The sequence below is a fragment of the Peribacillus sp. YIM B13477 genome (genome assembly GCF_042787955.1).
Lineage (GTDB): Bacteria > Bacillota > Bacilli > Bacillales > DSM-1321 > Peribacillus > Peribacillus frigoritolerans.
Map to the genome: position 1 here is coordinate 1153430 of NZ_JBHZPD010000001.1, position 57671 is coordinate 1211100.

Sequence of the window (57671 nt, forward strand, 5' to 3'; positions counted from 1 at the left end):
CTTGCAGCTGGAAAACATCTACCCTTTATGCCTTTGATATATGATACAGGACCAAACTATATAGTCATGGAATATTTTAATGCCCCGACCTTAAAAGAATATCTGAGAAATTGTACGTATATCCCTGATTCTATAGTAAAGAAACTTCTCTATATATTAAAGGAATTAAAACAAGCAAAGTTCACCATGATAGATGCCCCTCTACGCCATATTTTTGTCGTCGGTAATGAGGAACTTAAGGTGATTGACCATGTGAATTCCTTTAAAAGGATACACCCTGTACCATTAAAATTATTAAGAGATTTGAAAATAATCCTTTTAAAGGACTCGTTCCTAGATCAAGTGAAAAAGCTTGAACCGGACACCTTCAATGAGTGGGAGGGTTATTTCAATCAAAATAGTTTGGACTTTAGAAATATTCCAGTCCACTCAGGAGGTTCAGGTAATGGAGTGAAAGTGGATAGCGCCATAACACAAACTCTCATTGGAAAAGGGCATCAAGGTGCTGTTTATCGAGTGTCTGAAGAGGCATGCGTCAAACTTTACGGAAAAACTGAACATGCAAATCAGGAAAAAATGGTCCTTTTATCAAGTCAAGACTTGCCCTTTATACCGAAAGTCTTTGAAACAGGGCCCAATTATATTTTAATGGAATATCTATTAGGACCGGATTTAAATACGTTTCTTAAAAAACAATCTGTACTTTCTGAGGACATCACAAAACGGTTACTCTATATATTGAAAACAATGGAAAAATCAGGTTTCAAACAAATTGATGCTCCATTACGACATATCATTATAACCAAGAATGGTTTTAAATTGGTCGACCATGTGTACTCTTTTTCACGTGAACAAAAAAGACCTCTCGAGTTATTTAAAGACCTGCGGGAAAGAAATTTTTTAGATGCCTTTTTAGAACAAGTAAAGGCGATAGATCCCGGTACGTATGCTGAATGGACAAAAACACCAATCCCATTAGATGAAAATGAAAATACCCTTGTATAGTCTTAGTTATCTAACCGTAACCGAGCATATAAAAAACCGATGATGTTTCGCATTCACCGGTTTCCAAGATGGTTTTAGCATTAACTCACTTACGTAAGTGCTAATTTACAGCGGGTATAAGAGTGAATAACTCATGAGGCTTAAAGCGAAAATGAAAACATGAATTGGTGGTTTACGGATAAAACGTAAGTCTCTCTCCAATGAGAATTTTGAGTTCATTTCCTCTTTTTATCCGTCATGAATTCTGTACTGTTGGTGTAAAGAATCGAAAGTATCACTGTATAAATAATGTAGTCAGTGTTCCGAAAAGGTGTCAGAATCCTAATGTAATAGAAAGGATTGAAATGAATGCTATGAACATTTTAGTAACAGGGGCAGCAGGATTCATTGGTTTCCATTTAACAAAACGTTTGTTAGCCCTAGATAACAAGGTTATTGGAGTAGACAATATTAATGATTATTATGATGTTATTTTAAAAAACAATCGACTGAAGATATTAGAAGAAAACCCTGATTTTGAATTCCACAAAATCGATTTGTCAAATAAAGAAAAATTAAATCAATTATTCAAAGACAGAACCATTGATATAGTCATTAACTTAGCAGCCCAGGCTGGAGTACGTTATAGCATAGAAAATCCGGATTCTTATGTTAATTCCAACCTTGTTGGGTTTGTCAATATCTTGGAGGTTTGTCGACACAATAACGTAAAGCACTTAATTTATGCATCCTCTAGTTCTGTATATGGAGCGAATACTAATATCCCCTTCTCAACCAAAGACCCAGTGGATCATCCAGTAAGTTTATACGCCGCCACTAAAAAGTCTAATGAATTAATGGCTCATACGTATAGTCATTTATATAATATTCCAACCACAGGACTCCGTTTCTTTACAGTGTATGGCCCATGGGGGAGACCTGATATGGCTTATTATTCTTTTACTAAAAATATTATCGAAGAGAATACAATAAAGGTTTTTAATAATGGAGATATGAGAAGAGACTTCACTTATATTGATGATATTGTTGAAGGAATAGTCCGGTTACTTGATAAACCACCGATTCATACTATTGGATGGGACAGAGCTAACCCTGATTCAAGTTCAAGCTATGCCCCATACAAAATTTATAATATCGGTAACAATAAACCTATAAAATTAATGGATTTCATTAACACATTAGAAAAACTAATTGGCAAAAAGGCAAAAGTAGAATTCTTACCAATGCAACCGGGAGATGTTAAGGAGACATATGCAGATATTGCCGATTTACATGCTGATGTGGGGTTCCATCCTTCAACAACAATAGAAGAAGGTTTAGCTCATTTTGTAAATTGGTACAAAAAGTACAATAAATAAGGAAAAAGAAACAGTGAGTTTTACCAAATAGGATATTAATCGATAAAAAATAAAAGTAGGAATCTCTTTTGAAGTCCAGCCTTGAGGAAATATTACTAGTCATGGTGTATGTGAAAAATAGGTGTTGTCAAACTTCAATGTGCATATTAGGGCAGCACTGATCAATAAATTTAAAGTTTAATATGTAAAAACCCAAAACCCAAGAATGGGTATATGGACGAATAATGCTAGTGAAAAAGATAAATTAAAAAATTTGTAAGTCATTAAAAGGAGAAAGTAATTTGAATCCTGTAAATATGAAAACTCCATTGGAAGTTCTTAATGAGTATAATTTGTCAGATTTTCTCATGACAACCCTTAAACGAAATTCTACAAAAGATCCTCTATTCAAATTAAATCCTCTGTTTGAAAACTACTATAAAGTTTGTTCTGAAGACCTGCCATATAAAGACATTTATAAAGCCGATTCTATTTCCCCTTCTGAATATCACAAGCAAGTGAAACAAATTGCAGAACGGGAAAAGAGAAAATTTCTTATTAAAGGGACTGAGGTGAGATGAGAACCATTGCTTATTTTGTAAGTGAAAACATTAAAACACACCAACGTTTTATATATAATCAAATCGTAAAAATAACTAACTATCGCACAATCGTAATCGGCCCATTCGACAATGCCGACCGTACAGAATTCCCCTTTGAAAACTACTATAATATAAACAAAATTAAAGATCTAAAAAAGTTCTTCGAAGAACAAGATATCATAGCCATTCATGCTCATCACGGCTCACACGGACAAGAGATTTTGCCTGTATGTGAAAAATATAATATTCCTTTGATTGTTAGCATTAGAGGACGAGATGGTTCGGACAGACCGGAAATTTTCGAAAAAAATGCTAAGCGATATTCAGCTTTAAATAAACATGGTGCACACTATTACCCTGTATGCCAATATCTTGCAGAAGGATTAAGAAGGTTAGGAATTCCGGCTAAGAATATGCATGTATTATATGGTGGTATCGAATTAGATCTTTTCCCCTATGCTAACCGCACTCTTCCTACATTAGGCGAAATAAGAGTTCTATCGGTAGGTAGACTTGTAGACAAAAAAGGATTTGTTACTCTTATAAAAGCATTTAAACGCATTTATACACAATATCCAAATGCTAGACTGCATATTATTGGAGCAGGTGAAGATGAGAAAAAAATCAAATCCACCATTGCAGAATATAACCTTAAAGATGTTGTGATTCTTAGAGGAGCTATGGATTCAAAACAGGTTTCGGACGAATTGAAAAAAGCCCATATCTTCTGTCTAGCAAGTCAGACAGCTAAAAATGGTGATATCGAAGGTATTCCTAATGCCCTAAAAGAAGCAATGGCTAGCGGTTTACCTGTCGTTTCCACTCGACACGCAGGAATCCCTGAATTAATTGAACATCAGAGAACAGGATACCTAGCGCCAGAAAAAAATGATATGGAGTTAGCGAAAGGCATACAATTCTTTATAGAAAATCCAGATGTTTGGACCGACTATACGGAACGAGCACGGAAAGTCATTGAAGAAAAATTTGATGTCAATAAACAAATTATTGAGCAACAAAGACTATATTCTCTTGTAAATACAGTGAAAACTGAAAATGCAACGAAAAAGAAAACCAAAGCGGAAACGGAAAAGAAAACGTATACGCAAACGGAAACGGAAAAGAAAAAGAAAACCAAAGCGGAATCGGAAAAGAAAAAGGAAAAGAAAAAGGAAATGAAAAAGAAAACCAAAGCGGAAATGGAAAAGAAAACGAATACGCAAACGGAAACGAAAAAGAAAACCAAAGCGGAAACGGAAACGGAAAAGAAAACGAATACGGAAACGGAAACGAAAACGAATAAGCAAAAGGAAACAAAAAAGAAAACCAAAGCGGAATCGGAAAAGAGTAAAAAGAAAAAAAAAATCAAGTAAGGAAACAGCATTGCGTGAAGGAAAAGAAGAATAAAATGACACTCTTCCAAAGTAATGGTTGGAAAAATGAATAGATCGTAACCAACAACTTTGGAGGGAGTGCATTTGGCGATTCTACAATCTCCGTTACAGGGTGAAGAACGTGAAAAGGGAGCTAATTCTCTAGGATCGATGGTTAGATTGCATATTCAATTGATCGCTTGCAATGTGTACTACGATCAAAAAGAAATGCCAAACAAAGTAAAAACATACAGGCAGGAAGGAGCTGTATTTTCATGGACTGGAAGTCTTTATATACTATTTGGACTAGTTATCCCAATTTAAATAATGAAATGCGTTTAATGCTTGAAGAAATGGAAGATGATGAAATATCACTTGAAGACGCATTTTATAAAAATTTGGAATTCGGGACAGGTGGTATGCGAGGGGAAATGGGGCCAGGTACGAATAGGATGAACATTTATACCGTGCGAAAAGCGACTGTAGGACTTGCTGAATATATTCAATCGTTTGGGAATGAGGCAAAATCCAGAGGAGTTGTAATTGCTTACGATTCAAGACATAAGTCTCCCGAATTTGCATTGGAAGCAGCCAAGACTTTGGCAACAAAGGGAATTAAAGCTTATGTATTTGATGAATTACGGCCTACCCCACAGCTCTCTTTTTCTGTACGTAAGCTGAGTGCATTTGCTGGGATCGTCATTACAGCAAGCCATAATCCGCCTGAATATAATGGGTATAAAGTGTATGGATCAGACGGAGCACAGCTACCTCCTAAAGCGGCGGATCAAGTCATTAATTACGTGAACGCGATTGAAAGTGAGCTTTCCATTGTAGTGGAGGACGAAGAAATCCTAAAGGACAGAGGACTCATTCAAATCATTGGCGAGGAGCTGGATACTGCTTATAATGAGCATTTACTCACTATTCCGGAAGATTCAAAGTTAGCAGATGAAATTGATGTAAAGCTTGTGTTTACACCGCTTCATGGTACAGCCAATAAATCAGTAAAACGCGCTTTGCATGATTTAGGATATCGAAATGTCCATATTGTTAAAGAACAGGAAATGCCTGATGCTAATTTTCCTACTGTTAAAGTGCCTAATCCAGAGGAACATGCTGCGTTTGAATTGGCCATTGCGCTTGGAAACCGTGTTAATGCTGATTTATTGATTGCCACCGATCCGGATGCGGATAGGCTTGGAATTAGCGTGAAGAACAATGCTGGAAATTATGTAGTATTAACAGGCAACCAAACAGGCGCTCTTTTTTTGGATTATCTAATTTCACAAAAACAAAAGAAAGGGACCCTTCCTCAAAATGGAGTCGTATTAAAGACCATCGTGACTTCAGAAATAGGACGGGCGATTTCTGAGCAAAATGGTTTAAAAACCGTAGATGTTTTAACTGGATTTAAATACATTACTGAAAAAATCAATGAATACCACACAAGTGGAGAACATTCTTTCCTGTTTGGCTATGAAGAAAGCTATGGATATCTAATCAAAGATTTTGCACGTGATAAGGATGCCATCCAAGCTACTATTCTGGCGGTGGAAGTCTGTGCCTATTACAAAAAGCAAGGTAAAACGATGTACGAAGGTTTACTGGATGTATTCGATAAATATGGATATTACTTGGAAGATTTACGGTCGTTGACTTTAAAAGGAATTGAAGGTGCGAAGCAAATTCAAGCGATTCTTAATGAATTCCGGGAAAATCCACCAGATCAAATCTCTGGTCATCAAGTAGTGGTTCGAGAGGATTATCTCAGCAGTAAAAAATATATGTTTGGGACAAATAAGGAAGAGGACATCAAGCTCCCGAAGTCGAACGTATTAAAATTCTTTCTTGAAGATGGGACATGGATATGTTTACGACCTTCCGGAACAGAACCTAAAATTAAATTTTATTTCGGTGTTCATGGAAGCTCGATGAAGGAAGCTCAGGGAAAATTATCCACCGTTACGATAGACTTTATGAAAAGTATCAATAAAATGCTTTAAAGAAGTACCCCCATTCAGAGGATTTTCATAAAAACCTAGAGTCAGCATTTAAGAAATGCTGACCTTTTTTTGTCCATTAATGGATAGCACCCATCCTTTCGGTATCATAAAAACCCTTCAAAAAGAATCAAGAATTCCGGCGGGGCGAATTAAGTTTTTGTGGCTGAATAGGGTTTATCCAAACATGTTCAGGGGATCGGGGGCTTATGCGGATATGCATGACTATTCGACACTAATTGGAATATTGAGCATATAATATATACTATACCAATCCACAAAATCCCCCTATGTAGTAGCCTTGCTGATACCGTATGACGTTACGTAGTACAGTTGTACAGGCCCTAGGATGGACCTTATGAAAGGTGCTAAATAGGGAGGTTTTTTTTAGGATCCTCATCGGCACTCATGTTGAGGCCATAAAGTCTTAAAAAGTAGAACAAGTACATTGAAAATCATACATAATCGTACATTCAAACAATAAACTGCCTATATTAACTATGGCATAGTAATGTTATAAAGATATATTTATATAGCCTGGAACCCGAACTGGTTCCCTACGGTGTCTCCATCACTCTCCGGTGGACTTGGCGAAATCATAAAGGAACTGGAATAATCGTCACTCAATCCTTCGAGTTGCCATACGGACAGCAGGTTTTGATATTCATTACTGAACATAAGAAGCAGGGAAAACAACTAAAAGTTGTGATTATATACAGTTGCTGTCATTTTTGAAAACAGGGTATTAAATTTAAAAGTCATGGAATAAAGTATTAGAAGTCAAATGGAGCCTGCTTAGTTATTTTTTCCTATATTCGCTTCATGATCAACTATCTTCCCTTTTATTCTTTAGAAGCAGGGAAAGAAAGTTGCTGTTTTTTTAAAAGAAGTTCATGAGATTGACATTTTCTTTATTTGAAATAAGGTCTATTTCCTCCGAAGGTGAGTGAACATGAAAAATAGAATTAAAACAAAAGTGATAAAAATAATCAGTGGAAACAAGGTAACTGGATTAACTGTTCAAGTTGCAGATACTCAAAGAAAAAGAGAAAAGGGCTTGATGTTTGTCGGGACATTACCCGAAAATGAGGGGATGTTATTTGTGTTTTCAGAAGAAATATATGGTGGATTTTGGATGAAGAACACATTTATCCCTTTATCAATCGCTTTTCTTGATTCATATGGGGTAATTCTAAAAATACTTGATATGGAGCCTTGTTTAGAGGATTATTGCCCTACCTATGATCCAGGAATTTTTTATTATTATGCAATTGAAGTGAATCTTGGATGGTTTGAAAAGAATCAAATCAAAGAAGGGGACTATGTAAAGTTTAATTGATTCTATCCCCACCTCTGGTTCTTGGAGGTGAATTTTTAAAAATGGGTATTTATATTGATTATGCTAGGAAGATTGTGAAGAGTTTTACTTAAGAACATGGTGTTTCCCCATCATTACCGAAAGCTCAGCAGCTCCTATTCTTATGCAACTAGAGAGGCAGGTTTCTTGAAGGGTCAACTTATATATTAACTTTTCTCCGTTCCTAACAAAGGCTACACCCAGGCCTTGTAGTAGTGAGTGGAACCGCACCATAAGTCATGAGGTTTTTAAATTAATGCCAAGCCATATTCCGCAGTTATGAATTCAAAAGAAGTTTGACAGCATGATTAATAAATTTTGAGTAATGGAGAAATTTCACCCAAAGTTCTATTCTGTATAAAACAAATCTCCAATATCTCACTATAAAGAAGTAGATGAATTCAAAAAAGCCTTCTTAAAAAAAAGAAACCGGACTCAAATGACCGGTTTTCTTTTTGATTATGGCTCTTTTCGTAAAGATTGTTGTTTGTAAAACGAAACTATTTAAGGTTGATTGGAGCGGAAGTGTAGACTCCTGCGGGACAGCGGGACAGGTGAGACCCCACAGGCGTTTACGCCGAGGAGGCTCACCGCCCGCCCCGCGGAAAGCGAGCATCTGGAGGGGAAATCAACCACAACTCACTACCTGGTAAATAGCAACAAAGTATGTGAAAACAGCCTTGATCATTGATGTTTATAAACTAATCGCCTCAATCCTTTAACATCTTATGCTGCCTGCTTTTGTTTCTGGTCCAAGCGATGACTCAGGAAAGTTAAAAGACTTGCCAAGATAGCAATCAGCCCGCCTACCCATGTGACACTCATCAAATTTCCCTGATGGTAAACAATTCCGCCTAATGCGGAACCAAAGGCGATACCGACATTGCTTGCCACAGGCATCAGTGAAGCAGCCAATCCTGTAGCTTTAGGTTGATAAATACCGGCTAGGTCTATCAAATATAGCTGGGTAGATGTTGTTAAAAGGATGGCCATTAATGACATCAAGCTAATGTTAACCAAGCCAAAGATAAAATTATCTGTCGTCCAATATAAACTGATCAGGACAACTGCTTGGACGAGGAAAACAAACCTGAGGCGTCCGATGGCATTGTAGCTGGCAATTTTACCAGCGAGTATGTTGCTGAAAATGGAAATGAATCCGTAGCCAAACAAGATCCAACTGATTGAACCACTTGGTGCTTCCATTCCTTTCAGGATCGGAACAAGATACGTATAAACGGCATACGTCGCTCCAAATCCAAGTGATGGAATGAAAAAAGCCATTAAGATTCGCGGGTGTGTCAACAAAGAAAATTGATCACGCATTGAGCTGCGGAATGGACTGTGCATAGTAGGCAAAATGAAGAAAGATGCCAAAAATGCAATAGCTCCGAGTAAAGTCGTTAACAGGAAAGTTGCATTCCAGTCGTACCTTTCAGCGATGACAGTTCCAATTGGTACTCCGATCACGTTTGCAAGTGTAAAACCACCGAAAACGAATGAAATAGCAAGTCCACGTTTTGCGATTGGCATGTTTTCACTGGCAACGATCATGGCAAGAGAAATTAAAACTCCTGTTACAATCGCAGTCATCATCCGAAGTGCAAGGAGCATGACGTAGGTCGTCGAAATCACGCACAAAGCATTCAGGATGATGAACAAACCTATCAAAAACAACATCCAATTCCGTTTTGGAAAATGGCTGGTTGCCGACATCACGAGCGGTGTGGCAATGGCAAACGTAATGGCAAACGCAGAAACGAGTGTGCCTGCTTTTGCATTTGTAATATGGAGACTCGAGGAAATATCGGTTAAGATCCCGACGATAACAAATTCGCTTGTCCCGAGAACGAATGTTAATAAAGTAAGTGTTAAGATGAGCAGCCAATGCCGCTTGGTTAATTCTGTGGTGTGCATAAATACCTCTTTCCTTGATGAATGTAAAGTTGTCACAGGGTGGAAAAACAATCTAACTATCATACCATAAAACATTTTTATGAGGAAAACCCTTGCATAGTTACCATAGATCATTTCCTGCTAAAAAAGCTTGTACCTGAATTATTCACTCATTTTACCGTAACCTGTTATGATATTAAAACAAAAGAAGAATTCGAAACGGATTAATAAGGAAAAGCATAAGGGTAACAAGATAATAAAAATGTAATACGCTATATCAGGGAGAAGACATAAATCAAACAAGAAGGATGGGATCCTGATGGTTGATGAAATAAAACGGGAACAATGGAAAAAGAAAGTTATCGAAAATCTGAAGAGGGAAGCTGTCAAAAATATCATAGCAATAACGGGAGACCTAGCAAGATTAGATGCTAAAGTCAATAATACTTACACTGTATACATCAAGGATGGAAGGATGATAAAGAAGCAAACAAATGGGAAGTGTGTTGTCATTAATGGGAAAATACAAGGATAAAAAGAGGAACAAAGAATGCACTTTTTAGAATACGAAGGAATATAGCGGCTGGACAGTTTCATGCTTTTAAACCGGGTAAGGGATAAAGACGATAAAATAGTTGTATAGCGTAAAAAAATACTCTGGGATGAGTAATTCTCCAGAGTATTTTTTTGTACTTGGCAGCAGCAGTAGCTAGGCATCTATTTTTCCAACGCAACAAAACAAAAATATGAAAACCTAGCTAAAACATATTGACAATGATAATCATTATCACATAAAATACTAATTGAAAATGATTATCAATTTCGATTGGTTCTCTGCATGTTAATAAAATGAATTTTGAATAGGCGGTAGCCGTCAAAAACAAACGGACTGACCAAGTGCCAAGGTTGAAGAAGAATTCAAAAAAACTGAATGTGAGTGAAGGAGAAGCACCAATGGATAAAAATTTTATTATATTAGAACTATTTCAGCATGAAGTAAGCTGCTGCTGTCCGGGTGAAAGGCACCAACATATAATTGAGTTTCTTCAAGGAGATGTTTGGACAATTACAAATGAAAAGAAGTACATTGATTGCCTAGGATGGCACTCTTTAATAGTTGTCAACAACGAGTTTCAATTTTTTATGCACGTGGAAGATATCGAAGAACTGTATTCCAAAGGCAGCATTTGCTCCATTTTGGATTTGAACCTTAAAATTAACCATTTGAGTTTTAAAGTAAACGAAGCACTCGATGCACATGATAGGGAGTCATTTCTTTCATTTTCCGATGAACTGAGCAGCGTACAAAAAATTAAGAATAAAATGAACTCTGATGATGTACATGCTTTTTAAGAAAACAAATTTCATGTACATATAACATAAAAACAATAAATCGTTCGAGATGTTGGAAGGGGAACTTATCATGTATAAAATCATTATAATTTTTGCCAGTATGAGTGGAAATACAGAAGAAATGGCGAATACCATTGCAGAAGGAATCACAGAAATCAGTGATGTGAGTATCGAAAAGATAGATATTATGGATGGTCCTGAAGCTTCCATGCTTGAAGATTACGATGGGATCATATTAGGAGCATATACGTGGGGGGACGGGGAATTACCCGATGATTTTTTAGACTTTTATGAGGAAATGGATCAAATTGATCTAACTGGAAAGAAGGCTGCGGCGTTTGGTTCCTGCGATTCATCTTACCCACAATATGGTGCAGCCGTAGATATTTTGACAGAAAAATTAAGGGAACAGGGTGCTGTTATCGTCCTGGAAGGGTTAAAAGTAGAATTAACACCAGATGTTGAGGATATTAAAAACTGCCAAAATTTCGGGAGGGAATTTATAAAGAATAGTTTTGTCACTTCAATATAGAAGTAGAAATTTAATGAGGAGAGAGGTGAAGGGAATGAAGGGAACATCGGATTTCCATCGCTACTTTAACTGATTATCATTTACAGGATTTTATAAGATGTCCTTATCAATTTTACTATTTTCATATAGAAGGAAACATCACCACTCAATCGGATTGGAGGAAGATGGTTCAATCTGTGGTTAATCAAGTTGTAAGTCGTTATTATAAACTTCCTCCAATAAGTCAGACGACTAAGAAGATTTTGGAGTTCATAGATGATCAGTGGAGTGCCATTGAAGTACGTCAGTTCGAGTCGAAGATTCATTATTATAAGGCTCTTGCTAATATTACAGACCATTTACTCCAATGTTTAACTACTGAAAGAATTGAAAATCCACCTTTGTTTTTATATGAAAAATTCAACATGAATATGGATGAGTTGGGTAGCGAACTTTCCTTAACTTTTGAAGTGGCAGAATGGTCAGGCAACTCATTCATCATAAAGAAGTATTTAGTTGATACAGATGAAGAAATGAATCTTTTATTTAATAATATGATTTCGGTATTTTGTGAAAAGGCATTTGGTCAATTACCGGAAAGAATAGAGATATACTCGCTTATGGAAGGTAAAAAAGAAACATTTATACCAACCAAGAAGGATGTTTCTGGTGGATTGGAATACCTCAACATGATCAAGAATATTTTACAAGAACCCAAAAAGTATTTGAAGACGGATTCCTTAGCAGTTTGCAAAAGCTGTTCTTACCAAAAAAGATGTTATGAAGGATTAATATAAACTAAGAAAGATTTACTAGTCAAAAATCGTGTTAAAAAAACTGTAATTTCAATCTGTATTATTACTAATTATAGTTTTTTAAAGAGAAAAGAAGCGTTCCTAGCTTTTGCCTAATTAACTGAATTAGAGAAAATCCTTCCAAGAAGATTTTGGAGGGTTATTGGGCATGGCCCAAAATTAGTGGAATGAAAATTTTAGAGAAAGATTTGACATGCTATTAGCTGGTTTATTTTCTTTAACGGGGGCTGTTAAAGCAACCATTTTATTAAGCGAAAAAAGAATGAGATTTGAGCGTAAAAAGAAGAATTGTCTAATTATTACATTTTGTATTCCAAGAATAACCACGCCAGAATATAAGTTAAAACCAATTCAAGCGGTTAAATCATAATCAAATCATTTAAAATGGGAAAAAATAGATTTTTAAAAGGAAATTCCATACTTTTGTTGAACATGAATATTGAGGAACATTTAAATTGTTTAAAATTGTAACCGTTTACATCAGGTCGTTTAACATATTTTATTTGTTCATGGTTGTAATTATCAGTAAAAAAAGAATGGAGGTTAGCCCATGGTTAGCACGATGGCAATCAATAAGGATGATTCTCGTTCCTTCCTAACGGAAGAACACCTATTATTTAAACAATCAATTCGTGAATTTCTCGCCCAGGAGGCTGTCCCCTTTTATGATCAATGGGAAAAAGAGGGGGAAATACCTTACTCATTTTGGGAAAAGGTAGGAGATAATGGATTTTTATGTCCATGGATTGAAGTGGAATTTGGTGGAATAGGAGCAGATTTTGGATATTCTGTTGTGCTGGCAGAGGAATTGGAGAGGGTGGGTTCAGCCTTGGGGGGAATATCCATTCATTCTGATGTTGTAGCCCCTTATATTGCTTCATTCGGAACAATAGATCAAAAACAAAGATATTTACCAAAGTTCATTACAGGAGAAATGATTTCTGCCTTTGCATGGACAGAGCCGGAAATGGGATCGGAATTAGCTGATATTCAAACCACAGCCATCAAGAAAGATGGGTATTATCTTCTCAATGGAGCCAAAACGTTCGTTACAAATGGCTTTAAAGCTGACTTCATGATAGTAGCATGCAAAACAGATCTAAATGCTGTTCCTCCCAAGGACGGAATCAGTCTACTGCTCATTGATAAAGATACGCAAGGGTTATCACGGGGAAGAAAGCTTAGTAAAACAGAACAGGGAAGCTCAGGCACAGCCGAACTATTTTTCGATGATGCTTCAGTTCCAGTTGGCAACCTCCTTGGGGAGGAAGGGAAGGGCCTTTCATATATCATGCAAAAACTGCAGCAGGAAAGACTAATCTGTGCGGTCTGTTCTATAATGGCAGCAAAAGACATGCTTCACTTGACGATGAATTTTTTAAAAAGTCAAAAAGCGATTGATAAGAAAAGAAGTGCATTTAAAAATGCACAGTTTACCATCGCTGAAATAGCGACAGATATTCAACTGGGAAGAACGTTTATTGATGAGTTGATCTGTAAACATATGACTGGGGAGAATATCATAACTGAAGTATCGATGGCTAAACAATGGATAACGGAGATGTCTAAGCGAATATCTGATAAGTGCATGCAGTTGCATGATCGTTACGGAAGTATGGGTGACGATAAAATTGCCCGGCGTCATCGGGACATTTCTTTGCCAACATTCTTTACAGGGACAGATGAAACTATAAAAACCCTCATTGCTAAAAATATAGGATTTTAATCTTTAATACTATAAATCTATCCAACTGCCTCAATTAAGATGGGGCAGTTTTTTTATACCATTTTTTCAATATAAATACAATGAACTAGTTTTTTATAAAAAAAGGTTTAAGCAGTTCACCTTATGGGTACAAGAGACTGTGCATATGAAAAATTAATATTTTTGTAAAATTTGTAATTGTATGCGAATGATGGAGGTGCTTTTTATGTTAAAAATCGAAAATGTATCGAAAATCTATAAGGGAGGAAAGAAAGCTGTAAAAAATATATCATTGGATATTAAAAAAGGGGAGTTCATTTGCTTCATTGGTCCGAGTGGATGTGGAAAGACAACAACAATGAAAATGATTAACCGTCTAATCGAACCATCTGAAGGCAAGATACTTATTAATGGTGAAAATATCATGGATAAAGACCCAGTCGAGCTAAGAAGACAGATCGGGTACGTTATCCAGCAAATCGGCCTTTTCCCTCACATGACCATTCTTGAAAATATCACCCTCGTTCCAAAACTTCTTAAATGGAATGAACAGAAGAAGAAGGAACGCGCACTGGAATTGCTTCAGCTTGTCGATATGGGACCCGAGTACCTGGAAAGGTATCCCTACGAATTGAGCGGCGGGCAGCAACAAAGGATAGGCGTTCTCAGAGCACTTGCTTCCAATCCTCCACTCATTTTAATGGATGAACCTTTTGGCGCACTAGATCCAATCACCCGCGATGCCCTTCAGGAGGAGTTTAAAAATCTGCAGCGCACACTTGATAAAACAATCGTTTTTGTTACGCATGATATGGATGAAGCCATTAAGCTAGCCGACAGGATCGTCATCTTAAAGGCTGGTGAAATCGTCCAAGTGGGAACACCGGATGAAATCCTCAGAAACCCAGCCAATGAGTTTGTTGAAGAATTCATCGGCAAAGATCGTTTGCTTCAAACAAGACCCAATGTTGAGTTGGTTGAACAAATCATGAGTCGAAACCCAATTTCCATTACAGAGGAAAAATCCCTTACCGATGCTATTACGATAATGCGCGAGAAAAGGGTCGATTCTTTACTTGTGGTCGATGAGCAAAATGTTTTGAAAGGGTTCGTAGATGTTGAAACGATCAGTGAATATCGAAAAAAAGCTAAATTTATCAGCGAAGTCATCAATACTGAAGTCTATTCAGTGAAACAGGATACTTTAATCCGTGATTCCGTTCAAAAGATTTTAAAACGTGGTTTCAAATACGTGCCTGTAGTTGACCAAAATAAACATTTGGTCGGAATTGTCACTAGGGCTACATTGGTCGACATCGTATATGACAGCATTTGGGGAGAGGAAGAAAATCAAGTGGCAGAAGTAGTAGAAATGTTTTAGGAGGTGTAAGAGATGGAAACAATGCTCGATTTTTTACAAACGAACTGGCAAGAATTGATCTTTAAAGCATGGGAGCACTTATATATTTCCATGATTGCTGTTTTCCTTGGAATAATAGTCGCTGTACCACTAGGGATAATGTTGACGCGAATGAAAAGGAGCGCATCGATTATAATCGGAATTGCGAATATTATGCAGACATTGCCAAGCTTAGCGGTTCTCGCCTTTTTCATTCCTTTCCTTGGCGTTGGGAAAACACCCGCAATCATTGCGTTATTTTTCTATTCCGTTTTACCCATACTCAGGAATACATACACAGGCATTAAAGGAGTAAATGAAAATCTGCTGGAATCCGGACGGGGCATCGGGATGTCAAGTTGGGAGAGGATTCGTCTGGTAGAATTCCCGCTTGCACTTTCCGTCATTATGGCTGGTATCCGTACGGCTTCCGTCTATTTAATTGGATGGGCCACCTTAGCTTCCTTTATTGGAGGCGGTGGCTTGGGAGATTACATTTTTATCGGCCTGAATTTATACCAAACAGAATATATCATCGCTGGTGCAGTTCCGGTAATCATCATGGCTATCCTGGTTGATTATGTATTCTCGATCATAGAGCGAAAAGTCGTACCAAAAGGCTTGAAAGGCATGAAGGAAGTTGCTTGAGGAGGATTACCATGAATAAAAAAATAAGATATACAATTTTAATGGCTCTTATCGTTTGTGCATTAATGATCACCGGCTGTTCTTTGCCTGGTCTAGGGTCATCTTCTGAGACTACTGTAAAGATCGGTGCCCAAAGCATGACCGAATCCGAAATCCTGGCGAACATGATCGCTCAACTCCTTGAAAGGAATACGGAACTTGATACGAAAATCATCAAAAATCTAGGTTCGAATTTCGTTCAGCAAAAAGCGATGGAGACCGGTGATATAGATATAGCCGCCACTCGATATACAGGGACTGATTTAACGAGTGTCCTGGGACAGGAAATCGAAAAGGACCCAGTAAAGGCGATGGAAATTGTTCAAAGGGAATTCAAGGAACAATATGGGTTCAAATTTTTTGATTCTTATGGATTCGATAACACATATGCCTTTACGATTTCAAATGAATTGGCTGAGGAAAAAGGGTTTCAGAGAATATCGGACCTGGAAAAGGATGCAGATAATTTAAGGTTAGGTGTGGATAGTGCTTGGCTGAAAAGAAAAGGGGATGGTTATAAAGGATTCGTCGATACATATGGATTGGAGTTTGGCGAAACTTATCCGATGCAGATTGGCTTGGTATACGATGCAGTCAAAAATGGTCAGATGGATATTGTCCTTGCATATTCCTCAGATGGACGGATTAAGGTTAATGATTTGAAGCTCTTAGAAGATGATAAACAATATTTCCCTCCATATGACTGTTCACCGGTCGTTACTGAAGAATTATTGGAACGGTATCCTGAAATTGAAAAGGAACTTAACAAGTTAATTGGCGAGATCACTACTGAAACCATGCAGGAACTGAATTATGAAGTGGATGGGAACTTGAAGGAACCATCGGTCGTGGCATCGGAATTCCTTAAAGCACATAAATATTTTGAATAATTGGGAGGTGCAAACTAATGGAAACCTTGCAACAGTTGGGAACTTATTATTCCCAAAATTGGATGTATGTTCTTACTGAATTTTATCGCCATTTTTTAATGTCTGCTTATGGAGTGTTATTTGCAGCAATTGTAGCCATCCCGATAGGCATTTTCATCGCGAAACATAAGAAATTGAGTAATTGGGTATTTTCGATAACGAATGTCATACAAACCACACCAGCATTGGCTATGCTTGCACTCCTGATGCTAGTGATGGGGCTGGGGACAAATACGGTAATCTTATCGTTGTTTTTGTATTCATTGCTGCCAATCCTGAGAAACACATATGTCGGGATTACAAGTATAGATCATGCTTATTTAGAATCTGGCAAGGCAATGGGAATGACAAAGCTCCAGTTACTAAGAATGGTCGAACTGCCATTATCTCTATCTGTCATCATGGCTGGCTTACGTACAGCTCTTGTCGTTGCAATTGGGGTAACTGCTGTCGGTACATTCGTAGGGGCAGGCGGACTGGGAGATATCATTGTCAGGGGAACGAATGCGTCAAATGGAACGGCAATCATACTTGCAGGAGCAATTCCGACGGCATTGATGGCCATTCTCTCGGATCTTTTACTCGGATGGCTGGAACGGTTTCTTTCACCGATAAAGAAGAAAAAAGTTCATACTGCCTAGAACAAATCAGGAAAATAAAAAAGCCGTTGCATGTTAATGCAATGGCTTTTTCTTAGCTTACCATTAGAAGTCAGAAGCTTAGACTGGCAGATTTAGTTTTTTATTTCAGGAAAAGGGTAACTATAAGGGTAGTCCTAAAAAAAGTATAAGGGGAATCATTCATGAAACTTACACCTGAGCAGCGTATTGAACTTCATGGCTTTAATAATCTTACTAAATCTTTAAGCTTTAATATGTATGATATTTGTTACACAAAAACCAGGGAAGAGAGGGAGTCCTACCTGGATTATATCGATGAACAATATAATGCAGAGCGGCTATCGAAGATCCTGCACAATGTTGCTGATTTAATAGGGGCGCATGTTTTAAATACGGCCAAACAGGATTATGTCCCTCAAGGCGCCAGTGTAACCATTCTTGTTTCAGAAGGACCTGTCGTCGAAGTGCCTATGGGGACTTATGAGGAATCACCAGGTCCTTTACCTGATAATGTGGTCATGCAACTGGATAAAAGCCATATTACCGTACATACTTACCCTGAATACCATCCAAATGAAGGCATTAGCACATTCAGGGCCGATATTGATGTCTCTACATGTGGAGAAATATCACCCCTTAAAGCCCTTAATTATCTCATTCATTCCTTCGATACCGACATTATCACGATCGATTACCGAGTAAGAGGATTTACGAGAGATAAAGATGGGCGGAAATTGTTCATTGACCATGATATTAATTCCATTCAAAACTATATTCCTGATGAAGTAAAAGGTTTATATGACATGATTGATGTAAATGTATACCAGGAAAATATATTCCATACGAAATGTAAGCTGAGAAGGTTCGATATTAATAATTATTTATTCGGTTATACAGAGGAAAAGCTGAATAAAGAGGAAAGGCAGGAAATTATAGAAAGGCTTCAAACGGAAATGGATGAAATTTTTTATGGTGCCAATGTTCCGCATCCAATAGAAAAAAACAAGCATGCCGATTAAGGGATGCTTGTTTAAATTAAAAATTAATTTAAATGGAAAGCCTGAACCAATACATAGCCGAGGCAACTCAAAAATATAGAGCCGACAAGTCCAGCAATAAAAGGTTTACCGCCATATTTCCTAAAAGTTACAAGGTCAATATTCAATCCTAGTCCCGCCATCGCCATTGCCATGAGGATATAGGAAAGCATAACAAGCTTTTCGGCTAAAGGTTCAGGAACTGCACCTGAAGAATAAATGGCACTCATCAATAAAAATCCAAAAATGAACCACGGTATCTGAATGGATTTCCAGGAAAATTCCTTTCCGGTAACCGTTGATCGTTCTTTCCAATTCATGATGAATCCAATTAAAATGGCAACGGGAATGAGTAGGGCCACCCTAGTTAATTTGACCACCACTGCCAAGTCGACAGCCTCATTTCCCCCTGGTGCCGCAGCAGCGATGACGTGAGCAATTTCATGGAGTGTACCACCCGAAAAAACACCATATCCTTGATCGGATAACTCCAATAATGGATATAGGATTGTATATCCGAAGGTGAAGATTGTGCCTAATACAGCAACCGTAGCTACGGCTATTGCTGTATCTTTTTCTTTTGCTTTTATTTGGGAGGAAATTGCCAGTATGGCAGCAGCTCCGCAAATTCCCGTTCCGCAAGCTGTCAATATGCCAAGCTTTTTCTCAACTTTAAATAGGCGGGTCAATCCATAAACTACTAATATACCAAATGCAAGACTAATGGCACCAACTGCAAATGTTTTCGGACCGGCATTAATAATATCCTTTAGATTCAAACGCATACCCAATAAGATAATGCCTACTCTCAGAAGGACTTTACTTGAATAATTTGTCCCAGCAACGGCGTAAGCCGGGACGCCGATTAGCGATTTCCAAACAACACCAATCAGAATTGCAATGACTAACTGTCCCATTATATGAAGGAATGGAAGCTCTGCTAAGTATTTTGCTGCAATGGCAATTAGCAAAGTCAATGCTATTCCTTTTGTAAATCCGAGTTTTTTAGCTTCAATTTTTATTTGTTCCAGTGTGATCACTCCATCTATGTTGATGCTTTTAACTTTAAAACTAAATTAAAAATAAGTGAAATATATTTTTGCTATTTCAATGATTACTTCTACTTATGATAAAATGAAACGCATAGGAAAAAAGGGAGGTAACAATGGATCCGTTAAAAGTATTCGTAACTGTAATCGAACAGAAAAACTTTTCAAGAGCAGGGGATATCCTGAACCTGTCGCAGCCAGGAGTCAGTCTTCACATAAGGAATCTGGAAAATGAGTTAGGAACGAAATTAATTTATCGTTCCCCCAAACAAGTTCAAATAACAGAGCCGGGAAAAATTTTGTATAGACATGCAAAGCAAATGCTTAACCATTATGAAACAGCAAAAAGAGAAATAAATGAATTTAATAACGTGGTTAGCGGAACGATGAAAATAGGTGCAAGCTTCACGATAGGGGAATATTACCTTCCAAAAGTATTGGCAGAATTTGCGGCACAGTATCCGATGGTGGATATACAAATCATCATCTCTAATTCAAATGATGTCATTCAAGGAATCCGTTCGAATAAGCTTGATATAGGCTTGATTGAAGGGGAAACGGATTATAAAGATATAGATGTCAGGCCCTTCATGAATGACGAGATGATTGTGGTCGTTCCCCCGGATCATCCACTTTCACAGATGGATCTCATCGAGGGCAATATGCTCCAAAACCAAACATGGGTACTTAGGGAGCAAGGATCGGGGACCCGTACATATTCCGATAAACTTCTGAGCAGTCTGGAGTTAAACATAAAGAAAACCTTTATTTTCACCAGTATCCAAGGAGTGAAGGAAGCGGTGATGGCTGGACTCGGCATTGCCTTGTTATCCCGATTGACAGTACAAAAAGAATTGAAGTCCAATGAATTGAAAACTTTCCATTTGAAAAATGAGCCCCTAATAAGACCTTTTTCGATCGTGAAAAAGTTGGACTTTGAAGCATCAAAAGCCATGGAGCTGTTTCTAAGGAAGGTCGAAGAATTTGCAATAAAGGGCCGTCCTAAATAAAACCCTAAACATTTGCTCATCCTTTCATTTTCAATGAAAAGGTTGGGCATTTTTAACGACGAATTATTATTAATTTTAATGAAAACGTCGAAAGTAATTTGGAATATGTCAATGATTAAACAAATTTTACGTATTTTAACATAATTGCAAACATATAAATTAAATAGGTAGTCTCCAAGAAATCCCAATTTCCTGTAGACTTTTCCTGATATTAATAATCTTAAAAGGAGCAACCACATTGGCTATAGAGGAGCAGAAAGATAAACGGATTTCTGTTTTCGACAGGATTATAGGATTCATGCCAAAATTTTATGTGATTGGGACAATTTTAATTTTTGTTTACACGTTAGTTGCGATGGCTCATTTAGGTATCCAAACTTTAAAAAAGCCAGAGGAAACCATTGTATCTGCCCCCCCTGTTTCTCAGGGATTTGAACATACATTGATATCGTTAATCATCGAACCTATCGTAACGTCTGAATTTTATCAAATCATCTTTAACACATTATTCCTTTACCTAGTTTGGATATTGCTATTCCTATTAGCCCCGATTGCTTTTTACCGTTTAAAACACTTTAAATTTTTTAATATCGAAATTGAAATTGAAAAACAAGATGCAGCCGTTTATGAAGTATTCAGCATGAGCAGTTCAAAAATGAAATTTGCAGCCTATTTAACATCCGAGGAATTTCAATTGGAGATATCAGAGGAAATTGCCAACAGTAAAGACTTTAAAACACCCTTAATCTATACATTGGACTGTGCCGTGGATTTTTATTCCGATCAATTAGGTCTTTCCTTTACCTATGAAATCTATACCCTGAACCAGTTCAAAAAAGCAAAGCTGCCTAAATCCATCAAAGCGATGCTTGAAAAGTCCATTCAAACCGGCGATCCGTGCATTACAAATAAAAGCAATAGCGATAGTGAATATTACAAGAATTTTCTTATCCATTATTTCGAAAACATGGACGGGAAATTCGTCACTGTCTTAAATAGTTATCAAACTGAATTCGATACATTCGATAAATCACTGCTTAAAATCCTGCAAAACGTCATATACGATTACTATTTACAATATAACTATATTTACGAAGCAAGTGAGAAGTTGGAAAAGAATGAAACCATTTCCCCTAATAATTAAAAAAACCACCCTACAAGTGGTTATTTTTTTTGGAAAGGTGATTGTTAATTATATTTTGGACAATTACATTATTACCAATGAGCTCCGACGATTTATTTACATGCTGTTCCCGAAAATCCATGTTCTTTATTTTCTTGGACTTTTTCCCATTTTTAAAATTATTGAAGGCATTTAAAAAAGCTATCTGAATCACTCCCCTTATAGATTAGTATATTCATATTTTGGATAAAATTTCATGAAAAACCTCAATTTACTGAAAAATATTTTGCGTATTTAGAGTAATGATAATTACCTAAACAAAGCAATTATAGACATTAAGAAAAAGTGTTTTAAATATACGAAACGGTATTTTATTTGCTCTAACACTGATTTTTATGGCTTTATTTATAAGAACTAGAGAAATTTTCCCCAAAATGTTGTATAGTTAGATATGCAGAGATTCGAACAAACATTCGTTTTCTTGAGCAGATTACTTCTTAGAGGGACAGGAGAGAGACAGTGAACGGGACAGCACACATGGCTATAGGGGCAACAGTTGGATTCTTGACGGCAAACACACTTCAAACAGATCCAACCACCACTTTATTCTTGGTGGGCATCGGGGGAGTTTCAGGGCTCATGCCCGATATGGATATTGATGGGAAGTTAAGTAATAGGATTACCTTTTCACATAAGTTTATCCGAACGATAGCACAAACGATTGGAATTTTAATGATCATTTATAGTCTTTTGGAAGGCTCTGAAACGGAAAAGTGGATCGGTGCAGGGGCAGGAATCGGAATCATCATTATTTCATCTTTCATTAGGCAAAGGCATATGCTGACCTTGACTGGATTAGCGGTATTAGGAGGCGGTTTATCTTTGCAGGAAAGCTGGTTGTGGCTGTTGGGAGTCTATATAATCCTGGCATCCTTTACACCACATAGAAGTTATACCCATTCGATTGCCGGTATCGCTTTCTTTGGCATCATTGCCTTTCAATTCGAAGCCTTTATGGGGATTGACGGAATTTTCGCCACTTGTTCATTAGGATACATAAGTCATTTAATTGCAGATTTGAAATGTTTACCTTTTAATAAACGTGGAGTGAAACTATTTCTTCCATTTTTCTCAAAAGAATTTTGACAGTGGTTTTTTACCGCTGTTTTTTTATGAAGAAAAGATAGTTTTATTAAAGGTGCTTTTCAATATATTGAATGGACACTTAATTCGACTTAATTCGACTTATTTCTATGTTTTATATGGACATTCTTCCTAAATCTACTAAATGTAACATATTTGCAAAGACCCTATGATGATGCGAGTGATATAGCTTTTCTAGTATATTAGGTTTGGAAATCACATCAGGGGGGAAATAATTTGTTTAAGAAAATTGTAGCCGGATTGTCATTGGCTATCACGCTTGTAACCGCATCCTTTGCTGGAAACCAAGTGGAAGCTGCTTCATATCATACAAAAGCGATTAAAGTGGCTAAAAGTGAATTGGGTACTAAATATAAAATGGGTGGCATTTCCTCTTCAGGTTTTGATTGTTCCGGTTTAGTGAAGTATTCATATCAAAAGGCTGGTAAGAATTTACCAAGAACTGCTGCTGACATATATATAAAAGGAAAGAAAGTTAAAAGCCTGCAAAAAGGTGACTTAATGTTTTTTGCACCAAATAAAGCTAAAAAACCTACACATGTGGCTATATACATAGGAAACAAAGAATTCATTCACTCTTCATCATCAAAAGGAGTGTCATACGCTAAAACCAATAATAGTTATTAGAAGCCAATGTATATTGGTGCGAAACGTATTTAATAGAAGAAAATCAATCTTAATATAAAAAAGCTAAGAGACTTAATGAAGTCTCTTTTCAATTTGTAGACAAAAAGGTTTCGGAAGGTTTCATTCCGAAACCTTTTTGATTTTTTTTGGGAATTGAAGCAGCTATAGCGGAAAGGAAAGCATGGCATGGGTTGAACAACGAGGGGACTTTTAAGAAAGTATCGATATCACCTCAAGTATTAATACTACTTAAAAACTAAAAAGACTGTAGACAAGATGATTGGAACGGAATGTGCGAGACTCCTGCGGGAAAAGCGCGTCAAGGGGAGGCCCCACAGGTGCGAAGACGCCGAGGAGGCTCCCCGACCGCCCGCGGAAAGCGAGTACATGGAGTGGAAATCCAACGTAATTGTACTAACATTAAAGAGACTTAATAAAGTCTTTTTTTGTTTTTTAAAATAAGAGTGAATGAGGCACATGGACAAGAGAATTGGCGTTTTGTTAATAGTTTAAGGTTATGGTGAGTCCTGAATTGGGTAATCGGTACTATGAAGCATTCATGAAAGCTTTTTAGTTGACTGGAAATGGATAGTTTAATATGCTAAGCAAACCAAATCGAAGGAATTCCTTTCTTTCAAAAAAATTCCCAGACAAAATTATTGAAAGTCAAAGAAGGTCAATGTATAATAAAGTCAGAAAGTCAAAGAAGGTCAAAGATTTATTCTCAATTTAATTTTTTAAAGGAGGAGTACTACATGCTTTGTGAAAAATGCCATGTAAACCAAGCTAATATTCAAGTTCACTTAAATATGAATGGTCAGGAGCATGATGTGAAACTGTGCTCCACTTGTTATAAAGAAGAACGAAACAAACTTGGAGCAGCTATGGGCGGAATGGATATGGGGAAATTCCAATTTAACGGATCTCCAAATTCATTCAATCCATTTAATTATAATGGTGTACCAAAACCGGATTCAGCTGAAAATGGCGAGGACGGAGGATTGCTTGAGGAGTATGGCCGCAATTTGACCGATGCTGCTAAAGCAGGACTTATTGATCCGGTAATCGGACGAAATGAAGAAATCAAACGTGTCATTGAAGTTTTAAACAGACGAAATAAAAATAATCCAGTTTTAATCGGTGAACCTGGTGTCGGTAAAACAGCCATTGCTGAAGGTCTTGCTTTAGCGATTGTTGAAGGTTCGGTGCCAGTTAAATTACGTAATAAGCTAGTATATATGCTTGATGTAGCATCCCTTGTTTCCAATACTGGAATTAGAGGGCAATTCGAAGAAAGAATGAAGCAATTGATCAGCGAATTACAGGAAAGGAAAAATGTCATTTTATTCATCGATGAAATTCATCAACTTGTGGGAGCAGGTTCGGCCGAAGGATCAATGGATGCAGGAAATATCTTGAAGCCTGCACTTGCACGCGGAGAACTTCAGCTTGTCGGAGCAACCACTTTATCCGAATATAGGAAAATTGAAAAAGACGGTGCCCTTGAAAGACGTTTCCAGCCTGTACAGGTTAACGAACCTACAACGGCTGAGGCATTGGTCATCTTACGCGGTTTAAAAGAAAGTTATGAATCTTATCATGGTGTAACATATAGTGAGGAAGCCCTAAAAGCGGCTGTTGAACTTTCGAACCGCTACATTCAAGACCGATTCCTCCCTGACAAGGCAATAGACTTAATGGATGAAGCTGGTTCCAAATTGAACTTGACCATCGAAGACGGCCAGGCAGAAAACATGAAAGAACGACTGGCGCAAATTTATAAAGAAAAAGAAATGGCCTTAAAAGAAGAAGCATATGAAAAAGCTGCCGTTCTTCGTGATGAAGAAGAAAAACTGGAAAAGTCATTGCAAGCAGGGGAAGATGCAATTAAGCCAACCGTAACCGTTGAAGACATTCAAAATATCATCGAACAAAAAACCGGCATTCCTGTAGGTAAGCTCCAAGAAGATGAGCAAGAAAGAATGGTTCATCTCCAAGCGGAGCTGATGAAAAAAGTAATCGGGCAGGAAGAGGCTGTCAAAAAGGTATCCAAGGCCGTTCGAAGAAGTCGTGCCGGGTTAAAATCCAAAAATCGTCCTACCGGTTCTTTCCTTTTCGTCGGTCCGACAGGAGTCGGTAAAACCGAATTGGCGAAAACTCTTGCCGAGGAATTATTCGGGCACAAGGATGCTATGATTCGTCTTGACATGAGTGAATTCATGGAGAAACACAGTGTTTCCAAATTAATTGGTTCTCCTCCTGGATATGTAGGACATGAGGAAGCTGGACAATTGACGGAAAAAGTTCGCCGCAAGCCTTACAGTATCATCTTATTGGATGAAATCGAAAAGGCACATCCGGATGTCATGCATATGTTCCTGCAAATCATGGAAGATGGCCGCTTAACCGACAGTCAAGGCCGGACCGTTACTTTTAAAGATACCGTGATCATCATGACGAGTAATGCAGGAGTCGGTGAGAAACAAAAAGTAATGGGATTCGGTACAAGTTCAGCTGTGGAGGAGGCTTCAATCCTGCAATCTTTAGGGAGCTTCTTCAAACCGGAATTCTTGAACCGTTTCGATAGCATCATTGAATTCTCTGCATTGAAGAAAGAAGATCTTCTGCAAATTGTTGATATAATGATTCACGAGCTAGACGAAACACTTGCTGCTAATGGTATATCTTTAGATGTGACCAATGAAGCGAAACAAAGGCTAATTGAACTCGGATATCACCCAACTTTCGGGGCGAGACCGCTCCGCCGTGTTCTTCAAGAACAGCTTGAAGATGGCATCACAGACTTTATTTTTGAGCAGCCTGAAGTTAAGAACTTCACTGCAATTGTTGAAGATAACTCAGTGAAAATTATTAAAACACCATAAAGAGTACTAGAAATGCCTCCAAGACCGTAAAACTGTTATGGAGGCATTTTTTTCTTTTTTTTGGATTCACTTTTCATTAAACGATTAGTAAGGTCCAGCAAAATGACCTGCTGCTTTCGATTATTAAATATAGATTTCTGAATTTTCGACATAATTTGCAGATTGGATGTTTTGATGGGTAATACCTGTGGAATCATAACATGATGGAAGATTCGCTCATGATTATAAAAATGAATAATTCCTGTTCTATAATGGGAATTTCAATGGAGGAATGACCTATTAAAGATTCACTTTCTTATTTTGAAGAGGAAAATAAAAATAATCAAAAACCTATGGATAATGAAACGGAAAATCAGTTGGAATCCCTGCCGATTGCTAATATTAATCCGGTAAACCCGTCAGAATTGGATGATTTATATTTCTATGAAGGCAAAGATTTAGGAAATTCCTATCTTAAAGATAAAACGGCATTCCGGTTATGGGCACCACTTGCATCTGAAGCCAAGCTAGTTACTTATAAACATTGGGATGATACAAATGGAATGGAAATTCAAATGGTTCGTTCGGAAAAGGGGACCTGGACCATTGAGCTGAACGGGAATCAGGATGGATTGATTTATACATATAAAGTGAAAGTGGGAGAAACCTGGAGTGAAGCCGTCGATCCCTATGTTCGCGCAGTTACTGTTAATGGTGAAAAAGGGGTCGTGATAGATTTAACAGATACGAACCCAAAAAGGTGGACACGGGATAAGCCCCCTCTTGAAAAAGCTGAGGACATAGTCATTTATGAATTGCATACACGGGATTTATCGATTCATCCTGAAAGCGGAATCCATCATAAAGGGAAATTCTTAGGAGTAGTTGAAGCCGGAACCAAAGGTCCAGAAGGAGCGAAAACGGGTCTTGATCATATTAAAGATCTAGGTGTTACCCATGTTCAGTTTATCCCGATATTTGATTTTGCTACAGTTAATGAAAAAAAGTTGAATGAACCACAATATAACTGGGGATATGATCCACAGAATTATAACGCTCCCGAAGGCTCTTATTCGACTGATCCGTATCAGCCAAAAGTAAGGATCCGGGAGTTAAAGGAAATGATACAAGGTTTACATGACCACGGGTTACGAGTAATCATGGATGTTGTATATAATCACGTTTATTCTGTGGAGGACTCAAACTTCCATAAACTCGTTCCCAAATACTTTTTTCGCTATAACGCCGACGGCACCTTATCTAATGGAACTGGTGTAGGAAATGATACTGCTTCCGAACGTAAAATGATGCGAAAATTCATCGTTGAATCCGTAACCTATTGGGCGAAGGAATTTAACCTTGATGGTTTCCGTTTCGATTTAATGGGTATTCACGATGTGGAAACGATGAATGTAGTGAAAAAGGCACTGGCAGAAATTGATCCGACCCTCATTGTTTTGGGCGAAGGCTGGGATATGGATACCCCCTTGGCCCAAGAGCTGAAAGCAAATCAAAAGAATGCTTTTAAAATGCCTGGAATCGCTCACTTTAATGATGCGATCCGTGATGGTTTAAAAGGGTTTGTCATGAATGAACATGATAAGGGATTCGTCAATGGCAAACCAGGAATGGAAGATATTATAAAAAAAGGGATCGCTGGTGGGTTGAAATATGATGAAGATATCGCCACATATCAAAGACCAGATCAGGTGATCAATTATGTTGAAGCACATGATAATTATACGTTATGGGATAAGCTGCTCATCACTAATCCAGATGCTACGGAAGAAAAACGGAAACAGATGCATAAATTAGCTTCGGCAATTGTCTTACTGTCACAGGGAATTCCCATGATACATGCTGGACAAGAGTTTATGCGCACGAAGGATGGAGATGAAAACAGCTATCAATCTTCTGATTGGATTAACAGGTTGGATTGGAAAAGGAGAGCGGAGTTAGATCGGGAAGTGGAGTATATGAAAGGGCTGATTTCTCTCAGGAAAAATCATTCTGTTTTTAGGTTAAGCACACCCGAAGAAATTGAGGAGCAATTACAATTCATTGATGCTCCGCCAAATGCGGTTGCATTCACCTTACAACATCAAGATTATCAAATGGCAGTGATTCATAATGCAAATTGGGACGCGATAACCATTACTCTTCCTCACGAAGGTAATTGGGCCGTTTTAGTGGATGGTCAGCGTGCGGGCCTGGAAGAAATTGATAGGATTAAAGGGAGTCAGATAACCGTTGCCCCTTTAAGTTCGTTTGTATTGAAAGCAAACTCTAATCAATGATACTAAAGTCGAAGTGAGTGAATACTATGTCTCACTTCGGCTTTAGTTCATTTTTAATATGAAATTGGTCAAATGAAGACTTCCATTATCACTTTCACAAGTTTGAGAAAATTTGTGCGAGGGTAGAAAATACCAAATGATGAATTTTATCGTTTTTTAAGAGGGGAGCGATTATTTTGCCAGAGAAAGTGCATATAAAAATCAATGGTGCTGAGACCAGTCTGGAAGGTAATCAAACAATATTACAAATGCTGACGGATAGCTCCATTGAAGTCCCGAATGTTTGTTACCACCCTAGCCTAGGTCCTATCGAAACATGTGATACATGTTTAGTGAGCGTTAATGGGGAACTAGTTAGATCTTGTTCCACCAAGATCAAAGATGGGGATGTAATCGATACAGCCGGAGCAGAGGTAAAAGAAGCACAGGTCATGGCGATGGACAGGATATTATATAACCATGAGCTTTATTGTACGGTTTGCGATTATAATAATGGCACTTGTGAAATACACAATACCGTAAAGGAAATGAAGGTAAATCATCAAAGTGTTCCTTTTGATCAAAAACCCTATGAAGTGGATCGGACGAATCCATTCTATCGATATGACCCAGATCAATGCATCCTTTGCGGCCGTTGTGTTGAAGCTTGTCAAGATGTACAGGTCACTGAAACATTGACTATTGATTGGGAAGCAAAACGTCCGCGTGTCATTTGGGATGATAATGTTCCGATTAATGAATCTTCATGTGTGTCATGTGGGCACTGTTCCACAGTTTGCCCGTGTAATGCAATGATGGAAAAAGGGATGGAGGGTGAAGCCGGATTTTTAACTGGCATCGCTAAACAAACTCTTCGACCTATGATAGAAATTACGAAAAATGTTGAAACGGGTTATGGCTCGATTTTAGCGATTTCAGATATGGAATCCGCCATGAGGGATGCAAGGATCAAGAAGACAAAAACGGTTTGTACATATTGTGGTGTAGGATGCAGCTTTGATGTTTGGACCAAAGACCGTAAAATCCTTAAGATCGAACCGCAAGTGGAGGCACCTGCAAATGGAATTTCGACTTGCGTTAAAGGGAAATTCGGATGGGATTTCGTGAATAGTGAAGAAAGACTAACAAAACCTTTAATTAGAGAAGGGGATGCGTTCAGAGAGGCTGAATGGGAAGAAGCCCTTGAATTGATTTCCCGTAAATTCACCGAGATCAAGGATTCTCACGGTCCGGATTCGCTGGCTTTCATAACGTCTTCCAAATGCACCAATGAAGAGTCCTATTTAATGCAAAAGCTGGCTAGGGGAATCATCGGCACCAATAATGTGGATAACTGTTCCCGGTATTGTCAGACACCGGCTACTTTGGGACTATTCAGAACGGTTGGATATGGCGGAGATACAGGGGGCATAAAGGATATCGAAAAGTCCGAACTTGTATTGATCATAGGCTCCAATACATCCGAATCACATCCCGTGTTGGCTACAAGAATCAAGCGTTCCCATAAACTGGGTAAACAGAAGCTGATAGTCGCAGACATCAGAAAGCATGAAATGGCTGACCGTTCCGACCTCTTCATCCAGCCTGCACCAGGATCGGACATGATATGGCTATCGGCCGTCACTAAATATATCGTCGATAAAGGTTGGACAGATAAAGACTTCATCAAAAATCGTGTAAATGGGATGGAGGAATATATCAAGACTTTAGAACCTTACACAATGGATTATGCGGAAAAAGTAACAGGCGTAGCTAAGGAAGATTTAATTACGTTGGCAAAAGCCATTCATGAAGCGGGAAGCGTTGCATCGCTTTGGGCCATGGGCGTTACCCAGCATGGCGGAGGAAGTGATACGAGTACTGCAATTTCCAATTTATTGCTCATAACGGGCAACTACGGTAAACCTGGAACAGGCACTTACCCTTTACGCGGACATAATAATGTACAAGGAGCCAGTGATTTTGGCAGTATGCCGGATCGCTTGCCAGGTTATGAAAAAGTAACGGATGAAAAGGTACGCGCGAAATATGAAAACATCTGGGGTACAAAAATTCCTGAAAACCCTGGCCTTAATAATCATGAAATGGTCGAAGGGATTCATTCAGGTACCATTAAAGCCATGTACTTAAAGGGCGAGGATATGGGGCTGGTCGATTCGAATATTAATCATGTCCATGAAGCATTTGAAAAACTGGACTTCTTTGTCGTACAAGATATCTTCCTATCAAGAACGGCTGAATTCGCGGATGTCGTCCTTCCAGCAAGCCCAAGCTTTGAAAAAGAAGGTACCTTCACGAATACCGAACGCCGTATACAACGCCTGTATCAAGTCTTTGAACCGCTTGGCGACTCAAAGCCTGATTGGCAAATCATTATGAATGTGGCGAATTCGTTAGGAGCGGGGTGGGAATATCGGCATCCAAGTGACATCATGGATGAAGCAGCTAAATTATCGCCTTTATATGCTGGAGTAAGTTACGAACGATTGGAAGGTTATAAAAGTCTTCAATGGCCAGTTGCTTCAGATGGTAAAGATACTCCATTGTTATTCACGGAAGCTTTTCCGTTTCCCGATGGAAAAGCGAGGTTATTTCCAGTCGAATGGACCAAACCGATTGACTTTGGGGATGAGTTTGATATCCATGTAAATAATGGCCGCTTATTGGAACATTTCCATGAAGGAAACATGACATATAAATCAAAAGGCATCTGTTCCAAAACGCCAAAAGTCTTCCTTGAGGTATCCCGGGAATTGGCAAAAGATAGAGGGCTTGAGGATGGCAGCCTTGTTCGGCTCACTTCACCGTATGGACATGCAAAAGTGGAATGTCTGATTACGGATCGTGTAAAAGGTAAAGAAGTTTATCTACCGATGAACGATTCAGGTGACGGGGCCATCAACCAATTGACAAGCAGCCATTCTGATAAAGATACTGATACTCCCGCCTATAAGGAAGTTCAAGCGAAAATGGAAGTTCTTAGGGTCAAAGGAGACAATCCATTGCCTAGCATCAACCATCGTCATGGGAATCCGCAACCGCAAATGGGTGTACAAGTACAAAAAAAATGGGCCCGCGAAGATTATATATTCCCTGGTGACCTCTTGAAGATCAAAAAGGAGGAGAGGAACCGTGGCTAAAGCGACAAAAGTGATCAATCGAATCAGCATTAGTGATGAAGAAAGAAGAAGGATTGAACTCGAGGATATCGAGCGAACCCTATTGGAAAATAAAGAAGTGATTAAAGAAACGTTTGAAGTCATGAAGGGCATGCAGGATCGTGGGATATTATCGATGGTTAACAGCTTGTTGAAGGAAGGGGATAAAGTGCTGAACATTCTTGTCAAGACAGCGGACACCCCAGAAACGGCAAATACGCTGAAAAATCTGCTTCTCATACTTGGCACATTAGGGACACTTAATGTTCAGCAGCTTGAACCGCTAATCCTCAAAGTCAACTCAGGGATTGCCCGTGTGGCCGAAGCTGATAAAACGCCAGAAAAGCCAAGTTATTTAGCGTTACTGCGTTCCTTGAATGACCAAGAAGTCAAACAAGCCATGACCTTCCTTATGACTTTTATTAAAGGAATGGGAGAAGAAACAAGCGATTTGGAAAGAACCACCCAATTACCGGAGAATCAGCATTTGCATAAAACGAATGATACAGCGGAAATAGAACGGCCCACCTCCAGAAAATCATACGGATCAAGTATTCCCAGCAAAAGCGGAAGCGATAAAAAACGAAACACCGGTTGGTTTTGGATTGCAGCTGGAGTTTCACTCGTAACGATTCCACTAACCTTGGCTAAAAGTAAGAAATAAAGTGCATTGCTCGTTTATCCTATTGAAACGGATGTAGAATCGTCTGCGAAATTGATTTTGTTGTGAGTGATGGTGAATAATCCCCAGTTAAATATTTTAGCCGATGATCCCCATAAGGGAATGCATCGGCTTTTTTCATTGAACGTGCTATCAAAATTTTTCTCGCCATCCTTTTATTACATATATTTATCTTAGATACAAATAATAAAAGCAATCATTAGTGAAACGAATACACACTTAATTAGTAAGGGGCGGAAAAGTGAGAATAGGACGTTCTCTAAAAAGAGCTAAAGAAAAACCTACAACCGATGGCACCTTATTATGTGAGGTGAGTGAAAATGTAAAGAGATTGATGAAAGAGCTCGGGCATAGTTCAGATTTGTCCGTTCGAATGATTGAATCTCCACACCAAAAATCGGTAAAGGCAGCTGTAATCCACCTTGACGGATTGGCTGATGGTAACATTATAAACGAAAACATCGTGAATCCATTAATACAATGGTTTAAAGAAAATAATCAAACATTGGCAGAGATGGAGGAACGGGCAAGCCATATTTTAACGGTATCTCAAGTAACCGTTAAAGAAAGTTGGCAGGAATTTCTATCAGCGGTTTTGACAGGAGATACGGTTGTATTATTGAATGGCAGTACAAAAGCATTCATCGCCAGTACGAAAAGTCAGCCATCCCGTGCCATAACCGAGCCGACAAGTCAAACGGTCATTAGAGGACCAAAAGATAGTTTTACTGAAAATTTAAGAACCAATACGTCTTTAATTCGTGCTAGAATTCAAAATCCTGATGTACGCTTAGAAAGCTTGAAAGTCGGAAGTGTCACACAAACGGATATTGGAATCATGTACATTCAGGGAATTGCGGATGAGAGTATTGTGGAGGAAGTCAAAGAACGAGTAAAGGGCATTGATATTGATGGAGTTCTTGAATCGAATTACATTGAGGAATTGATCCGGGATGATTCAGCGACGATTTTTCCCCTTCTTTTGAATACGGAACGTCCAGATGCGGTAGTTGGGAATTTGTTGGAAGGCCGAGTCGCCATCATTATCCAAGGAACTCCATTTGTTTTAATCGTCCCGGCGATTTTTTCACAATTTTTTCAATCTCCGGAGGACTATTATCAAAATCAATATATCAGTTCTTTTTTAAGGATGTTAAGATTCGGAGCCTTTTTTCTTTCGATGTATGCATCCTCTATCTATTTGGCACTGATTACTCATCACCAAGGGCTTATCCCAACAACTTTACTCGTCAGTCTAATGGGCCAAAGGGAAAATGTCCCTTTTCCAGCGGTTGTCGAAATACTGGTAATGGAAATGGCCTTTGAGATTTTGCGTGAGGCAGGAATTCGGATGCCAAGAGCGATCGGGCCGGCTGTATCCATAGTAGGAGCACTCATTTTAGGTCAGGCAGCTGTTGAAGCGGGATTTGTGGGAGCCGCAGTGGTCATCATTGTAGCCATATCTGCAATCAGCAGTTTTACACTGCCAAATACCAGTCTAGTCAATGTGACTCGCGGAATTCGATTTATGTTGATTTTTATTTCAGCATTCATTGGCTTATATGGCATATTGCTTTTCACTCTATGTATCTGGCTTCATATGAGCAGCCTGAGGTCTATTGGTGTACCCTATTTTACCCCATTTGCTCCATTTCGTTTAAAGGAGCAAAGAGATGTTTTTTTTCGTTTCCCGCTACCATCACTATTGAAAAAATCATCAAGAAAATAAAACTGGCTAATTACGGGGGACGAAAAATGAAAATGAATATTTCACTATTATGGATGGCAGCCATTTGCTTACTGATTTCAGGTTGTTCTAATTACAGGGAATTAAACGAGCTAGGTGTCATAATAGCGATGGGAGTTGACCAAAATGACGATCCAAAACAACCTTACCAAGTAACATATCAAGTCATAAATCCTAGCGGCCTATCCCAAACCAGCACATCAGGAGGTCAAAGCCTCGCTGTCATCAACTATACGATAACAGGAAAAACAATTTTGGAAACTCTTGGAAAATCAGCTTCGGTTATTCCGAGGGAAAATAACACAACACATCTCTCGCTCATTATTATTGGTGAGAAGTTAGCTCGAAATAATCTTGATTTAGTCTTTGATGGTCTCGATAGAGGTAAATATTCACGAGGAAGTATCCCGATCTTTATTGCGCGAGGGAAGACTGCTAAGGATGTACTTGGGGTAATTGAACCACTTGAGACTACTCCAGGTAAAAATATTATCAGTACAACACAAAATAATCAAAAGTTGTATGGATCATCTAGTGAGGTGTTAGCTTATGAAATCATTTCTTCACTTTTGAGTGAAGGTAAAGAGGCATCACTTCCGGGAATCAGTATAAGCAATGATTCCCAGAAGGGGAAGCAAACAGAAAATTTAGAGACGACGAACCCGACTACTATTAAGGTTAAGGGATTAGCCATTTTCAGAAAAGGAAAATTGGTGAGATGGTTGGATGGAGAAACGGCCCGAGCCGCTCAATTCGTTACTTCGAAAGTGAAAAATACCCCCGTTGTGTTACCTTGTGAAAGAGGCAATGTGACAATCAACACAATCGGTGTAAAAAGTAAAATGTTAACCGCAATCCATCATGAAGAACCTGTCATACATACTGATATCAACGTGATGGGAGAACTGTTGGAAACATCATGTGAGATTAATTTAAGCGATCCCAGAGTGTTGAAAAAATTCGAAAAAAAAATGGAAAATGTATTAAAAAAGCAAATTAAAAGGACGATTAGCATCACTCAAAAAGAAAAGTCAGATATTTTTGGTTTTGGTGATGCCCTGTCTCGAACAAATCCCGTTTATTGGCGCCAAAACAAAAAAAATTGGGATAACCTATATTCAGATGCGCAGGTATCATTGAAAGTTCATGTAGACATTATCAATTCCGGATTGCGAATGGAACCTTATGAGTCGAAATAAAAGAATGAGGAGATGAAGGAGGCATTGCCTAAAATAAAAATTGATGGATTTCAGTTATTTTGCATGATGGTCATTTTTATGTTTGGTAGTAATTTACTGCTTGATATAGGAAAAAGCGCCAAACAGGACGTCTGGATTGTGAATATCTTATCAACACTTTTTGGGTGTTTACTGTATTTCATGTATACTTCATTATTTAAAAAATACCCTGACTTGCCGATGACCGGCTATCTCCGAAAAATTTGGGGTAAATATATCGGTGGTGCATTCAGTTTTTGTTATATCATCTATTTTATTTATCTGGCTTCAAGAGTGTTACGAGATTTTGAAGAATTATTAATTAGCTCTACTTATAGGCGTACTTCCTTAATAACGCTGGGGATATGCATGATACTTGTTTTAATATATGGAGTTCACCTAGGGGTGGAAGCATTTGCACGTGTTGCATGCTTATGCTTTGCCATTATTATCATAAGCCTTTTGATTTTGAACATTATGTTTGTATTGGGAGGATATACAAGATTGGAGAATCTTCAGCCTGTATTAGGCAACGGATGGGGATTGGTATGGAAAGAGTTGATTCCCACAGGTATCACTGTACCTTTCGGAGAATTGATTACGTTTACGATGATCCTTCCGTATTTGAATAAAAAGAGTTCTGCCGTTAAAGTGGGCCTTTTTGCGATAATTATAGGTGGGGTTTCATTAACTCTTAATTCGATCCTTCTCTTGTCTGTATTAGGTCCCGAGGCGGTATTAAGGTCTAATTTCCCAGCTCTTACAGCCGTGAGTTATATTAATATCGCTGATTTTTTTGAAAGACTGGATACCTTTATTCTTGTTTTAATGATCATTTTAGGCTTCATTAAAATTTCGATTTTCTTCTTTTGTGCCATTATTGGCGCAGCAGACTTATTTCAAATGAAACCTTCTCCTATGTTCATTTATCTTGTTGGCGGTGTTATTTTCATATCTTCGATTATGATTGCCCCTAGTTATCAGGCACATATAAATGAAGGGTTAAAAGTCGTCCCTTACCTTTTGCATCTACCTTTCCTCATAGGAATCCCCATTCTTTTATTGCTTACCGTATATATAAAACAAAAATTAAAACCGGCGGCAGTATCATGAAGATGGAGGCTGCCGGTTTTTTTTTACTGAGAATACGTTCAAAATAAGAAAGATTATAGTGAATGTAATGAGTAGAAAGTAATCTTCTCCACGAGCTACTATCAAATATTGTTTGATACTATAGAAAGAGTGGAATATACTCAAGCCCTGTAATATATCAAGGAGTATAATAAGTAAATATGTGCCTAACAAAATTAAGAATGATGGCAGCATTCTCACGACAAGATCACCTCGCTCTTTCTTCTTAAAGTGTGGTTTATACTCTATAAATATGCATTAAGTCGTACCGGAAAGCCATTATAGTATGCTTGACATTTTAAATCCTAATAATTAAGGAAACTTATGCTTGTAGAAACAGCTTACGTGCCATAAAATGGGAGTATTAAAAGGAGCAAGGAGTGTAAAAATGAATCTGAAATTAATGACGGTCACTATGGGAATCTGTTTTTCGATAATACTTTCAGGTTGTTCAAGTGAAGAGGAAAGTGTTGTACAAAAAGAAAGCGGCCATGAAGGACATTCAGAGCATACGGTATCCGGAGATCTTCAGGAGGAGACCAGCAGTAAGGAAATAGCACCGGATTTCTTAGCTGAAAAACCGGAGGATATGAAGACAATCTATTTAGCTGTTGCACAAAATAAAGATTTACTAGAAAAAATACCTTGTTATTGCGGTTGCGGAGAGTCAGCTAACCATAAAAATAATTATGATTGCTTTATCCATGAGAATAAAAAAAATGGGGAAGTGGTTTGGGATGACCACGGGACAAGATGCGGAGTTTGCTTGGAAATTGCTGCGCAATCCATATTGGACTTGAATGATGGCATGAGCGTCAAAGAGATCCGGAATAAAGTCGATGAAAAATATAAAAGTGGGTATGCCAAACCAACTCCTACCCCTGAAGTGTAAGTGAAGTATGAAATTCTAGACTGAAATGATAACTTGGAAAAATGGCTTTGGCCCGATATTCTTTCGGAAAAAGGCCATTTTTTTAATTTCTTGGAGCGGTGGATTTTTCACAAATATATTATTTGTCAAAAAGGGGAATACTTCCATTAAACATTCAACCGTAAAGGAGCCATCACTTTGACATTAATTCGCCTTGGTTATGTAGCCATGAGTAATCATGTGCCAAACTGTTCGCCATCCCAAACAATGACTTATACTCAGTTTTCGAAGATTAAGGACAGAGACGCAGCAATAAGGAAGCTCGAACGCCTTTCAATATCCAATCTTCATAATTGCTGGCGTTTACTGATTCATAACGAAGCCAATAATATTCAGTTCTTTAGGCTTTCTTCAAAACTTATCCCTTTAGCCAATCATCCGGAAATTCCAGAATGGGATTACATAGAAGCTATTTCAGAAGAACTGGCTAAATTAAAAACATTCATAAAGAATCACCCCAAAATAAGGGTAGATTTTCATCCAGATCATTTTGTCATCTTGAATAGTTCAAATATCGATATTCTGAAGACATCCTTAAAAACATTAAGGATGCATTATACATTATTAAAAAAAATGGGAGTGGATCCCGAACATCGCTGTGTTTTGCATGTTGGCGGGGGGTACGGCGAGCATGTACAGGCATTAGAGCAGTTTATCCATAATTGGGGTTTGATTCCGGAATCGATTCAAAGAATGGTCATTCTTGAGAATGATGATACTACCTTTACTTTGTCGGAAACCCTTTATTTATGTGAAAAATTGGGAATACCAATGGTTTTTGATTATCACCATTACCTCGCACATCATTTACCAAATGAAGATTGGAAAGATCATTGGGACCGAATATTGACTACCTGGAGTAATTCCAAACTACACCCTAAAATGCATATTTCAAGTCCAAGGTCCGATAAAGAATTTCGAGCACATGCTGACTTTGTGGATACTGGGATGTTCATGGAATTTTTGCAACAAATAAAGGGAAGCTTACCACATCTCGATTGCATGATTGAAGCAAAACAAAAGGATGGAGCGCTTTTCCAGTTGATGGAGGAGCTGAAAAGTCACAAAGACATAGAAATCATTGATGATGCCAGTTTTTATATTCATTAATGGATTGGGGGATATTTGACAAAGGGAAGTAAATTGAATTCTCTTTGTTAAATTTAAAATGAAGAAATGTTTAAAACAAAAGTTTACATAATCATATTATAGTAAATTGAATTAATTGCTAAATAAATGGAAAATTAATTGGGTTATAGGTAAGGTATGCATTATTTAAAAAAAATATTAAAAAAGCCAAAAAAACGAGCTCCATATTTGGCTTTTAAAGCTATTGTTTTAATTCATTGGAGTCATAAGTCAAGAACCGATTAAAAGCGCTCTATGAAGCTATAAGCCGGTGAAAGGAGGGTAGTAGATTACAAGCTCTTTTCAGGTCGCCTTTGTTAGTATATTCCGAATGTAACAAAGGACCTCTATTGATACATTCGAAATCCCGTTAAATCAAGGTTTATAAGCGTATCAAAATTTATAAAACTTGCCTTTTTTTAAGCTGTTCACGTACAATGAAAGAAGGAGAAAGGGGAATGAGCCGTTCATGCAAGCAACCTCTCAAAGAATTAAAAATGTTCAGCCGATACGCAGGTTGGATCACATAGAAAAGATGAAAAAATCACTATTAAAATATTGCAGCTACAGGGATTATATGATGTTTTCAATCGGGATAAACATCGGATTACGTATAGGGGATCTTTTACAATTGCGAGTGAAAGACATCCTTGAGGGTACGCATATAGTCATTGTGGAGCAAAAAACAGATAAAATTAAGCGGTTCCTTGTCAATCCTCAGCTTCGTAAGGAAGTTAGGAAGTATGTCCGCAAATCGAACCTGAAAAATGAACAGTATTTATTTCCAAGTCGAAAAGGGAATGGTCCAATCACCAGGGTGCAGGCCTATCGAGTTCTGAACAAAGCGGCTGAAATGGCAGACATTCCGGATGTCGGTACACATACCCTCCGAAAAACCTTCGGCTATTTGCATTACCAAAAATTCAAGGATATCGCTTTACTGCAGCAAATCCTTAATCATTCCAATCCCAAAGATACGATGATTTACATAGGACTTACACAGGACTTAATGGACGAAACATTAATGGATTTCTATTATTAATTGAACGGACGAAGACAACTCCTGTATTTTTCATTCTTTTTATATGGATAACACAGTCCTTAAATAGAGCATTATTATAGAGAAACATTATTTCGTTATATCTGAAAGGGGAGATAAAACCGGCATCATTGGTGCGGAGAGGAGAAAGGGGTTTCGGAGGGGGATAAGCTCCTTATACTAAGAAAATCGCCTTCACTGAGGATTTTTGAAAAATATAAGAGTTTTGTTAGGGCAACAGTTTTAAATCAACCGAATGACTTTTCAAAAAAGACTAGAATATATAGTCTTTTTTTCGATGTCACCAGTACTGATTTTTATCGCTTAATTTCTTATTAATATAGTATATTAGAAATATTTTTTCTTCTAAAAGTCTGTTGTTCTCCTATTTAACAAATAATGAATCAGAAGTTATCAGTAATGAATGTTTGCTACAAGGTTAAGTTTCTATAATTTTATTATGTTAACTAAAATAATTTTATCCTATTGTTAAAGGACTCCTCAGATGAACTGCACCTCAATCTAAAGAAAATCACATAATTGGGGTGCAGTATAGAGTTGTTGCCAGGAATATTGATAATAAGTTCGGTTATAAGGTACTCTCATTCGTCATCTTATCTAGCTCCAAAGGTAAAAAAGCATACTCCCCGTCTTTAATAATCTCACATTTACGAACTGGAATTGGCTGTTTAAAAATAGGCCCATTTAATACTGTTGTATGAAACTCCCCACCTTCTCCGCAGGGGTCAATGCCGCGAGCTTCAAGTTCCTTCACGTATTCATGGGTTAATGTTCGTCCTAAATCATCCTCTCGCATTCCCAATGATAAATTAACGGTTACAATGATCGTAACGAATCCTAGATTCATGAACTCTTCGACAGCTTCACGATGGTTCATTTCCCATAAAGGCATTCCAAGCTTCAATCCGGCATTCTTCGTAACTGTTTCATGCCAACAGCCATGGGCAGGCATATCCAGGTCTCCAGTTACCAACACTTCTGCTCCTTGATTCTTTGCATCTTCTAAAAGGCGCATAAATACCTTTTCATAATCAGTCCAACTCGCAGCCGCAGTATATACAGGCAAACCTATTGATTCAGCTTGGGCTTTTATGAGTTCCGGAGGCATTCCATGGGATCTGGAACGTTTTCCTTCCTCCTCCAGCATGACAATCAGTCCTACAGCTTCTCCAACCTTCAATGCCTTATATAAGGCTAAGACACTATCCTTTCCTCCGCTAAAAGATGCTATGAATTTATGCCCGTGAGCACTATTTTTCCAATCGATTAATTCTGCCATGCAATTTACCCCTTTATTCTAATGACTTTTACCAATTTCAAATTTTGTACTTCATAACTATATTTGTTTGATTTTAACACGCTTGGAGCCTGCAGATAAGATATTAATGTATCTTGATACAAAAAGACTTGATTTGAGTGGAATTTCGTCCCAAAAAAACTTCTCTTTACTGAACTGAGCAATATAAGATGATTATTTTAAATCACTAGTGTATAGCTACATATAAATGAAGGCCATAAATTATCTTTATATGAGAGAAGTAGATGTTTACCTAGTATTGTATCCAGTGTTTTTTAAATTGGATACAATTTATTTAATTTTCTGTATTGTAATCGCTTCATTAAGTTGATATAGTTTAAATTGTATCCAATATCGAAAGGTGGACGCTGGATTGGATAATGCTAATTCTAAAAGAGATAAATCTACAATCGTAAAAAATGTAACGAAAAGTCTTAGGAAGGCGATTTTGAATGGGACGTTGAAAAAGGGGGAGCGACTCATCCAAGAGGAGTGGGCAGATCGCCTGGAAGTAAGCAGAATGCCCATTCGTGAAGCCCTTACACAACTTCAAATGGAGGGGTTGGTGGAAATGGTTCCTCATAAAGGAGCAATCGTCACACCGATTACCCGGGATGATATTGAAGAAATTTATCATACCAGGTCTCTGCTTGAAGGCCTTGCTGTAGAAAAGTCGCTTCCTTATTTAACAAAGGAGGATAAAGAAAAATTAAAGGGAATTTTGATTGAAATGGAAGGGATTCAGTTATCTGATGAAACCAATGAACATTATATCCTTTTGAATGCGGCTTTTCATGAAACCCTCCGAAAAGGGTGCCCATGGCCAAGAGTTCAAAAAATGGTAGAAACGTTGGGTATCTCACCCATTGCGCCGAATTTGCTGATTGATTATTACCCAGAAACGCAACGGGAACACCGGATGATATTTGAAGCGGCACTAAGAGGGGATCCTGCAGAACTAAGGGCAGCAGTAGAATTTCACATCTTACGGACTAAGAACAATTTAATTACGTATATGGAGTTGCTGAATACTAAAAATCATCAATAAAAGGAGTGTTAATTGTGTATGATTTCGCAATTGTTGGCGGGGGAATTGTAGGTTTATCGACGGGAATGGCCCTTTATCAGCGGTTTCCTAATGCTAAAGTGGTAGTCATTGAAAAGGAGGCTGTTGTTGCAGATCATCAAACGGGGCATAACAGCGGCGTCATCCATTCAGGAATTTATTATAAACCAGGCAGTTTCAAGGCACGGTTTGCCCGTCAAGGAAGCAAATCAATGACGGAATTCTGTAGGATGCATGGAATTGATCATGATATTTGCGGCAAGGTCATTGTTGCAACAAAACCAGAAGAGTTGCCCCTTCTAGATGATTTATTTTCACGCGGTTTACAAAATGAGCTAGCTATCCAAAGAATCGGTGTGGAAGAGTTAAAGGAAATTGAACCGCATGTCAAAGGACTTGGAGCGATTCGCGTCCCGCAAGCTGGCATCGTCAATTATCGTCAGGTAAGTGAAAAGATGGCGGATATCATCCGAGGCAACGGCGGTGAAATCAAGCTGAATACAAAGGTGGAGAAGATTGACGAGGATTCTGATGAAGTCATCATCGCTACGAACAACGGGACTATAAAAGCAAGGATAGTCATTAATTGCGCTGGATTGCACAGTGACCGTATCGCAGCAGCCGCAGGGTATAAAACTGATATGAAAATTGTCCCGTTTCGCGGTGAATATTTTAAATTGAAGCCCGAAAAGCGCTTTCTTGTCAATCATTTAATTTATCCGGTACCTAACCCTAAGTTTCCATTTCTAGGAGTTCATTTCACACGGATGATTAGCGGCGAAGTAGATGCTGGCCCAAATGCTGTACTTAGTTTCAAACGTGAAGGTTATAAAAAAACTGACTTCAATGCGAAGGATTTAACTGAAGTTTTAAGCTATAAAGGTTTTTGGAAACTGGCCAGTAAATTCATGAAGGAAGGGATGGATGAATATGTCCGTTCTTTTAGTAAAAAGCAATTTACGAAAAGTCTGCAGGAATTGATTCCGGAAATTCAAGAAGATGATTTAATCCCTGCACCTGCCGGAGTCCGGGCACAGGCGTTACAGGATGATGGTAATATGGTGGATGATTTTCATATTATAATGGGGAAACGGACCATTCATGTTTGTAATGCACCGTCACCTGCAGCAACAGCCTCCATTGAAATTGGAAAAGAGGTTGTTACCCGCATTCCGGAACAAACACACTTATTGGAAGCTGTATTGACAAAATAATATTCGTTAAAGAGAGGAAGAGGCCTCATGTTCAATGGTAAAACAATTTTTATTGCAGGTCACGCACGTTTACCTCAAGGGATGGCGGCGAAAAGTGTCTTTGAAACATTGACCATCACTGCAGAAGTCGATGCTAAATATGGTGTTATCCTGGAGGCTTCTTGTACACTGGCAACAGAGCATGGACGGGAATTTATTGGGCGTTTATTAAAAGGGATCAGTTTAAATGATGGTGTTGATGAAGCGATAGAATCGATTACATCTTATTATCGGGGGAAAGCGGCTAATGCATTGATTGCTGCCTTGAAGGACCTGGATCTCCATTTTCAGCAAATTAAAGCGGCAGAAAAAACGAAACTACCAAGTTAGTAAAATGATTTATCAGAATAATTTGTAAAATATGTTGACATTTTTACGGAAAAACGTTTTAATGTAATTAAGCCAATATTATGACATTAACACCTTTTGGAAAATACCTTTTCAGAATCGTGTAAAGATCTTAATGATTGGAAACAGGAAAAATAAACCATACATAAACTGCATATTCGCTGTGACTCTATTTGCATAGAGCAGTGAAGTGAATATAAGCCAGTTGTACAGTTGGATTCCCATTTTATTTGGGGTCATGTGCGACTGGCTTTTTATATTTCCTGTTAACCTTGTCACCTATATTACAAATAACAGGAGGAATCATTCATGAACATTGCAGAAAAAAAGAGAGCGAAGTTTGAAAGGAAAACAGAAAAATACGAGGTGAAAGTTCACCCTCAATCCAGCCGTTTATATCATATTGAAATTTCAAAAGAGGCGATTGCTGCTTTTTTAGAAACGGTATCCAAGGATAATCAGTCTGTTCAACATCTGGAATATACGCCATATGCACGACTCATCATTGCTTCATATCTTTTGGATCAAGTAGGGGAAGACTTTGGTGAATTGCTTCGTAACATCGTTCATGATCGGGAATCCGGCGGCTTCACCCTTGGCTTGGAGGGTGTCACGGAGAATACAGATGAATATGTCATTTTTGCAACGGCCATTTCATACTTGCTGGGAACTCCAAACCATGATTCCATGTCAGGGAAATATTATGCCCGCTTCAGTGTTCAAGACACGGATAGCAGTGATTCATATTTACGTCAGGCTTATCGTTTATTTACACTTCATACGGATGGCACCTTTGTAGATGAACCAACGGACTGGTTACTAATGATGAAGATGATCGAACAAAATGCACGCGGTGGCGAATCACGTTTATTGCATTTAGACGATTGGAAAGAGCTTGATATGTATGTGAATCATCCATTATCCAGCCACAAATTCACGTATAAAGCTCCAAAAAGTAAGAACGTTAACCAGGAAATTGAAAGATTGACCTTCTTCAATCATAATAACCAACCTGGTGTATGTTTTATCGATCAATTTGTTTATCCTGAATCAATCGAACAAGCCAAATACTTGCGCGATTTATCCAATTCATTGGAAAGTGATGAAAGTGTACTTGAACTTGAACTGCCTGTTGGAGATTTAGTTGTTGTCAACAACATATTCTGGCTTCACGGCCGCGCTGCATTTGAAAAGGATCCGAACCTGAATCGTGAATTACTTCGCCAACGCGGAAGATTCAATCAATAGTTTCAATTTGTAAACCCAAACATTTTTTTCATCCCCAAATACCATTTTAAAGATAAATTCTTTTCAATCCAAGGGTTGGAAAGCAATTTATCTTTTTTTTGAGAGTTTTCCAACAAGATTCATAATGCCCCTATGTCGGTGGCAAATCTGAATTTCTGATATACTGAATTGGCCAAAATAAATAAAGGGAAGAAGGGGTAGTAATTTATGGGGATCGCTAATTTTTCTAAGTTTACGCAATTTAAGGAATTAATTAAAGCTTTACCTGCTGTCTATACAGATGAAATGATAAAGAGTGAGCAATTTTTACTTGAAAGAGAAGAAAAGAAAAAACTCGAAATATATTATGCTCCTTTCGAATATATAAATGAACGGGCCAAAGTGGTGATTGTCGGAATCACTCCTGGTTTACATCAAATGAAAAAATCTTATTCTACCGTAATTAATGCAAGAGGGCACCTGCATGGTGACGAAGAGATCCTGCACGAAGTAAAAAAAAATTCCAGTTTTGAAGGAACGATGAGAAAAAATTTAGTTAAAATGATGGATGAGCTTGGATTACACACATACTTAAACATTTCGTCCACACTGGATCTTTTTGACGAAGCGAGTCACCTCGTTCATACTACCTCAATTTTAACCTACCCAGTTTTTTATAACGGAAAAAACTATAGTGGAACAACTCCAAACATTTTAAAAACCGAGTTGCTTGAAAAAAATATAATGGAAGGCTTTGCTACCGAAATAGGTAACATTGAACATCCGCTTATTATTCCTTTAGGCGTTAATGTTACCAAGGTCTTAAACTATTTAGCGGGTCAAGATTATTTGGATGCCAATAACATACTTCTAGGATTTCCCCATCCATCTGGAGGAAATGGTCATCGTCATAAGCAATTTGCAGCAAATAAAGAGCAAATGAAAATGATGTTACAGCACTATTTTTCAAAGGAAATGACCGTGGGTTAAAAAGGAGTGCTGTATGCTCATTGAATCTTTTGTAGGTATAAAAAGATGGGAAACAGTTGATTATTGAATTCTATAATTCATCTATTTGTGTTAAAAGTAAAATTAACTATTTACTACTGATATTATGGTGATTATAATAAGAACGAATGTTCTTAATTATAGGAGGCATTAACATGGATGAATTAGAGGAATTTTTAAAAACACTCACTATTGAAGAGTTAAAAGTTATTTATGAAGAAGTAAGTGAACCTGATATTAATAAATAGATGAAATAAATAGAAATGGAAGATTCTTATTTTTACATTTCAAAGAACAGCATGATTTTTCCCGAACGTGGAGTAGGAGGTGCTTCATCATGAAAACCATAGCCTAAGAACCAACGGTAATCCTTATTTGTTTCCGCTTCTTCAATCGTTTTTCGCATGGAACGAATACCAAAGGTATATTGAAATGAATGTCAGTTTAACTAAAATAACTGAATCAATACTTAGGCGTCCTACCTCTGAATACATATATTTCACCAAGTCATAAATGCAAGTGAAGTCAATGGAAGCCTCCATTTACGAACCAAATGGTTCGGTGGCACCAGTTGAACTAAATCTAAAGTAATCATTTCAAGTTGATTGCGCTGAATAGAATCATGTTTAGAAGGCATCTTCATCACCTCAAGTTTTAATACTTCTATATTAAAACAAAAATGACTCTAGGCAAAAGTGTTCTATCTAAAAGTTAAAGCAACGTCCAAATTGTAAAAGCCATAAAAAATAGACAAACTCGATTTTCATCGAGTTTGTCTACAGTCTGAATCAAGGACCCATTAAAGGTCCTTGATCCTTTTTATGAAAAGGACCATTTGAAAAAAACGGAACTGATCATTTTCTGATCAGTTGAGTTCATACAGCAAGTTAATTTAAGGGAAGCTAAATTTATAGCGCACCTCTTACATCATAATTTTCAATTTCGATTTCAATTTCTCTGTCAAGTGCGAGGTTTGCCAATAGTGAGCCTATATATGGGCCCATTGTTAAACCTGAAGCTCCAAGACCATTGGCTACGATTATGCCTCCCCAGCCAGGTAAAGGTCCCATGACGGGAAGGAATCCCGGCGTGAATGGACGGAATCCGACCCTTGCTTCAACAAACGTACTGTCTGTCAAACCGGGGGCGGTTTGCAAGGCTTTGTTGAAAACTTCCTGTAGCCCACCTGCGGTCATTCGGTTATCGAAAACTTCCGTATTTTCATGAGTCGCCCCCGCGACGATTTTATTATGATCAAAAGCCAAAAGATATTGATCACTCGGAGGCATGACTACAGGCCAGTTATTTGTATTTTCATTTGCCATTTCCAGATGAATGATTTGAGCCTTTTGGAAAGTGACATGAAAATTCACGCCCAGTGGTTTCAGTAATTCTGGTGCCCAAGCGCCAGCACAAACAATCACTTTATCAGCAGGAATGAATTCATCTCTAAGTGTTACACCTGACACTTGAGTACCGTTATATGTAAGTTTAGCTTCGCCATACATAAGTTTTGCACCATATTTTTGTGAAGCCCTCAATAAGGAATCACGTAGTGCGCGTCCATCGACCCGCGCTGCACCACTCACATGAACGGCTGCATATTCACTGGAAAGAGGCGGGAATAAGGCACGTGTTTCCTCTGCGGAAAGTAAGGTGATCGCCCCCATCTCCGGTGCATCTTCTTGCCGTTTTGCCGCCCGGTTCTTCATGGCATACAGTTTAGCTTCATCTGTATGCAGACTTATGGCACCGACCTGGGCATACCCAGTCTCGGTTTCACCGTCCCGTTCAAGTTCTTCAATTAAACCCGGGTAAAAGGCCGCACCATTTTTGGCAAGAAGATACCAAGCTTGGTTGCGCCTTTGCGATATCCACGGGCAAACGATTCCTGCAGCTGCAGATGTTGCCTGACCGACATCTTGGCGGTCAATAATGATCACTTCAACCCCATTTTTAGCCAATTGATAGGCAGTGGAAGCTCCCAAAATTCCTGCACCAACTACAATGATTTTTTGCATGATTCAACATCTCATTTCTTTCATATGTATAAACGCTTACCACTACTATATCGAAGACCAGAAATGATTGCCACATCTGATATTGTAATTTCTTTCACAAAGTTATTTTATCTATACTGAATATGCTATGATTGAAATTGTGAAAGCTTGAAAAGACACTAGGAGGACATATCATGCTAAAAAAACAAATGGAATCATACATATCAAAATCCGTAATCGAAAACAAGATTGAGTTATTTAAAGAAGAAAAGGACTATGTAGAAAAGCATAAATTACTCGCTGAAGATATCATTATAGCGGAAAAAGAAAATGCATCGCGTTTTACAGATGCTTATATGGAGCGCAGTAATAAAGAGAGCGAAGAATTAATCTCTGAAGAGAACTCTGCATTTTTATCACAACCGATTGAGTATTTGAAAAAAAACAAAGATGAATTCCTTTACTTTGAATCACAATGGTTCGAATTAATCGGTGTTGAGGCACTTTCGTTAGAAGTCGATGATGTTTTCGGTACATATAACACGATGTTCGGATTGAAATTCCAGAAAAAAATGGGAGATGTTTTAAAAACGTATTTAACCAAGGAACTCCAAGAAGGAATTGGGTCGTTCAGTTTAATGTTTAACCAGGGCGAAGGGCTATGGGATGTGAATTTTGCCTTGGATAACATTAAAGGGTTTCAAGAAGACATGTCATTGGAAGAAGCTTTTCATTTAATTTATCATTTTATTTTCAACCTTGTTCAAACGATCGAGGATGATATGTAAAACGAGGTGCCGTAAAAGGTAAGACAAAGTTGATTGGATCGGGTGTACGAGACCCCTGCTTAGAAAAGCCCGTCTTGGGAAGACCCCGCAGGCGAAAGCCGAGGGCCGACCGCCCGCGGAAAGCGAGTGCCCTACGTTCCAATCAACCTCCAAATTGTACAAGCCATAAAAATAGACAAACTCGATTTTTCATCGAGTTTGTCTACAGTCTGCCGCCATTAATTTTAATGGCGTTTTTTTAATTTTCATGAATTAACCATTGCGCCTAGGCTATGGCTTCTGGATTTTAATCGATTGGCTCTGGATATGATTAAAGGAAACTGGGAAAATTCGTCGAATTGATTAATGATATACATTATTTAATAAACTTAAATGTTTTGTTTTTAGCAATTTCGATTTTTTTCATGTAAATGCAGTTAAATCGGAAGGGGAAGTTATACTTGCTAAATGAATTGAAAGTTACTCAAATTACCATTCCATTGCCATTTAGATTGGACCATGTCCATTGTTTCCTAGCGGAAGGTGAAAAAGGATGGACTATCATTGATGCGGGATTAAATAACAAAACGACCAGGGATTTATGGAACCCAATTATCGAAAAACACGATATTACCGATATTATCATCACACATTATCACCCAGATCATTTCGGGTATGCAGGGACATTACAACAATTGACCTGTGCGAATGTATGGATGACAGAAGTGGATGAGCAAGCGGGAACTACGTATTGGGAAGCCGATTCGCTAAATCTGCTTAAAGAAAATTACAATGCGTGTGGTATGGAAGAAGATGTCGCCGTGGCCTTATCCAGTGACGAAAGCGGATTCATGCCCCAAGTAAAACCCTATCCTACCGTAAATCATCATCTTGAAGAAGGAATGAAGCTGCATTTTGGCAAATATGAGTATGAAGTGCTTTTCACTCCGGGACATTCTGACGGCCTGATTTCCTTATATAATAAGGAAAATAGCGTCCTGTTCTCGACAGATCATATATTGCCCAAGATATCTCCAAATATATCTTATTGGTTTAAAGGTTTCAGCAACCCATTGGAAGAGTTTTTTAATTCTTTGAAAAAAATACAAAAGCTTGACGTTGAATATGTCATCCCTTCTCATGGGAAACCGTTTCAAAATGCCAATAAAAGAATTGTTGAATTGTTGGATCACCACCAGGACCGGCTGCATGTAATTCATGAAAACATGAAAGAGGCGATTTCTGTAAAAAGTGCTTGCCAGATCTTATTTGGAAATCTGTCCATTCACGAAACCAGATTTGCTGTAGGTGAAACATTGGCACACCTAGAATACCTTCTTTTGAATGACCAATGCAGAAAGTTTAAACGTGATGGCAAATGGTATTATCAATCCATCTGAAATTTTTACCAAACTATAGTAAATTCATCTAAAGCCGCTAATTACTCCATCTTATGTTTATTATCGCTATGGAAAGCTGGCGGGTAAGGGAAATGGAGAAAGGGATACTCGAATACATGCCTGATACAATTGGCAGCCTATAACGGATTCATTGATCGAAAAAGAAAAGACCATCGCCCATCATACTTGGGCGGTGGTCTTTTCATTGCCTGGACCCTATTTGTCCATTAACTTCTTTCATAATATCTTCAAGAGATGTGACAATTCCTTTATCGTCCTTATAGCTAATGTGCTTAGGCTGAAATTGGAGAGGCGATTCTAAACCAGCTGCGGCTGAGATCCGAAATAATCCTTTTCTAAGGGTTACAAGAAAGTTAACCACACGGTATTTCTTTTCATCGATGACAAGTGCTTTTTGCAATTCCGGATCAGTGGTGGCTACCCCGACAGGACAAGCATTGGAATGGCATTTCATCGTCTGTATACATCCTATCGCAATCATGAAACCCCGGGCTATGTTAACAAGGTCTGCTCCCATGGCCAGGGCGATCGCAATTCTATCAGGCGTGAACAATTTACCGGAGGCGATGATTTTGACCCGATTGCGGACGCCGTATTTTTCCAATGTCGATACCAAAATCGGCAAAGCGGATTTTATCGGCAATCCTACGCTATCGATCAATTCCTGATAAGAAGCACCCGTGCCGCCTTCACCGCCATCCAATGAAATGAAATCCGGACCTTTCCCGGTTTCTTTCATGTAGCTAGCAAGCTCTTCAACACTGTCAGTGCCGCCGATGACCATTTTGATGCCGACCGGGATTCCAGTATGTTCCCTTATTTTTTCGATAAAATCGCACATGGATTTTACGTCATTGTATTGATGAAACCGATTCGGACTATCAATCGCTTTGTACGGAACGACCTTACGGATTTCAGCGATTTCCGGATTCACTTTTTCAGCATCGATATGTCCTCCGCGAGTTTTGGCACCTTGAGCCAATTTGATTTCAAATGCTTTGATTTCAGGTATTTCACTTTTTCTTTTTAACTCATCCCAATCCATTTCGCCGAAACTATCACGAACTCCAAACATAGCTGGACCGATTTGCATGATTATATCGACACCGCCAATTAAATGATAAGGAGATAGTCCGCCTTCACCTGTATTCATCCAGGTACCTTTTGCTGCAGCCAATCCCTCAGAAAGCGCAGTGATTGCATTCTTTCCCAAAGAGCCATAACTCATGGCTGACATGCCGATAAGGCCTTTTAGTCGAAAAGGATTCTTAGTGTTTGGGCCAATGATTACGGCATCTTCATCATCCAATAAGAATGCAGAGGATACTTCATCTTCCCATTTTTCTTCTCGTTGTGAGAAAAGCGGGTCTTTCAATAGAATGTACCTTTTCGTCGTCACTTTAGTTTCACGATCATATTTTTCTTCTTCGGCCAATTTTGGGAACATGCTATTTTTAACAAAGAAGCCTTCCTCATCAAAATCCCGTTTTGAGCCAAAACCTATGACATCCCGTAAATATTTTGAACTTTTCACCATATGTTCATAGTCATCACGGGAAAAGGGTTTTCCTTCGTTATCACTGTTAAACCAATATTGCCGCATCTCAGGTCCGATTTTTTCCAGAAAGTATCGTATTCTCCCAAGCACGGGGTAATTTCTTAAAATTGCATGATGCTTCTGCATGCGATCAAAGAAAATCATATAAAGTATTAGTAAGACCAAAACGATGATAATGATGAAAACAACGGTAAATCCAAGGATAATTAAAAGATTTGCGATGCCACTCATTCAATCCCTCCTGATATGCAAAAAAATCATGTATTTTTAATCTACTCGGTAATTCGATCAATTATACAGAATTCCAATGCAAGGCTTTAATAGGGATGGAACGAAAATAATTTAAATAGGCAATATTGTTCTCAATTTCTTTCAACTTCTCCTTTTCGATTGGCTTACCCAAATGGCTAACTGTAAAGTTATGGCATCTTGCAGCACCTGTGGATTATATCCGGTAATGTCCTTGATTTTTTTCAATCGGTATATAAGGGAATTACGATGGATAAACATACTTTTGGCACATTCCCCGATATTTAGGTTACTTTGGAAAAATTGTTGCAGAGTCTCAATCAACTTTTCGGATAAGCTGCCTAAAATTCTTTCCTGAAATTGCTGTTTCGTCCGCTCATCTATCCTTTCCAACAGGGCTTTTGTTTCCACATCAGTATATCTAGATAAAGCTTGTTTGGCTTCACCCAGTAAAAGTGCTGTTTCAGCTTCGCGGAAAGAGTGGACGATGGATGATTCCTTATCCACGATAGAGCCCAAACCGATTCGTATAACGAAGTCTTTTGCTTTTAATTGTTTGATGGCTGAATCCAGTCTTTTGTCAATGTTATTTCCGCTTAGCGCCATAGTGAGAATGAAAACCCGATTCACACTCAGGAACCCAACAAGGGCATACTGGGAACCAAAAACAGTTTCAGTCATCTGAATCAGCTCATTCTTATTTAACGGATTTAATTTCATTTCCATTACCCCCACTTGATAGGGAGGTTCTAATTTCATTCCAATCAGTTCAAGTCTCTGATCAATCGAATGCTGATTGATATCTTCCTTTAATAAGTCTTCAAATACCAATTCTTTCAAGTGTTGTTTCCATTCGAGTTGTTCCGCCATAAAAGCTTGATGAAGCATCATTTCCGTTATCATTTTCACCAATTCGCCGAATTCCAAAAGTTCAGTCGGATCTCCGGTGATCCCGATGACGCCTATAATTACATTTTGAAAATTAATCGGCAAATTAATTCCAGGAAGGACACCTACCCATTGATGACGATCATTTTCGGGAATGATTAACGGCTTTCCCGTTTTCAGTACTTCCATTGCTCCTAAATGCAATTGGTCGATGCGTTCATGATTTCCGGAAGCGATGATGATTCCTTTATCATCCATAATATTAATGTTTCTGTTAAGTCTATTGGTGGTTTGTTTGACAATTTCCATTGCAATTTCTTGGGTCAGCATTCAAGTCATCCTTTTAGAGTTTTTTTATTTGCTAACAGAATGGTGATCATATTTTATGCAAACAAGCTATGATTTTTCATGTAAAGAGGGATCGTCGAAAGTTTAAGCCTTTAGCTATCTTATACTTTAGGAAAATAGGAAAATAACAGAAAAGACAGATTATTTTTTCTGTATAGTATAACCAAAAAAAACCAATATGTCATACTTATTTTCGTTTAGAATGAACGATGATTAAAATATTTCCGAAGATTATAATTAATTGATATAAAAATATATTCAAAGGGGAACTGAGCATGAAAATTGTTATTGCACCAGATTCCTATAAAGGAAGTTTATCAGCAACAGAAGCTTCAAAAGCTATTGAGCGAGGAATCAGGAAGGCACTGCCGGATGCGTACACAATATTGGTTCCTGCGGCGGATGGCGGGGAAGGCACGATGGATAGTCTTGTAGCAGCTACAAATGGTCGAAAAGTTGAAGTGACCGTTAAAGGACCTTTACTTGAAGATGTTCAGGCAGCATATGCAATCTTGGGCGATCAAAAAACTTGTGTAATTGAAATGGCTAGTGCATCTGGTCTTTGCCTTGTCGATTCAGCTGAGTTGAACCCATTGATCACTACTTCATACGGGACAGGGGAGCTTATTCAAAAGGCATTGAATGATGGCTGTCGAAAGTTCATTTTAGCGATTGGCGGAAGCGCTACCAACGATGGCGGAGTCGGTATGCTCCAGGCTTTGGGAATGAAGGTGTTTGATGAAGAAGGTAAAACTCTGGGATACGGAGGTGCCGAATTATCACGGATATCAAACATTAATACGGAGGATTTTGATTCCAGAATAGCGGATTCTGAATTTTTGATTGCATCGGATGTCCAAAATCCGTTAGTCGGTCCTGATGGGGCATCAAGGGTATTCGGACCTCAAAAAGGGGCGACTCCTGACATGGTTGAAATGCTTGATAAGGCTTTATCATCATGGGCTGATTTGGTGGAAATCAAAACAGGCATACACTTGCATGATAAAGCAGGTGCTGGTGCTGCAGGAGGAATTGGAGGTGCATTTCAAGCCTTTTTCCGTGCAGAAACAAAAAGGGGCATCGATATTGTCATGGAGTATACGAAACTGGGTGAAAAATTATCCGGTGCCGATTGTGTCTTTACCGGTGAGGGCCAAATCGATTACCAGACTGCTTCAGGCAAAACACCCATGGGAGTTGCACAAGAAGCCAAAAAGCATGGTATTCCGGTATTTGTTTTGGCTGGATCGATCGGAACAGGTATTGAAGTTTTATATGACCACGGAATAACGAGTGTTCATAGTTTGGTGAACGCTCCCATGCCTTTAAAGGAAGCAATGGAAAGAGGAGCTGAATTGTTGGAAGTTTCAGCCGAGCAAGTAATGCGGGCTTTTTTGGCAGCGATCAAAAATAGGGGGTAATCTTATGTTATTTATTGTTTTGGCCATCGGCGTGTTTTTAATTGTTTTTGCGACAACTAAATTCAAGCTGCATCCGTTCTTATCGCTTCTATTAGGCACTTTATTTGTGGGTTTTGCTTCTGGAATGCCTCTGGATCAGATTGTTGAGAATATCAACGGCGGTTTTGGCGGATTGATGACAAGCATTGGACTTGTAATCGTTTTCGGTACAATAATCGGGACCATTTTGGAAAAGGCCGGTGCCGCATTAAGAATGGCCGAAGTTGTATTGAGGATTGTCGGCCCTAAAAGACCGCAGCTTGCCATGAGTTTGATTGGCTTTATCGTATCCATACCCGTTTTTTGCGATTCAGGTTTCGTTATTTTATCGAGCTTAAGAAAAGCGTTGGCAAGACGCGCAAAAGTAGCGGTTGCTTCCATGTCAGTTGCACTTGCAACTGGTTTGTATGCGACACATACACTTGTACCCCCAACCCCGGGGCCAATTGCGGCAGCCGGGAATATCGGAGCGGACGGATACTTGGGGACCGTCATTTTGATAGGTCTAATTACGGCCATTCCAGCTGCACTTGCTGGTTATATATGGTCAATGAAAGTAGCGACCAAGATAGAAGTTGAAGATGACCGAAGTGACCTGGATTACGATTATGATGAAATTGTCCGTTCATTCGGCAAGATGCCTTCTGCCTTACAATCATTTTTACCGATCGTTTTACCGATTGTCCTGATTGGAGCCAGTTCTGTATTAACGCTCTTTGGGACAGAGGGGGGAATCGCCGCATTTTTCGTATTCTTGGGCCAGCCGGTCATCGCATTGCTCGTCGGAGTGATTTCCGCTCTGACATTGCTGCCTAAGTATGATGAAGAAACATTAACAAACTGGATAGGAGCCGCCTTATTGGATGCTGCGCCAATTTTATTGATCACCGGGGCGGGCGGAGCATTTGGTACCGTCATTAAAAATACGGGGATTGCAGACATCATCCAAAGTTGGGATATGAGCAGCATCTTTAGCGGTTCCTTGTTCCTGTTGGTCCCGTTCCTAATTGCTGCTGGGTTGAAAACGGCCCAGGGTTCTTCGACAGCATCACTGGTCATCACTTCATCTTTGATTGCCCCCATGCTTCCAACGTTGGGTATTGAAGGGGCTATTCCTCTTGCATTGGTAGTCATGGCTGTTGGAGCAGGTGCGATGACAGTAAGCCATGTAAATGATAGCTTCTTCTGGGTGGTCACCCAATTTAGCGGGATGAAAGTGACGGATGCCTATAAAGCTCAAACGATGGCTACCTTAATACAAGGAGTGGTCACGATTATCACGACGATGATATTGTGGGTCATTCTTGTGTAATATTAATATTGGAAAAACGGAGAGGCGTGAACCGCCTCTCTTTTTTATGCTTTAAATAAAATATATTTTCATTTTTATGGTGTTGTAAGAACTAAAATAGTGTATGATGCATAGTATAAGGTATGGTGTACGTCACATAGTATAGAGAAGGGGTGATTGGATGAGCACTTTACTGAATTCATTAACCACTGAGCTGCGCAGAGGCACTTTGACGTTAGCTGTCTTAAGTCAGCTCAAAACTCCGCAGTATGGGTACTCGCTTGTCCAGCGTTTAGAGAAGTCTGGAATTACCATTGATCAAAGTACTTTATATCCTTTGCTTCGCCGCCTGGAAAAACAAGAATTGGTGACCAGCAGCTGGGATACCTCTGAAAGTAGACCGCGCAAGTACTATTCTTTAAGTGATTATGGGGGAGAAATCTTCACGCAGTTAAAGGAAGAATGGGAAAAAACTTCTCAAGAGCTTTATATATTATTAAAAGGAGAGGGAGAAGATGGAGCTGATTGAACTTTATATTCAGGAAGTGACCCGCAGGCTGCCAGAAAAAAACCGGGCGGATATTGCGCTTGAGCTTCAATCCACAATCGAAGATATGCTTCCGGAGGATTATACGGAGCAAGACGTGAAAACGGTACTTTTAAAATTAGGAGATCCGGTTACACTGGCAAGTGGTTATCGCGATCGGCCAATGCATCTGATCGGGCCTCGTTATTATGATGTTTATATCAGTCTGTTGAAAATGATTTTACCAATCGCTGCAGTCATTTCACTGATCGCATTAGTAGGGGATAATCCGTTTCGGGATACGGGGAATACGGTTATGGAAGCAATTTTAAAAATAATCGGGAAAGGAATTTCAGGTATCATCAGTACAGGTATCCAAGTGTTTTTCTGGTTAACGCTTTCATTTGCCATTTTAGAACGCTTGGACACTTCAAAAGACCAGTCGCCCGTAACAAAAGACTTGAAACCATGGACACCGGAAAACTTAAAAGATATTCCGAACATTTCAAAGAAAAAAGCGGTCCCTATGATCGAGGTTTTTGCAAGTTTGTTAGGCCTTTCTGTATTCGCAGCCCTTTATTTCAATGCAGCAAACCTGTTAGGCGTCTATGAAAAAAGAAATGGCAGTCTCATTTTCGTGACACCTTCTTTTAATCAAGATGTATTGAATTCCTATTGGCTGCTGGTATCTTGCGTCATTATCATTGGGGTGCTCTTAGCGATATATAAATTATTTTTAGGTCGATGGACCCTGAAATTAGCTTTTTTTCATGCCATATACCAGCTGTTGTACACTCTGGCTTTCATCATCATCATCAGTAATCCTGATTTATTGAACCCGGAATTCCTTGCATACCAAAGAACACTATTCTCAATCGATGAATGGAAAAGCTCGATATACTGGGGTCTCATACTCATCTCCATCATTTTTGCCGCCTACGATACCTATCAAGGCTTCCGAAAGGCAAAAATCCGTTAAGGCACAGCATCTTAGCTGTGTTTTTTTTGTTTAAATATTTTGTGAAGTGAAAGGTGAGCTGATACAAGCCTGAAAGATTATTTCTCAAGATACTAGGGACAACAAAAAAACAACTCATATGTCATATAGTTTATAACTAACTATACAGCATATGAGGCGTTATATTTA

48 protein-coding genes and 3 pseudogenes (1 of these 51 cut by a window edge) are annotated in these 57671 nt (G+C 38.5%); 43 read left to right on the plus strand and 8 right to left on the minus strand.

Annotated features, from left to right (window positions below):
• The 7 genes from ACFX4H_RS05635 to ACFX4H_RS05665 form a co-directional block, all read left to right on the plus strand.
• A protein-coding gene (locus ACFX4H_RS05635) for a hypothetical protein (protein WP_328138057.1) crosses the window boundary here: on the plus strand, positions 1–1005 show its 3' portion. The gene continues 177 nt to the left of window position 1, outside the view; only the last 1005 of its 1182 coding nucleotides appear in the window; its start codon lies beyond the left edge, outside the window; its stop codon occupies positions 1003–1005.
• Positions 1006–1358: 353 nt separating this feature from the next.
• The gene (locus ACFX4H_RS05640) at positions 1359–2363 is read left to right on the plus strand and encodes an NAD-dependent epimerase (RefSeq protein WP_377434747.1); all 1005 of its coding nucleotides are present in this window, start codon (positions 1359–1361) and stop codon (positions 2361–2363) included.
• A 281-nt stretch (positions 2364–2644) separates the two neighbouring features.
• Positions 2645–2923: a hypothetical protein gene (locus tag ACFX4H_RS05645; protein ID WP_328138056.1), complete on the plus strand. Its 279-nt coding sequence runs from the start codon at positions 2645–2647 to the stop codon at positions 2921–2923.
• Positions 2920–4317 carry a glycosyltransferase gene (locus ACFX4H_RS05650; protein WP_377434406.1) on the plus strand — a complete coding sequence of 466 codons (1398 nt, stop codon included), beginning with the start codon at positions 2920–2922 and terminating at the stop codon, positions 4315–4317. Before ACFX4H_RS05645 ends, ACFX4H_RS05650 begins: the two co-directional genes overlap by 4 nt.
• 105 nt (positions 4318–4422) lie before the next feature.
• Positions 4423–4641 carry a hypothetical protein gene (locus ACFX4H_RS05655; protein ID WP_241636195.1) on the plus strand — a complete coding sequence of 73 codons (219 nt, stop codon included), beginning with the start codon at positions 4423–4425 and terminating at the stop codon, positions 4639–4641.
• Positions 4593–6323 carry a phospho-sugar mutase gene (locus ACFX4H_RS05660; RefSeq protein ID WP_377434409.1) on the plus strand — a complete coding sequence of 577 codons (1731 nt, stop codon included), beginning with the start codon at positions 4593–4595 and terminating at the stop codon, positions 6321–6323. The genes ACFX4H_RS05655 and ACFX4H_RS05660 overlap by 49 nt, the downstream gene beginning before the upstream one ends.
• Before the next feature lie 949 nt (positions 6324–7272).
• Positions 7273–7659 carry a DUF192 domain-containing protein gene (locus tag ACFX4H_RS05665; protein WP_377434411.1) on the plus strand — a complete coding sequence of 129 codons (387 nt, stop codon included), beginning with the start codon at positions 7273–7275 and terminating at the stop codon, positions 7657–7659.
• Between the two features lie 744 nt (positions 7660–8403).
• Here ACFX4H_RS05665 and ACFX4H_RS05670 read toward each other — a convergent pair.
• Positions 8404–9594 (minus strand): MFS transporter, encoded by a 1191-nt coding sequence (locus tag ACFX4H_RS05670; protein WP_377434413.1) that lies wholly within the window; start codon positions 9592–9594, stop codon positions 8404–8406.
• Between the two features lie 298 nt (positions 9595–9892).
• Here ACFX4H_RS05670 and ACFX4H_RS05675 point away from each other — a divergent pair, with 298 nt between their 5' ends.
• From ACFX4H_RS05675 to speD, 11 genes are all read left to right on the plus strand, one after another.
• Complete coding sequence (locus ACFX4H_RS05675; protein WP_034306869.1) at positions 9893–10108, plus strand: hypothetical protein; 216 nt, start codon at positions 9893–9895, stop codon at positions 10106–10108.
• A 419-nt stretch (positions 10109–10527) separates the two neighbouring features.
• Positions 10528–10926 (plus strand): hypothetical protein, encoded by a 399-nt coding sequence (locus ACFX4H_RS05680; RefSeq protein ID WP_328138050.1) that lies wholly within the window; start codon positions 10528–10530, stop codon positions 10924–10926.
• 70 nt (positions 10927–10996) lie between these two features.
• The gene (locus ACFX4H_RS05685) at positions 10997–11458 is read left to right on the plus strand and encodes a flavodoxin (protein WP_377434416.1); all 462 of its coding nucleotides are present in this window, start codon (positions 10997–10999) and stop codon (positions 11456–11458) included.
• Between the two features lie 164 nt (positions 11459–11622).
• Complete coding sequence (locus ACFX4H_RS05690) at positions 11623–12234, plus strand: hypothetical protein (RefSeq protein ID WP_377434419.1); 612 nt, start codon at positions 11623–11625, stop codon at positions 12232–12234.
• 211 nt (positions 12235–12445) lie between these two features.
• Positions 12446–12622: a hypothetical protein gene (locus ACFX4H_RS05695; RefSeq protein WP_377434420.1), complete on the plus strand. Its 177-nt coding sequence runs from the start codon at positions 12446–12448 to the stop codon at positions 12620–12622.
• Positions 12623–12802: 180 nt separating this feature from the next.
• On the plus strand, positions 12803–13978 hold the full coding sequence (locus ACFX4H_RS05700) for an acyl-CoA dehydrogenase family protein (protein ID WP_377434422.1): 1176 nt from the start codon (positions 12803–12805) through the stop codon (positions 13976–13978).
• 205 nt (positions 13979–14183) lie between these two features.
• Positions 14184–15338 (plus strand): betaine/proline/choline family ABC transporter ATP-binding protein, encoded by a 1155-nt coding sequence (locus ACFX4H_RS05705; RefSeq protein WP_053535096.1) that lies wholly within the window; start codon positions 14184–14186, stop codon positions 15336–15338.
• A gap of 12 nt (positions 15339–15350) precedes the next feature.
• On the plus strand, positions 15351–16004 hold the full coding sequence (locus ACFX4H_RS05710) for an ABC transporter permease (RefSeq protein ID WP_063576176.1): 654 nt from the start codon (positions 15351–15353) through the stop codon (positions 16002–16004).
• Between the two features lie 11 nt (positions 16005–16015).
• Entirely contained in the window at positions 16016–16933 is a 918-nt protein-coding gene (locus tag ACFX4H_RS05715; RefSeq protein WP_377434425.1) for an osmoprotectant ABC transporter substrate-binding protein, read from the plus strand.
• Positions 16934–16950: 17 nt separating this feature from the next.
• Positions 16951–17613 (plus strand): ABC transporter permease, encoded by a 663-nt coding sequence (locus tag ACFX4H_RS05720; RefSeq protein ID WP_328138045.1) that lies wholly within the window; start codon positions 16951–16953, stop codon positions 17611–17613.
• 161 nt (positions 17614–17774) lie between these two features.
• The gene (speD, locus tag ACFX4H_RS05725; RefSeq protein ID WP_034306854.1) at positions 17775–18611 is read left to right on the plus strand and encodes an adenosylmethionine decarboxylase; all 837 of its coding nucleotides are present in this window, start codon (positions 17775–17777) and stop codon (positions 18609–18611) included.
• Between the two features lie 23 nt (positions 18612–18634).
• Here speD and ACFX4H_RS05730 read toward each other — a convergent pair whose 3' ends face one another.
• Positions 18635–19660 carry a YeiH family protein gene (locus ACFX4H_RS05730; protein WP_377434750.1) on the minus strand — a complete coding sequence of 342 codons (1026 nt, stop codon included), beginning with the start codon at positions 19658–19660 and terminating at the stop codon, positions 18635–18637.
• Positions 19661–19794: 134 nt separating this feature from the next.
• Between ACFX4H_RS05730 and ACFX4H_RS05735 the strand changes: the two genes are divergently transcribed.
• The 11 genes and pseudogenes from ACFX4H_RS05735 (at position 19795) to ACFX4H_RS05785 (ending at position 36680) form a co-directional block, all read left to right on the plus strand.
• Entirely contained in the window at positions 19795–20688 is an 894-nt protein-coding gene (locus ACFX4H_RS05735; RefSeq protein WP_048680535.1) for a selenium metabolism-associated LysR family transcriptional regulator, read from the plus strand.
• 238 nt (positions 20689–20926) lie between these two features.
• Positions 20927–21832, plus strand: coding sequence for a hypothetical protein (locus ACFX4H_RS05740; protein WP_377434429.1), 906 nt, complete (start codon positions 20927–20929; stop codon positions 21830–21832).
• A gap of 498 nt (positions 21833–22330) precedes the next feature.
• On the plus strand, positions 22331–22957 hold the full coding sequence (locus tag ACFX4H_RS05745; RefSeq protein WP_048681909.1) for a metal-dependent hydrolase: 627 nt from the start codon (positions 22331–22333) through the stop codon (positions 22955–22957).
• Between the two features lie 234 nt (positions 22958–23191).
• A complete protein-coding gene (locus ACFX4H_RS05750) occupies positions 23192–23602 on the plus strand; it encodes a C40 family peptidase (RefSeq protein ID WP_377434432.1) in 411 nt (136 codons plus the stop codon).
• Between the two features lie 755 nt (positions 23603–24357).
• Positions 24358–26487 carry an ATP-dependent Clp protease ATP-binding subunit gene (locus ACFX4H_RS05755; RefSeq protein ID WP_377434435.1) on the plus strand — a complete coding sequence of 710 codons (2130 nt, stop codon included), beginning with the start codon at positions 24358–24360 and terminating at the stop codon, positions 26485–26487.
• 389 nt (positions 26488–26876) lie between these two features.
• Positions 26877–28763 (plus strand): annotated as a pseudogene (pulA, locus tag ACFX4H_RS05760) (type I pullulanase); the annotation flags it as partial.
• A gap of 176 nt (positions 28764–28939) precedes the next feature.
• Positions 28940–31903 (plus strand): formate dehydrogenase subunit alpha, encoded by a 2964-nt coding sequence (gene fdhF, locus ACFX4H_RS05765; RefSeq protein WP_377434438.1) that lies wholly within the window; start codon positions 28940–28942, stop codon positions 31901–31903.
• Positions 31896–32417, plus strand: a pseudogene (locus ACFX4H_RS05770) (helical membrane plugin domain-containing protein); the annotation flags it as partial. The gene fdhF and the pseudogene ACFX4H_RS05770, both read left to right, overlap by 8 nt.
• Before the next feature lie 427 nt (positions 32418–32844).
• Entirely contained in the window at positions 32845–34332 is a 1488-nt protein-coding gene (locus tag ACFX4H_RS05775) for a spore germination protein (RefSeq protein ID WP_377434441.1), read from the plus strand.
• A 26-nt stretch (positions 34333–34358) separates the two neighbouring features.
• Positions 34359–35549, plus strand: a complete 1191-nt coding sequence (locus ACFX4H_RS05780) for a Ger(x)C family spore germination protein (RefSeq protein ID WP_323603298.1) — start codon at positions 34359–34361, stop codon at positions 35547–35549.
• A gap of 24 nt (positions 35550–35573) precedes the next feature.
• A complete protein-coding gene (locus ACFX4H_RS05785; protein WP_377434444.1) occupies positions 35574–36680 on the plus strand; it encodes a GerAB/ArcD/ProY family transporter in 1107 nt (368 codons plus the stop codon).
• Here ACFX4H_RS05785 and ACFX4H_RS26820 read toward each other — a convergent pair.
• A complete protein-coding gene (locus ACFX4H_RS26820) occupies positions 36675–36893 on the minus strand; it encodes a YczF family membrane protein (RefSeq protein ID WP_483878265.1) in 219 nt (72 codons plus the stop codon). The genes ACFX4H_RS05785 and ACFX4H_RS26820 overlap by 6 nt on opposite strands.
• Before the next feature lie 193 nt (positions 36894–37086).
• Between ACFX4H_RS26820 and ACFX4H_RS05790 the strand changes: the two genes are divergently transcribed.
• The 3 genes from ACFX4H_RS05790 (at position 37087) to ACFX4H_RS05800 (ending at position 39799) form a co-directional block, all read left to right on the plus strand.
• Complete coding sequence (locus tag ACFX4H_RS05790) at positions 37087–37590, plus strand: PCYCGC motif-containing (lipo)protein (RefSeq protein WP_170956451.1); 504 nt, start codon at positions 37087–37089, stop codon at positions 37588–37590.
• 177 nt (positions 37591–37767) lie between these two features.
• Positions 37768–38739 carry a UV DNA damage repair endonuclease UvsE gene (gene uvsE / locus ACFX4H_RS05795; protein WP_377434447.1) on the plus strand — a complete coding sequence of 324 codons (972 nt, stop codon included), beginning with the start codon at positions 37768–37770 and terminating at the stop codon, positions 38737–38739.
• A 487-nt stretch (positions 38740–39226) separates the two neighbouring features.
• Entirely contained in the window at positions 39227–39799 is a 573-nt protein-coding gene (locus ACFX4H_RS05800; protein WP_194719377.1) for a site-specific integrase, read from the plus strand.
• A gap of 586 nt (positions 39800–40385) precedes the next feature.
• On the opposite strand, the gene ACFX4H_RS05805 is transcribed toward ACFX4H_RS05800, so the two are convergent.
• Positions 40386–41096: a Dph6-related ATP pyrophosphatase gene (locus tag ACFX4H_RS05805; protein WP_377434450.1), complete on the minus strand. Its 711-nt coding sequence runs from the start codon at positions 41094–41096 to the stop codon at positions 40386–40388.
• 391 nt (positions 41097–41487) lie between these two features.
• On the opposite strand from ACFX4H_RS05805, the gene ACFX4H_RS05810 reads away from it, so the two are divergent.
• From ACFX4H_RS05810 to ACFX4H_RS05830, 5 genes are all read left to right on the plus strand, one after another.
• On the plus strand, positions 41488–42162 hold the full coding sequence (locus tag ACFX4H_RS05810) for a GntR family transcriptional regulator (protein WP_063591098.1): 675 nt from the start codon (positions 41488–41490) through the stop codon (positions 42160–42162).
• 14 nt (positions 42163–42176) lie between these two features.
• A complete protein-coding gene (gene lhgO, locus ACFX4H_RS05815) occupies positions 42177–43394 on the plus strand; it encodes an L-2-hydroxyglutarate oxidase (RefSeq protein ID WP_377434453.1) in 1218 nt (405 codons plus the stop codon).
• Positions 43395–43421: 27 nt separating this feature from the next.
• A complete protein-coding gene (locus ACFX4H_RS05820; protein WP_034306813.1) occupies positions 43422–43763 on the plus strand; it encodes a DUF3870 domain-containing protein in 342 nt (113 codons plus the stop codon).
• A gap of 327 nt (positions 43764–44090) precedes the next feature.
• Positions 44091–45029, plus strand: a complete 939-nt coding sequence (glaH, locus tag ACFX4H_RS05825; RefSeq protein WP_034306811.1) for a glutarate dioxygenase GlaH — start codon at positions 44091–44093, stop codon at positions 45027–45029.
• 207 nt (positions 45030–45236) lie between these two features.
• Positions 45237–45998: a hypothetical protein gene (locus tag ACFX4H_RS05830; RefSeq protein WP_377434456.1), complete on the plus strand. Its 762-nt coding sequence runs from the start codon at positions 45237–45239 to the stop codon at positions 45996–45998.
• A gap of 317 nt (positions 45999–46315) precedes the next feature.
• Here ACFX4H_RS05830 and ACFX4H_RS05835 read toward each other — a convergent pair.
• Both ACFX4H_RS05835 and ACFX4H_RS05840 read right to left on the minus strand, forming a co-directional pair.
• Positions 46316–46653, minus strand: a pseudogene (locus ACFX4H_RS05835) (transposase); the annotation flags it as partial.
• Positions 46654–46924: 271 nt separating this feature from the next.
• Complete coding sequence (locus ACFX4H_RS05840; RefSeq protein WP_377434459.1) at positions 46925–48037, minus strand: NAD(P)/FAD-dependent oxidoreductase; 1113 nt, start codon at positions 48035–48037, stop codon at positions 46925–46927.
• A gap of 173 nt (positions 48038–48210) precedes the next feature.
• Here ACFX4H_RS05840 and ACFX4H_RS05845 point away from each other — a divergent pair, with 173 nt between their 5' ends.
• Complete coding sequence (locus tag ACFX4H_RS05845; protein WP_034306806.1) at positions 48211–48804, plus strand: hypothetical protein; 594 nt, start codon at positions 48211–48213, stop codon at positions 48802–48804.
• Positions 48805–49244: 440 nt separating this feature from the next.
• Positions 49245–50183, plus strand: a complete 939-nt coding sequence (locus ACFX4H_RS05850) for an MBL fold metallo-hydrolase (RefSeq protein WP_241636150.1) — start codon at positions 49245–49247, stop codon at positions 50181–50183.
• A 202-nt stretch (positions 50184–50385) separates the two neighbouring features.
• Here the strand turns inward: ACFX4H_RS05850 and ACFX4H_RS05855 are convergent, their stop codons facing one another.
• Together ACFX4H_RS05855 and ACFX4H_RS05860 are read right to left on the minus strand one after the other, a co-directional pair.
• Positions 50386–51993 (minus strand): FMN-binding glutamate synthase family protein, encoded by a 1608-nt coding sequence (locus ACFX4H_RS05855; protein WP_377434462.1) that lies wholly within the window; start codon positions 51991–51993, stop codon positions 50386–50388.
• Positions 51994–52134: 141 nt separating this feature from the next.
• Complete coding sequence (locus tag ACFX4H_RS05860) at positions 52135–53229, minus strand: CdaR family transcriptional regulator (RefSeq protein WP_323603289.1); 1095 nt, start codon at positions 53227–53229, stop codon at positions 52135–52137.
• A gap of 293 nt (positions 53230–53522) precedes the next feature.
• Here ACFX4H_RS05860 and ACFX4H_RS05865 point away from each other — a divergent pair, with 293 nt between their 5' ends.
• From ACFX4H_RS05865 to ACFX4H_RS05880, 4 genes are all read left to right on the plus strand, one after another.
• Positions 53523–54668, plus strand: a complete 1146-nt coding sequence (locus ACFX4H_RS05865) for a glycerate kinase (protein WP_249597896.1) — start codon at positions 53523–53525, stop codon at positions 54666–54668.
• A 4-nt stretch (positions 54669–54672) separates the two neighbouring features.
• A complete protein-coding gene (locus ACFX4H_RS05870; RefSeq protein WP_377434466.1) occupies positions 54673–56019 on the plus strand; it encodes a GntP family permease in 1347 nt (448 codons plus the stop codon).
• 160 nt (positions 56020–56179) lie between these two features.
• On the plus strand, positions 56180–56527 hold the full coding sequence (locus ACFX4H_RS05875) for a PadR family transcriptional regulator (RefSeq protein ID WP_034306796.1): 348 nt from the start codon (positions 56180–56182) through the stop codon (positions 56525–56527).
• Complete coding sequence (locus ACFX4H_RS05880; RefSeq protein ID WP_034306793.1) at positions 56514–57503, plus strand: HAAS signaling domain-containing protein; 990 nt, start codon at positions 56514–56516, stop codon at positions 57501–57503. Before ACFX4H_RS05875 ends, ACFX4H_RS05880 begins: the two co-directional genes overlap by 14 nt.
• Positions 57504–57671 lie beyond the last annotated feature (168 nt).

Excerpts from the sequence above, each read along its gene's own strand:
- ACFX4H_RS05640 (WP_377434747.1), top strand. The coding sequence starts at position 1,359 with ATGAACATTTTAGTAACAGGGGCAGCAGGATTCATTGGTTTCCATTTA.
- ACFX4H_RS05650 (WP_377434406.1), top strand. The coding sequence starts at position 2,920 with ATGAGAACCATTGCTTATTTTGTAAGTGAAAACATTAAAACACACCAA.
- ACFX4H_RS05660 (WP_377434409.1), top strand. The coding sequence starts at position 4,593 with ATGGACTGGAAGTCTTTATATACTATTTGGACTAGTTATCCCAATTTA.
- ACFX4H_RS05665 (WP_377434411.1), top strand. The coding sequence starts at position 7,273 with ATGAAAAATAGAATTAAAACAAAAGTGATAAAAATAATCAGTGGAAAC.
- ACFX4H_RS05670 (WP_377434413.1), bottom strand. The coding sequence starts at position 9,594 with ATGCACACCACAGAATTAACCAAGCGGCATTGGCTGCTCATCTTAACA.
- ACFX4H_RS05675 (WP_034306869.1), top strand. The coding sequence starts at position 9,893 with ATGGTTGATGAAATAAAACGGGAACAATGGAAAAAGAAAGTTATCGAA.
- ACFX4H_RS05680 (WP_328138050.1), top strand. The coding sequence starts at position 10,528 with ATGGATAAAAATTTTATTATATTAGAACTATTTCAGCATGAAGTAAGC.
- ACFX4H_RS05685 (WP_377434416.1), top strand. The coding sequence starts at position 10,997 with ATGTATAAAATCATTATAATTTTTGCCAGTATGAGTGGAAATACAGAA.
- ACFX4H_RS05690 (WP_377434419.1), top strand. The coding sequence starts at position 11,623 with ATGGTTCAATCTGTGGTTAATCAAGTTGTAAGTCGTTATTATAAACTT.
- ACFX4H_RS05695 (WP_377434420.1), top strand. The coding sequence starts at position 12,446 with ATGCTATTAGCTGGTTTATTTTCTTTAACGGGGGCTGTTAAAGCAACC.
- ACFX4H_RS05700 (WP_377434422.1), top strand. The coding sequence starts at position 12,803 with ATGGTTAGCACGATGGCAATCAATAAGGATGATTCTCGTTCCTTCCTA.
- ACFX4H_RS05705 (WP_053535096.1), top strand. The coding sequence starts at position 14,184 with ATGTTAAAAATCGAAAATGTATCGAAAATCTATAAGGGAGGAAAGAAA.
- ACFX4H_RS05710 (WP_063576176.1), top strand. The coding sequence starts at position 15,351 with ATGGAAACAATGCTCGATTTTTTACAAACGAACTGGCAAGAATTGATC.
- ACFX4H_RS05715 (WP_377434425.1), top strand. The coding sequence starts at position 16,016 with ATGAATAAAAAAATAAGATATACAATTTTAATGGCTCTTATCGTTTGT.
- ACFX4H_RS05720 (WP_328138045.1), top strand. The coding sequence starts at position 16,951 with ATGGAAACCTTGCAACAGTTGGGAACTTATTATTCCCAAAATTGGATG.
- speD (WP_034306854.1), top strand. The coding sequence starts at position 17,775 with ATGAAACTTACACCTGAGCAGCGTATTGAACTTCATGGCTTTAATAAT.
- ACFX4H_RS05735 (WP_048680535.1), top strand. The coding sequence starts at position 19,795 with ATGGATCCGTTAAAAGTATTCGTAACTGTAATCGAACAGAAAAACTTT.
- ACFX4H_RS05755 (WP_377434435.1), top strand. The coding sequence starts at position 24,358 with ATGCTTTGTGAAAAATGCCATGTAAACCAAGCTAATATTCAAGTTCAC.
- ACFX4H_RS05780 (WP_323603298.1), top strand. The coding sequence starts at position 34,359 with ATGAAAATGAATATTTCACTATTATGGATGGCAGCCATTTGCTTACTG.
- ACFX4H_RS26820 (WP_483878265.1), bottom strand. The coding sequence starts at position 36,893 with ATGCTGCCATCATTCTTAATTTTGTTAGGCACATATTTACTTATTATA.
- ACFX4H_RS05790 (WP_170956451.1), top strand. The coding sequence starts at position 37,087 with ATGAATCTGAAATTAATGACGGTCACTATGGGAATCTGTTTTTCGATA.
- ACFX4H_RS05800 (WP_194719377.1), top strand. The coding sequence starts at position 39,227 with ATGCAAGCAACCTCTCAAAGAATTAAAAATGTTCAGCCGATACGCAGG.
- ACFX4H_RS05805 (WP_377434450.1), bottom strand. The coding sequence starts at position 41,096 with ATGGCAGAATTAATCGATTGGAAAAATAGTGCTCACGGGCATAAATTC.
- ACFX4H_RS05820 (WP_034306813.1), top strand. The coding sequence starts at position 43,422 with ATGTTCAATGGTAAAACAATTTTTATTGCAGGTCACGCACGTTTACCT.
- glaH (WP_034306811.1), top strand. The coding sequence starts at position 44,091 with ATGAACATTGCAGAAAAAAAGAGAGCGAAGTTTGAAAGGAAAACAGAA.
- ACFX4H_RS05830 (WP_377434456.1), top strand. The coding sequence starts at position 45,237 with ATGGGGATCGCTAATTTTTCTAAGTTTACGCAATTTAAGGAATTAATT.
- ACFX4H_RS05840 (WP_377434459.1), bottom strand. The coding sequence starts at position 48,037 with ATGCAAAAAATCATTGTAGTTGGTGCAGGAATTTTGGGAGCTTCCACT.
- ACFX4H_RS05845 (WP_034306806.1), top strand. The coding sequence starts at position 48,211 with ATGCTAAAAAAACAAATGGAATCATACATATCAAAATCCGTAATCGAA.
- ACFX4H_RS05855 (WP_377434462.1), bottom strand. The coding sequence starts at position 51,993 with ATGAGTGGCATCGCAAATCTTTTAATTATCCTTGGATTTACCGTTGTT.
- ACFX4H_RS05860 (WP_323603289.1), bottom strand. The coding sequence starts at position 53,229 with ATGCTGACCCAAGAAATTGCAATGGAAATTGTCAAACAAACCACCAAT.
- ACFX4H_RS05865 (WP_249597896.1), top strand. The coding sequence starts at position 53,523 with ATGAAAATTGTTATTGCACCAGATTCCTATAAAGGAAGTTTATCAGCA.
- ACFX4H_RS05870 (WP_377434466.1), top strand. The coding sequence starts at position 54,673 with ATGTTATTTATTGTTTTGGCCATCGGCGTGTTTTTAATTGTTTTTGCG.
- ACFX4H_RS05875 (WP_034306796.1), top strand. The coding sequence starts at position 56,180 with ATGAGCACTTTACTGAATTCATTAACCACTGAGCTGCGCAGAGGCACT.
- ACFX4H_RS05880 (WP_034306793.1), top strand. The coding sequence starts at position 56,514 with ATGGAGCTGATTGAACTTTATATTCAGGAAGTGACCCGCAGGCTGCCA.